The 56,375-nt window shown below is 57.4% G+C and carries 53 protein-coding genes, 1 pseudogene and 1 riboswitch; of the genes and pseudogenes, 29 read left to right on the forward strand and 25 right to left on the reverse strand.

Annotated elements, in window-relative coordinates; translation table 11 throughout:
• Nucleotides 1-112 precede the first annotated feature (112 nt).
• The 4 genes from phoH to efeU form a co-directional block, all read right to left on the reverse strand.
• Nucleotides 113-901, reverse strand: a complete 789-nt coding sequence (phoH, locus tag QMN93_RS21160; RefSeq protein WP_024908976.1) for a phosphate starvation-inducible protein PhoH — start codon at nt 899-901, stop codon at nt 113-115.
• A 500-nt stretch (nt 902-1,401) separates the two neighbouring features.
• On the reverse strand, nt 1,402-2,685 hold the full coding sequence (efeB, locus tag QMN93_RS21165; RefSeq protein ID WP_033145174.1) for an iron uptake transporter deferrochelatase/peroxidase subunit: 1,284 nt from the start codon (nt 2,683-2,685) through the stop codon (nt 1,402-1,404).
• Nucleotides 2,686-2,690: 5 nt separating this feature from the next.
• Nucleotides 2,691-3,818, reverse strand: a complete 1,128-nt coding sequence (gene efeO / locus QMN93_RS21170) for an iron uptake system protein EfeO (RefSeq protein ID WP_167818226.1) — start codon at nt 3,816-3,818, stop codon at nt 2,691-2,693.
• Nucleotides 3,819-3,858: 40 nt separating this feature from the next.
• Nucleotides 3,859-4,692 carry an iron uptake transporter permease EfeU gene (gene efeU / locus QMN93_RS21175; protein ID WP_193139018.1) on the reverse strand — a complete coding sequence of 278 codons (834 nt, stop codon included), beginning with the start codon at nt 4,690-4,692 and terminating at the stop codon, nt 3,859-3,861.
• 251 nt (nt 4,693-4,943) lie between these two features.
• Here efeU and QMN93_RS21180 point away from each other — a divergent pair, with 251 nt between their 5' ends.
• Entirely contained in the window at nt 4,944-6,128 is a 1,185-nt protein-coding gene (locus QMN93_RS21180) for a NupC/NupG family nucleoside CNT transporter (protein WP_047061548.1), read from the forward strand.
• A gap of 70 nt (nt 6,129-6,198) precedes the next feature.
• On the opposite strand, the gene QMN93_RS21185 is transcribed toward QMN93_RS21180, so the two are convergent.
• Together QMN93_RS21185 and putP are read right to left on the reverse strand one after the other, a co-directional pair.
• Nucleotides 6,199-6,618 (reverse strand): DUF3574 domain-containing protein, encoded by a 420-nt coding sequence (locus QMN93_RS21185; protein WP_028019107.1) that lies wholly within the window; start codon nt 6,616-6,618, stop codon nt 6,199-6,201.
• A 116-nt stretch (nt 6,619-6,734) separates the two neighbouring features.
• The gene (gene putP / locus QMN93_RS21190; protein WP_039261698.1) at nt 6,735-8,243 is read right to left on the reverse strand and encodes a sodium/proline symporter PutP; all 1,509 of its coding nucleotides are present in this window, start codon (nt 8,241-8,243) and stop codon (nt 6,735-6,737) included.
• Nucleotides 8,244-8,665: 422 nt separating this feature from the next.
• On the opposite strand from putP, the gene putA reads away from it, so the two are divergent.
• Both putA and QMN93_RS21200 read left to right on the forward strand, forming a co-directional pair.
• Nucleotides 8,666-12,628: a trifunctional transcriptional regulator/proline dehydrogenase/L-glutamate gamma-semialdehyde dehydrogenase gene (gene putA, locus QMN93_RS21195; protein WP_039261696.1), complete on the forward strand. Its 3,963-nt coding sequence runs from the start codon at nt 8,666-8,668 to the stop codon at nt 12,626-12,628.
• Between the two features lie 51 nt (nt 12,629-12,679).
• A complete protein-coding gene (locus tag QMN93_RS21200) occupies nt 12,680-13,072 on the forward strand; it encodes a lysozyme inhibitor LprI family protein (protein WP_087822317.1) in 393 nt (130 codons plus the stop codon).
• A gap of 73 nt (nt 13,073-13,145) precedes the next feature.
• Here the strand turns inward: QMN93_RS21200 and rutR are convergent, their stop codons facing one another.
• Nucleotides 13,146-13,784 (reverse strand): HTH-type transcriptional regulator RutR, encoded by a 639-nt coding sequence (gene rutR / locus QMN93_RS21205; RefSeq protein ID WP_023335217.1) that lies wholly within the window; start codon nt 13,782-13,784, stop codon nt 13,146-13,148.
• Between the two features lie 245 nt (nt 13,785-14,029).
• Between rutR and rutA the strand changes: the two genes are divergently transcribed.
• Genes rutA through rutG form a run of 7 tightly spaced genes read left to right on the forward strand, consistent with a single transcriptional unit; the run spans nt 14,030 to nt 19,464 of the window.
• Complete coding sequence (gene rutA / locus QMN93_RS21210; protein ID WP_023617762.1) at nt 14,030-15,121, forward strand: pyrimidine utilization protein A; 1,092 nt, start codon at nt 14,030-14,032, stop codon at nt 15,119-15,121.
• Nucleotides 15,121-15,810: a pyrimidine utilization protein B gene (gene rutB, locus QMN93_RS21215; protein WP_033145167.1), complete on the forward strand. Its 690-nt coding sequence runs from the start codon at nt 15,121-15,123 to the stop codon at nt 15,808-15,810. The genes rutA and rutB overlap by 1 nt, the downstream gene beginning before the upstream one ends.
• A gap of 11 nt (nt 15,811-15,821) precedes the next feature.
• Entirely contained in the window at nt 15,822-16,208 is a 387-nt protein-coding gene (rutC, locus tag QMN93_RS21220) for a pyrimidine utilization protein C (protein WP_010429508.1), read from the forward strand.
• Between the two features lie 7 nt (nt 16,209-16,215).
• Entirely contained in the window at nt 16,216-17,016 is an 801-nt protein-coding gene (gene rutD / locus QMN93_RS21225; RefSeq protein ID WP_193139017.1) for a pyrimidine utilization protein D, read from the forward strand.
• Nucleotides 17,017-17,025: 9 nt separating this feature from the next.
• A complete protein-coding gene (locus QMN93_RS21230) occupies nt 17,026-17,616 on the forward strand; it encodes a malonic semialdehyde reductase (RefSeq protein ID WP_047061542.1) in 591 nt (196 codons plus the stop codon).
• 9 nt (nt 17,617-17,625) lie between these two features.
• A complete protein-coding gene (gene rutF / locus QMN93_RS21235) occupies nt 17,626-18,120 on the forward strand; it encodes an NADH-dependent FMN reductase RutF (RefSeq protein WP_094934936.1) in 495 nt (164 codons plus the stop codon).
• 21 nt (nt 18,121-18,141) lie between these two features.
• Nucleotides 18,142-19,464: a pyrimidine utilization transport protein G gene (gene rutG / locus QMN93_RS21240; protein ID WP_023311081.1), complete on the forward strand. Its 1,323-nt coding sequence runs from the start codon at nt 18,142-18,144 to the stop codon at nt 19,462-19,464.
• Here rutG and QMN93_RS21245 read toward each other — a convergent pair.
• Nucleotides 19,452-20,375, reverse strand: a complete 924-nt coding sequence (locus tag QMN93_RS21245) for a DMT family transporter (RefSeq protein ID WP_193139014.1) — start codon at nt 20,373-20,375, stop codon at nt 19,452-19,454. The genes rutG and QMN93_RS21245 overlap by 13 nt on opposite strands.
• Before the next feature lie 117 nt (nt 20,376-20,492).
• The gene (locus QMN93_RS21250) at nt 20,493-20,663 is read right to left on the reverse strand and encodes a general stress protein (protein ID WP_023311077.1); all 171 of its coding nucleotides are present in this window, start codon (nt 20,661-20,663) and stop codon (nt 20,493-20,495) included.
• Nucleotides 20,664-21,053: 390 nt separating this feature from the next.
• On the opposite strand from QMN93_RS21250, the gene wrbA reads away from it, so the two are divergent.
• Both wrbA and QMN93_RS21260 read left to right on the forward strand, forming a co-directional pair.
• Complete coding sequence (gene wrbA, locus QMN93_RS21255; RefSeq protein ID WP_023311076.1) at nt 21,054-21,650, forward strand: NAD(P)H:quinone oxidoreductase; 597 nt, start codon at nt 21,054-21,056, stop codon at nt 21,648-21,650.
• A 20-nt stretch (nt 21,651-21,670) separates the two neighbouring features.
• Complete coding sequence (locus tag QMN93_RS21260; RefSeq protein ID WP_008499832.1) at nt 21,671-21,898, forward strand: YccJ family protein; 228 nt, start codon at nt 21,671-21,673, stop codon at nt 21,896-21,898.
• 33 nt (nt 21,899-21,931) lie between these two features.
• Here QMN93_RS21260 and agp read toward each other — a convergent pair whose 3' ends face one another.
• Entirely contained in the window at nt 21,932-23,173 is a 1,242-nt protein-coding gene (agp, locus tag QMN93_RS21265; protein WP_182383296.1) for a bifunctional glucose-1-phosphatase/inositol phosphatase, read from the reverse strand.
• Between the two features lie 152 nt (nt 23,174-23,325).
• Between agp and QMN93_RS21270 the strand changes: the two genes are divergently transcribed.
• Together QMN93_RS21270 and QMN93_RS21275 are read left to right on the forward strand one after the other, a co-directional pair.
• Nucleotides 23,326-23,769 (forward strand): helix-turn-helix domain-containing protein, encoded by a 444-nt coding sequence (locus tag QMN93_RS21270; protein ID WP_032658095.1) that lies wholly within the window; start codon nt 23,326-23,328, stop codon nt 23,767-23,769.
• 125 nt (nt 23,770-23,894) lie between these two features.
• Complete coding sequence (locus QMN93_RS21275) at nt 23,895-24,689, forward strand: SDR family oxidoreductase (RefSeq protein WP_048976700.1); 795 nt, start codon at nt 23,895-23,897, stop codon at nt 24,687-24,689.
• Between the two features lies 1 nt (nt 24,690).
• On the opposite strand, the gene QMN93_RS21280 is transcribed toward QMN93_RS21275, so the two are convergent.
• Entirely contained in the window at nt 24,691-25,050 is a 360-nt protein-coding gene (locus QMN93_RS21280; RefSeq protein WP_047061537.1) for a helix-turn-helix domain-containing protein, read from the reverse strand.
• A 100-nt stretch (nt 25,051-25,150) separates the two neighbouring features.
• Here QMN93_RS21280 and QMN93_RS21285 point away from each other — a divergent pair, with 100 nt between their 5' ends.
• Nucleotides 25,151-25,900: an SDR family oxidoreductase gene (locus tag QMN93_RS21285; RefSeq protein WP_029741836.1), complete on the forward strand. Its 750-nt coding sequence runs from the start codon at nt 25,151-25,153 to the stop codon at nt 25,898-25,900.
• Nucleotide 25,901: 1 nt separating this feature from the next.
• Here QMN93_RS21285 and QMN93_RS21290 read toward each other — a convergent pair whose 3' ends face one another.
• Entirely contained in the window at nt 25,902-26,405 is a 504-nt protein-coding gene (locus QMN93_RS21290) for a DedA family protein (RefSeq protein WP_323619758.1), read from the reverse strand.
• A gap of 159 nt (nt 26,406-26,564) precedes the next feature.
• A riboswitch (M-box (ykoK) riboswitch) is annotated at nt 26,565-26,734 on the forward strand.
• 60 nt (nt 26,735-26,794) lie between these two features.
• On the opposite strand from QMN93_RS21290, the gene QMN93_RS21295 reads away from it, so the two are divergent.
• Entirely contained in the window at nt 26,795-27,796 is a 1,002-nt protein-coding gene (locus QMN93_RS21295) for a magnesium transporter (protein WP_029741838.1), read from the forward strand.
• Here QMN93_RS21295 and hpxK read toward each other — a convergent pair.
• The 7 genes from hpxK to hpxU form a co-directional block, all read right to left on the reverse strand.
• Nucleotides 27,762-29,024 (reverse strand): allantoate amidohydrolase, encoded by a 1,263-nt coding sequence (gene hpxK / locus QMN93_RS21300; protein WP_193139012.1) that lies wholly within the window; start codon nt 29,022-29,024, stop codon nt 27,762-27,764. The two genes, QMN93_RS21295 and hpxK, sit on opposite strands and share 35 nt — an antisense overlap.
• Nucleotides 29,021-30,262: an alanine--glyoxylate aminotransferase family protein gene (locus tag QMN93_RS21305; RefSeq protein WP_193139010.1), complete on the reverse strand. Its 1,242-nt coding sequence runs from the start codon at nt 30,260-30,262 to the stop codon at nt 29,021-29,023. The genes hpxK and QMN93_RS21305 overlap by 4 nt, the downstream gene beginning before the upstream one ends.
• A gap of 13 nt (nt 30,263-30,275) precedes the next feature.
• On the reverse strand, nt 30,276-31,013 hold the full coding sequence (locus QMN93_RS21310) for an amino acid ABC transporter ATP-binding protein (protein ID WP_032638731.1): 738 nt from the start codon (nt 31,011-31,013) through the stop codon (nt 30,276-30,278).
• On the reverse strand, nt 30,994-31,650 hold the full coding sequence (locus QMN93_RS21315) for an amino acid ABC transporter permease (RefSeq protein ID WP_193139966.1): 657 nt from the start codon (nt 31,648-31,650) through the stop codon (nt 30,994-30,996). Before QMN93_RS21315 ends, QMN93_RS21310 begins: the two co-directional genes overlap by 20 nt.
• The gene (locus tag QMN93_RS21320) at nt 31,650-32,315 is read right to left on the reverse strand and encodes an amino acid ABC transporter permease (protein WP_193139008.1); all 666 of its coding nucleotides are present in this window, start codon (nt 32,313-32,315) and stop codon (nt 31,650-31,652) included. The genes QMN93_RS21315 and QMN93_RS21320 overlap by 1 nt, the downstream gene beginning before the upstream one ends.
• Before the next feature lie 4 nt (nt 32,316-32,319).
• Nucleotides 32,320-33,102: a transporter substrate-binding domain-containing protein gene (locus tag QMN93_RS21325; RefSeq protein ID WP_023311064.1), complete on the reverse strand. Its 783-nt coding sequence runs from the start codon at nt 33,100-33,102 to the stop codon at nt 32,320-32,322.
• Nucleotides 33,103-33,293: 191 nt separating this feature from the next.
• The gene (gene hpxU / locus QMN93_RS21330; protein ID WP_193139006.1) at nt 33,294-34,133 is read right to left on the reverse strand and encodes a MurR/RpiR family transcriptional regulator HpxU; all 840 of its coding nucleotides are present in this window, start codon (nt 34,131-34,133) and stop codon (nt 33,294-33,296) included.
• 143 nt (nt 34,134-34,276) lie between these two features.
• Between hpxU and hpxW the strand changes: the two genes are divergently transcribed.
• Genes hpxW through hpxZ form a run of 4 tightly spaced genes read left to right on the forward strand, consistent with a single transcriptional unit; the run spans nt 34,277 to nt 37,836 of the window.
• Nucleotides 34,277-35,860, forward strand: a complete 1,584-nt coding sequence (gene hpxW, locus QMN93_RS21335; protein ID WP_193139004.1) for an oxamate amidohydrolase — start codon at nt 34,277-34,279, stop codon at nt 35,858-35,860.
• A 10-nt stretch (nt 35,861-35,870) separates the two neighbouring features.
• A complete protein-coding gene (hpxX, locus tag QMN93_RS21340) occupies nt 35,871-36,059 on the forward strand; it encodes an oxalurate catabolism protein HpxX (RefSeq protein WP_033145148.1) in 189 nt (62 codons plus the stop codon).
• Nucleotides 36,056-37,453: an AtzE family amidohydrolase gene (locus tag QMN93_RS21345; protein ID WP_087822304.1), complete on the forward strand. Its 1,398-nt coding sequence runs from the start codon at nt 36,056-36,058 to the stop codon at nt 37,451-37,453. Before hpxX ends, QMN93_RS21345 begins: the two co-directional genes overlap by 4 nt.
• Nucleotides 37,450-37,836, forward strand: a complete 387-nt coding sequence (hpxZ, locus tag QMN93_RS21350) for an oxalurate catabolism protein HpxZ (RefSeq protein ID WP_042718752.1) — start codon at nt 37,450-37,452, stop codon at nt 37,834-37,836. Before QMN93_RS21345 ends, hpxZ begins: the two co-directional genes overlap by 4 nt.
• A 48-nt stretch (nt 37,837-37,884) precedes the next feature.
• Here the strand turns inward: hpxZ and puuE are convergent, their stop codons facing one another.
• The 3 genes and pseudogenes from puuE to QMN93_RS21365 form a co-directional block, all read right to left on the reverse strand.
• Nucleotides 37,885-38,784, reverse strand: a complete 900-nt coding sequence (gene puuE / locus QMN93_RS21355) for an allantoinase PuuE (protein WP_226852776.1) — start codon at nt 38,782-38,784, stop codon at nt 37,885-37,887.
• Nucleotides 38,702-39,576 (reverse strand): annotated as a pseudogene (gene hpxA / locus QMN93_RS21360) (allantoin racemase). The gene puuE and the pseudogene hpxA overlap by 83 nt, the downstream one beginning before the upstream one ends.
• A complete protein-coding gene (locus QMN93_RS21365; RefSeq protein WP_010429412.1) occupies nt 39,576-40,292 on the reverse strand; it encodes a GntR family transcriptional regulator in 717 nt (238 codons plus the stop codon). The pseudogene hpxA and the gene QMN93_RS21365 overlap by 1 nt, the downstream one beginning before the upstream one ends.
• Nucleotides 40,293-40,436: 144 nt before the next feature.
• Here QMN93_RS21365 and QMN93_RS21370 point away from each other — a divergent pair, with 144 nt between their 5' ends.
• Both QMN93_RS21370 and guaD read left to right on the forward strand, forming a co-directional pair.
• Nucleotides 40,437-41,933, forward strand: a complete 1,497-nt coding sequence (locus tag QMN93_RS21370) for an NCS1 family nucleobase:cation symporter-1 (protein ID WP_023335187.1) — start codon at nt 40,437-40,439, stop codon at nt 41,931-41,933.
• A 99-nt stretch (nt 41,934-42,032) separates the two neighbouring features.
• Entirely contained in the window at nt 42,033-43,352 is a 1,320-nt protein-coding gene (gene guaD / locus QMN93_RS21375) for a guanine deaminase (protein ID WP_182383289.1), read from the forward strand.
• Here guaD and uraH read toward each other — a convergent pair.
• Both uraH and uraD read right to left on the reverse strand, forming a co-directional pair.
• Nucleotides 43,332-43,655, reverse strand: a complete 324-nt coding sequence (gene uraH, locus QMN93_RS21380) for a hydroxyisourate hydrolase (protein WP_182383288.1) — start codon at nt 43,653-43,655, stop codon at nt 43,332-43,334. The two genes, guaD and uraH, sit on opposite strands and share 21 nt — an antisense overlap.
• Nucleotides 43,652-44,152, reverse strand: coding sequence for a 2-oxo-4-hydroxy-4-carboxy-5-ureidoimidazoline decarboxylase (uraD, locus tag QMN93_RS21385; RefSeq protein WP_193139002.1), 501 nt, complete (start codon nt 44,150-44,152; stop codon nt 43,652-43,654). The genes uraH and uraD overlap by 4 nt, the downstream gene beginning before the upstream one ends.
• A gap of 239 nt (nt 44,153-44,391) precedes the next feature.
• Between uraD and hpxO the strand changes: the two genes are divergently transcribed.
• The 6 genes from hpxO to QMN93_RS21415 all read left to right on the forward strand — a co-directional run bounded on the left by hpxO (nt 44,392) and on the right by QMN93_RS21415 (nt 54,124).
• The gene (gene hpxO, locus QMN93_RS21390) at nt 44,392-45,546 is read left to right on the forward strand and encodes an FAD-dependent urate hydroxylase HpxO (protein ID WP_182383286.1); all 1,155 of its coding nucleotides are present in this window, start codon (nt 44,392-44,394) and stop codon (nt 45,544-45,546) included.
• 17 nt (nt 45,547-45,563) lie between these two features.
• Nucleotides 45,564-46,598, forward strand: coding sequence for a molybdenum cofactor-independent xanthine hydroxylase subunit HpxD (gene hpxD, locus QMN93_RS21395; RefSeq protein ID WP_182383285.1), 1,035 nt, complete (start codon nt 45,564-45,566; stop codon nt 46,596-46,598).
• An 11-nt stretch (nt 46,599-46,609) separates the two neighbouring features.
• Complete coding sequence (locus tag QMN93_RS21400) at nt 46,610-47,545, forward strand: PDR/VanB family oxidoreductase (protein WP_193138998.1); 936 nt, start codon at nt 46,610-46,612, stop codon at nt 47,543-47,545.
• Nucleotides 47,546-47,768: 223 nt separating this feature from the next.
• Nucleotides 47,769-49,001: a site-specific integrase gene (locus QMN93_RS21405; RefSeq protein ID WP_047414207.1), complete on the forward strand. Its 1,233-nt coding sequence runs from the start codon at nt 47,769-47,771 to the stop codon at nt 48,999-49,001.
• A 146-nt stretch (nt 49,002-49,147) separates the two neighbouring features.
• Nucleotides 49,148-51,154, forward strand: coding sequence for a site-specific DNA-methyltransferase (locus tag QMN93_RS21410; protein WP_323619749.1), 2,007 nt, complete (start codon nt 49,148-49,150; stop codon nt 51,152-51,154).
• A 9-nt stretch (nt 51,155-51,163) separates the two neighbouring features.
• On the forward strand, nt 51,164-54,124 hold the full coding sequence (locus QMN93_RS21415; protein ID WP_100280109.1) for a type III restriction-modification system endonuclease: 2,961 nt from the start codon (nt 51,164-51,166) through the stop codon (nt 54,122-54,124).
• A gap of 157 nt (nt 54,125-54,281) precedes the next feature.
• On the opposite strand, the gene pilV is transcribed toward QMN93_RS21415, so the two are convergent.
• A complete protein-coding gene (pilV, locus tag QMN93_RS21420; RefSeq protein ID WP_071992631.1) occupies nt 54,282-55,685 on the reverse strand; it encodes a shufflon system plasmid conjugative transfer pilus tip adhesin PilV in 1,404 nt (467 codons plus the stop codon).
• A gap of 182 nt (nt 55,686-55,867) precedes the next feature.
• Here pilV and QMN93_RS21425 point away from each other — a divergent pair, with 182 nt between their 5' ends.
• On the forward strand, nt 55,868-56,266 hold the full coding sequence (locus tag QMN93_RS21425) for an H-NS family nucleoid-associated regulatory protein (protein WP_100280108.1): 399 nt from the start codon (nt 55,868-55,870) through the stop codon (nt 56,264-56,266).
• The last annotated feature ends 109 nt before the right edge of the window (nt 56,267-56,375 follow it).

Genomic DNA, 56,375 nt, shown 5'->3' on the forward strand with positions numbered 1-56,375 from the left:
GCGCTTACCAGGCCTACGGGTATTGTAGGTCGGGTAAGCGCAGCGCCACCCGACAACATGCCTGCACAAAAAACAAAGCCCGGTTTCCCGGGCCTTGAACACAACAGCAAACTCAATAATACGCTTGCAGCGTGCGCTGACAGAGCGCGGAACGCACGCAGTCCTCTTTAGTGAAGCGTACCACCCCAATCATCTCATCTTCCTCAAAACGTGACATGGCGTCGCTCAGCCCGGATTTCACGCCGGATGGCAGGTCACACTGGGTAATATCGCCGTTAACGATAACCGTCACGTTCTCCCCGAGGCGCGTTAAAAACATCTTCATTTGCGCAGCGGTCACGTTCTGAGCCTCGTCAAGAATGACGACCGCATTTTCAAATGTACGTCCGCGCATATAGGCGAACGGCGCGATTTCCACCTTGCCAATCTCTGGTCGCAGGCAGTACTGCATAAAGGATGCACCCAGTCGCTTCACCAGCACGTCATAGACGGGCCTGAAGTACGGAGCAAACTTCTCCGAAATATCTCCGGGCAGGAAGCCGAGATCTTCATCAGCCTGCAGTACAGGACGGGTAACAATAATGCGCTCCACGTCCTTATGGATCAGCGCTTCCGCCGCTTTGGCTGCACTGATCCAGGTTTTCCCGCATCCGGCTTCACCGGTTGCAAAGATGAGCTGTTTACTCTCGATAGCATTCAGGTAGTGCGCCTGAGCCTCATTGCGCGCCACAATTGGAGAATTATCACGGCTGTCTCGGGCCATGCCAATTGCTTCTACGCCACTCATCTGCACAAGCGAGGTGACCGATTCTTCTTCACGCTGTTTATGGCTACGTGAATCCCGTCTCAGCACACGTTTTGCTTCGCGACGAGCTTTGATCACTGCTTTTTGTCTTCCCATGGATAGCACCTTGAGTTGTTGGTATTCATCACACGCGCCAGCTTCGGCACGATTATGCGCACGAACATCAGAGGGTTGGCTTCCTTGTAAGCCATTGCTTGCTTTATCGGATAACGATACGGAACAGCTACGCGCACCGTTCTGCACGTCGGTCGAATCAGATTCTTGAGGAAGGGGGGAGAATTTAGTGGTGAGGAAATCGCTGCCGGAGTCTGAGCCTCCGCGCCGGGTGCTGCGGTTGTTATGTTTACCTTGTCCAGTACAGGACGCAACCATTCGCGATCTCCATAGTGATTCAGCATCACTGCCGGGAACTACCGCTGTCTTATCTTAAGTACATCAGGAGTTATCATAAATGCAACATTTATTTTACCTGAATGCAACTTTTAAGACTGTCCCTACAGGTGAAATCAGTCTCATATAGAAATATTACAGAAATATAACAGGAGGATAGTCATATGAAAAAATAATGTCCCCGCGAACGGTTGCGGGGACAATTATCAGGCTTCAATAAGACCTTGAGCGAGGTATGCGTTCCGATCGCGCACGCCCGGCAGGGCAAAGAAATAGCCGCCGCCGATAGGCTTAATGTACTCTTCCAGCGCTTCGCCGTTGAGCCGCTTCTGCACGGTCAGGAAGCCTTTTTCCAGATCGTGCTGATAGCAGACGAACAGCAGGCCCATATCAAGCTGACCGGCGTTGGTCACGCCGAGCGAATAGCTGTAGCCACGACGCATCATCAGGCTGGACTGCGTCTCTTTGGTGCGCGGATTGGCCAGACGAATGTGGCTGTCCAACGCGATGGTATCGCCATTAGGATCGCTGGCGTAGTCGGGCACGTCATGCTCGTTCTTCATGCCGAGCGGCGCGCCGCTTTGCTTATCGCGACCAAAGATCGTCTGCTGTTCTTTCAGCGGCGTGCGGTCCCAGAACTCCACGTGGAACTGGATAATCCGCACCGCCTGATAGCTGCCGCCCACCGCCCATGCCGGTTCGCCCTGATCCGCCGTCACCCATACCACGTCTTTCATCAACGCCGCATCGCTGCTGTCCGGGTTGGCCGTACCGTCCTTAAAGCCCAGCAGGTTCACCGGGGTCTCTTTCCCTTTGCTGCGGGCAGCGTGGTCCGAGATAAACCCTTCCCGCTTCCAGCGCACGCTCAGCAGATCCGGCGTGTGCTTGATGATATCGCGCAGGGCGTGGATCACCGTGTCCTGAGTATTGGCGCAAATCTGCAGGAGCAGGTCGCCATGACATAGCGCCGCGTCCAGGGAGTCATTCGGGAAACGCGTCATTTTCTGCAGCGCTTTCGGCTTCTGTTTTGCCAGCCCATAGCGCGCGTCAAACAGCGACTCACCCAGCGAAACGGTAATGGTCAGGTTATCCGGGGCGATAAACGGCCCCAGAATGCCGGAGTCCATTGGCGGCAGACGCGGGTTCGGCGTATCGGGCGCCGGTCCACCGGCGGTGAGAAACGCGATGCGCGTCGTCAGCAGGCGGAACAGGCGCTCCAGATCGGCTTTATCGCTGGCCAGCGAATCAAAGGCCACCAGCATCATGGACGCCTGCTGCGGCGTCAGGATGCCCGACTGATGCTCGCCATAAAACGGCTGCGTCTCCATGCGGGCATTGGGTGACAGCGTGCCGGGCGCGCTCTGCGGTTTCGCCGCATGCGCTACCGGACAGCCACCGGCCAGAGCAAGAGCGCCCCCCAGCGCCCCTACTCCTTTTAACAATCGACGACGTGAAGGCTCAACCACATCGTTCTCGTTATGCTTATTCATCGTGCTTAGTCCAGACCCAGTACGCCGCGCAGCAGAGAGAGATCTTCCGCCAGGGCGGTAATCGGGCCTTTCAGCGCGTTACGGTCGGCATCGGTCAGCTTGTCGTAGGTTTCAAACCCGTCTTTGGTACGATACTTCGCCAGAATGGTGTCGACTTTTTTGAAGTTGGCATCCACTTTGGCCAGCAGTTCGCCGTTCTCTTTCTGCAGCTGAGGACGCAGCAGGTTAACAATTTTCTGCGCGCCGTCGACGTTGGCCTGGAAGTCCCACAGATCGGTATGGCTGTAGCGATCTTCTTCGCCGCTGATTTTGCTCGCGGCCACTTCTTCAATCAGACCAGCCGCGCCGCCCACCACTTTTGACGGCGGGAAGGCCAGCTCACTGATGCGCTTTTGCAGCTCCAGCACGTCGCCGTTCAGCTGCGCGGCGTATTTCTCCATCCCTTTGGTAGAGTTGTCGCCAAACAGGGCTTTCTCCAGACGGTGGAAACCGGTGAATTTCGGATCGGCGGCTTTCTGCTCGTAATCATCTTCGCGGGCATCAATGCTGCCATCAAGGTCAGAGAACAGTTCGGCAATCGGCTCGATGCGCTCGTAGTGCTGACGGGTTGGCGCATACAGGGATTTCGCTTTTTCGATATCACCGGCCTTCACCGCATCGGTAAAGGCTTTGGTTGCCGCCGCCAGGTCCGCCGTCTCTTTCGTGACATAGGCTTTGTACGCCGTAATCGCGTCGCCCAGGCTCAGCACCGCAGCACCTTTCGCCGCATCGGCCGTCGCTTCACCTTTGACGATCAGCTTTCCTTTAGGGTTGGTCAGCAGGCCGCAGGTCATCTCATACTCGCCCGGCTGCAGGTTGGCGGTCATCTTCTGGCTGAAGCCAGGGGCGATGTTTTCACGCTCCTCCACCACCAGAACCCCTTTCAGGATCTCCCACTCCAGCGCTTTCTGGCTGTGGTTCTGAATAATAAACTGGGTTTTGCCGCTGTTCACCGTGAGGGTCATCGGCTCACACTGCTTATCATTAACGGTGACTTTAACCTGAGGAACATCCGCGCCCCAGGCGGAGAATGCAGAAGCGAACAGCGCGGCAATGCCTGCGCATAACGCACTACGACGGAACTGAATTGCCATGACTCTTCCCTTTAAAAGTATGTTGTAACTAAAACAAAAATTATGGCGTAACGCGCGACGCCTGTGTGCCGGTACGCGGCGGCATTGCGAACAGCACCAGCGCCGGAACCAGATAAATAAAGTACATCGCCACTTCGCTGACGCTCGGCGTTTCCTGATAGCCGAAGATACCTTCGAGCAGGGTGCCGGTCAGAGAGTGCGTGGAGAGCACGTTGCTGAGGTCGAACGCCACGTCCTGGAAATGGTTCCACAGGCCCGCCTCGTGGAAGGCGCGAATCGCCCCTGCCGCCAGCCCAGCCGCCACCAGCAGAATAAACAGGCTGGTCCACTTGAAGAAGGCGCCCAGGTTCAGGCGAATACCGCCCCAGTAGAGCAGAAAGCCCAGCACAACGGCGGTTGCCAGCCCGAGCATCGCGCCAACCGGCGGCCAGATACCGACATCCTGCTGAAACGCCGCCAGCAGGAAGAAAACGGACTCCAGGCCTTCACGCGCGACGGCAAAAAAGACCATCATGATCAGCGCCCAGCCGTGGTTATTGCCCTTTTGCAGCGCATTATCCACCGCCTGCTCCAGCTGCACCTTCACGTTACGGGAGACTTTACGCATCCAGAACACCATCCACGTGAGGATCACCACCGCAATCACGGCGACGATCCCTTCGAACAGCTCCTGCTCTTTCTGCGGGAACTCCCCGGTGGTTTCGTTGATGAGGATACCGAGGCCCAGACAGAGTGCCGCGGCAAGGAATACCCCGACCCACATGACGCCAATCCAGCGTCCGCGCTGGGTTCGCTTCAGATAACTGGCTATGAGGCTCACGATAAGGGCAGCTTCGAGCCCTTCACGGAACATAATGAGAAATGGAACAAACATGCCGACACCTTAAATGTTTATCGCGGTCAACTGATGCAAAGAAAGGTAAATTCTTGTGATAGTGATTATCATTACGGCGGAAAGAAACACAAGCGAAATGTGTGGTGTTTTGATGACGAGTTGTAAACGCCGAGCCTGGTAATAGTTACATACGTTACGTTCAGGTTTATAAGTTATAACGAAAATGCCCATTTACGCTGGTACGGGGCTGTGGCTAAATATCTGCCTCAAACACCTGGTGAAAATTAATTATGTTTAAAATTGTCCATTTCCTGCTGGCGCTGGTCATTATTCTCGCGCTTGCCTGGCTGGTAAGTTTCGACCGCCGAAAAATTCGCATTCGTTATGTTTTACAGCTGATTGTTATTGAAATTGCGCTGGCGTTCTTTTTCCTGCACGCCGAAAGCGGGTTATTCCTGATTAAATATGTTTCCGGCTTCTTTGAGTCACTGCTGAAATTTGCTTCGGAAGGGACCAATTTCGTCTTTGGCGGAATGGGGGAAAAAGGGCTGGCGTTCATTTTCCTCGGCGTGCTTTGCCCAATTATTTTTATTTCCGCGCTGATTGGTATTCTTCAGCACTGGCGGATCCTGCCGATTTTTATTCGGGTCATCGGCACGCTGCTGTCAAAACTGAACGGTATGGGCAAGCTGGAATCCTTTAACGCGGTGAGCTCGCTGATCCTCGGCCAGTCGGAAAACTTCATTGCCTACAAAGGCGTGCTGGGCGATCTCTCCTCTCGTCGTCTCTTCACCATGGCGGCCACGGCTATGTCGACGGTCTCCCTGTCGATTGTCGGCGCCTATATGACCATGCTCGACGCCAAATTTGTCGTCGCGGCGCTGATTCTGAACATGTTCAGCACCTTTATTATTCTCTCCGTCATCAACCCGGCGCGCCCGGAAGCGGAGCCGGATATCAAGCTGGAAAAACTGCATGAATCGCAGAGCTTCTTCGAAATGCTCGGCGAGTATATTCTGGCCGGTTTTAAGGTGGCGATGATTATTCTGGCCATGCTGATTGGCTTTATCGCCCTTATTAGCGCCATTAACGCCCTCTTCTCCAGCGTATTTGGCATGAGCTTCCAGCAGATCCTGGGCTATGTATTTTATCCCCTGGCGTGGCTGGTGGGTATTCCGCTGAGTGATGCCTTAAACGCGGGCAGTATTATGGCGACCAAGCTGGTGGCGAATGAATTTGTGGCGATGATTGAGCTGCAAAAAATCGCGCATCAGATGTCCCCGCGCGGGCTGGGCATTTTATCCGTCTTCCTGGTGTCCTTCGCGAACTTCGCGTCCATCGGCATTGTGGCCGGGGCGATAAAGGGCCTTAACGAGCAGCAGGGGAATGTGGTGTCGCGGTTTGGTCTGCGTCTGGTGTACGGCGCGACGCTGGTGAGCCTGCTGTCGGCGAGCTTTGCGGGGCTGGTGCTCTGATGCAATACCGGGTGGCGCTTCGCTTACCCGGCCTACAAAACAACAACGGCGGGATTTCCCGCCGTTTTTATTAGAACTGCACGCACACCGGCTGGTCGACGCGCATCACCGACTCCTGCGCGAAGCGTGATTTATAAATCCCGCGTAACGCTTCGATGTTCTTCTCGCTCTGTGCATCTTTACCGTGGATCAGCATCAACGCTTTGCTGGGTTCACGCGCCACTTTCCCGTCGTTCCCCAGCCACTGCCCGCGCGCGTCAAACACCGTTAAGCCATCGCGGAAACGCGGCGTCACGTCCTGGTCAACAAACTGCTGCCACTCGTTGCTGGTGATTTGCGCCCCGGCAGGACGATTTAAGCCGAAATAGAGCGTGGTTTGCTGCATCTGGTTATCCGCTTTGCAGGTCTCTACAGCCGCGTGTTGCGATGGCGCCGTGCAGCCAGCTAGCATCAATAGTGCCGCTGCCATTACCCCTGTTTTGATTGTCATGCTTCGCTATCCTCATTGTTATAAGCACAGGGATATCACAGGAAATTACGGATTTTGGCAAGAAAAAAGCCGGGTGCGCTTGCGCTCACCCGGCCTGCATTGTGCTGCGAGAAAAATTATTCTGCCTGGAGCTTAGACGGCGGCGCAGTGTGGTAATGCGCGTCGGCTTCAGCAAAGCGTTTCTGCATGGAGGCAGACGGGGCTTTACCCAGCAGGCTGAACACCACGATGCCGATGCTGCCGAAGATGAAGCCCGGAATGATTTCGTACAGGCCCAGCCACGCGAACTGTTTCCAGACGATAACGGTCAGCGCACCGATGATCATCCCCGCCAGCGCGCCGTTACGGGTCATACGTGACCACATGACGGAGAACAGCACTACCGGACCAAACGCCGCACCGAAGCCCGCCCACGCGTAGCTCACGAGGCCCAGCACGCGGTTTTCCGGGTTGGCCGCCAGCGCGATGGCAATCAGCGCCACCAGCAGCACCATAAAGCGCCCTACCCACACCAGCTCTTTCTGGCTCGCATTTTTACGCAGGAAGGCTTTGTAAAGGTCTTCGGTGATCGCACTGGAGCAAACCAGCAGCTGACAGCTCAGGGTGGACATCACCGCCGCCAGGATTGCGGAGAGCAGAATACCGGCAATCCACGGGTTAAACAGAATTTGCGCCAGCTCGATGAACACGCGCTCGGCGTTCTGGTTGACCGCGCCCGCCTGCGCCGGGTTGTTGTTGAAGTACGCGATGCCGAAGAAGCCGACCGCACACGCCCCTGCCAGACACAGGATCATCCACGTCATGCTGATGCGACGGGCATGAACGATGGTGTGGTGGGAATCCGCCGCCATAAAGCGCGCCAGGATATGCGGCTGACCGAAGTAGCCCAGACCCCAGCCCATCAGCGAGACGATGGCCACGAAGTTCAGCCCTTTCAGCATGTCGACGTTTTCGATGCTCTTCTGCTTGATCACTTCCAGCGATTCGCCAAAGCCGCCAACGGTGAAAATCACAATCACCGGAGTCAGGATCAGGGCGAAGATCATCAGGCTCGCCTGCACGGTGTCGGTCCAGCTTACCGCCAGGAATCCGCCCACGAAGGTATAGAGGATGGTCGCCGCCGCACCGGCCCACAGGGCGGTTTCGTAGCTCATGCCGAAGGTGCTTTCGAACAGACGCGCGCCGGCCACGATGCCGGAGGCACAGTAGATGGTGAAGAACAGCAGGATAACTACCGCAGAGATAATGCGCAGGATGCGGCTGTTATCTTCAAAACGTCCGGTGAAGTAATCCGGCAGCGTCAGGGCGTTGTTGTTGGCCTCGGTATGCACGCGCAGACGGCCTGCCACCAGCTTCCAGTTGATCCATGCGCCGACGGTCAGGCCGATGGCGATCCAGCTTTCCGAGATACCGGAGATAAAAATCGCGCCGGGCAGCCCCATCAGCAGCCAGCCGCTCATGTCGGAGGCGCCCGCAGAGAGTGCGGTCACCATCGGGCCTAAACTGCGTCCGCCCAGAATGTAGTCGTCAAAGTTCTTTGTAGAACGCCACGCCAAAAACCCTATCAGGATCATGCCAAAAATATAAACGAGAAATGTCACCAGCATCGGTGTGCTAATAGCCATTCAAATTCTCCAAAATGTCGAGCGACAACCATCCGGGCTGCCTTGTTATATGATCACCGGAACGAGGTGAATGTATCTTGTGTTTCGGTTGGGCGCGCTATCCTGCCGTATGCGCCTTCCGCTGACAAACGATTTAACACTGCATTTACATCAATTTCATCCCCGGTTGGATACGAGTTTCCTATAGGTTGCACTCGCTCACGCTTTTGCGGGTTGCACCTTTGAAAAGTGTTAACTACCGCATAAAACCAGGCCTCCTGCACAAAAGCCAGTGCGTTTTTCCAGCTAACCATTCGTTAACAATCCATTCATTTTCCGGGTTGCAAACCAGGTCACATTTAACACGGTTGCACAAAGTTGCAACATGGTGGATATTTCACGCTATCAACAGAACGCTATTACAGAACAACAGGAGCTTTGGCATGGGTATGACCACCATGGGGGTTAAGCTGGATGACGCAACCCGCGAACGGATTAAGACCGCAGCAACCCGCATTGACCGCACGCCGCACTGGTTAATTAAGCAGGCGATTTTTAACTATCTCGAAAGACTCGAGAGCGATGAGGGCCTGCCGGAGCTGCCTGCCCTGCTGGCCGGCGCGGCGAATGAAAGCGAAGAAGCCCCGGCCGCTGGCGACGAGAACCATCAGCCGTTCCTCGAATTCGCCGAGCAGATCCTGCCGCAGTCCGTCAGCCGTGCCGCCATTACCGGCGCCTACCGCCGTGCCGAAACCGACGCCGTGCCGATGCTGCTGGAGCAGGCTCGCCTGCCGGAAGCCATTGCCGCACAGGCGCACAGCCTGGCGTATCAGTTAGCCGACAAGCTGCGCAACCAGAAAACCGCCACCGGCCGCGCCGGGATGGTTCAGGGTCTGCTGCAGGAGTTTTCCCTCTCCTCTCAGGAAGGCGTGGCGCTGATGTGCCTCGCGGAAGCGCTGCTGCGTATTCCGGATAAAGCCACCCGCGACGCGCTGATCCGCGACAAGATCAGCAACGGCAACTGGCATTCCCACATTGGCCGCAGTCCGTCGCTGTTCGTCAACGCGGCAACCTGGGGCCTGCTGTTTACCGGCAAACTGGTCTCCACCCATAACGAAGCCAACCTCTCCCGCTCCCTGAACCGCATCATCGGCAAGAGCGGCGAGCCGCTGATCCGCAAAGGCGTGGACATGGCGATGCGTCTGATGGGCGAGCAGTTTGTCACCGGGGAAACCATTGCCGAAGCGCTGGCGAACGCCCGCAAGCTGGAAGATAAAGGTTTCCGCTACTCGTACGACATGCTGGGCGAAGCGGCCCTGACCGCCGCCGACGCGCAGGCCTACATGGTTTCTTACCAGCAGGCGATCCACGCCATTGGTAAAGCGTCCAACGGTCGCGGTATTTATGAAGGCCCGGGCATCTCCATTAAGCTCTCCGCCCTGCACCCGCGCTACAGTCGCGCGCAGTACGACCGGGTGATGGAAGAACTCTACCCGCGCCTGAAGTCCCTGACCCTGCTGGCGCGCCAGTATGACATCGGCATTAACATCGACGCCGAAGAGGCCGACCGTCTGGAGATCTCCCTCGATCTGCTGGAAAAACTGTGCTTCGAGCCGGAGCTGGCAGGCTGGAACGGCATTGGCTTCGTTATCCAGGCCTACCAGAAGCGCTGCCCGTTCGTCATTGATTACCTGATTGACCTGGCAAGCCGCAGCCGCCGTCGCCTGATGATCCGTCTGGTGAAAGGCGCCTACTGGGACAGCGAAATCAAACGCGCCCAGATGGAAGGGCTGGAAGGCTATCCGGTCTATACCCGCAAGGTTTACACCGACGTCTCTTACCTCGCCTGTGCGAAAAAGCTGCTCGGCGTGCCGAACCTGATCTATCCACAGTTCGCTACCCACAACGCCCACACCCTGGCGGCGATCTACAGCCTGGCCGGGCAAAACTACTATCCGGGCCAGTACGAGTTCCAGTGCCTGCACGGCATGGGTGAACCGCTGTACGAGCAGGTCACCGGTAAAGTGGCGGACGGCAAGCTGAACCGCCCATGCCGAATCTATGCTCCGGTGGGAACGCACGAAACCCTGCTGGCGTACCTGGTGCGTCGTCTGCTGGAAAACGGCGCGAACACCTCCTTCGTTAACCGCATCGCCGACACCACGCTGCCGCTGGACGAACTGGTGGCCGACCCGGTGCAGGCCGTTGAGAAGATGGCGGCGCAGGAAGGCCAGGTTGGCCTGCCGCATCCGAAGATTGCCCTGCCGCGCGAGCTGTACGGCAAAGGCCGCGTCAACTCGGCGGGTCTGGATCTCGCCAACGAACACCGTCTTGCGTCCCTCTCCTCTGCCCTGCTCAACAGCGCGCTGCAGAAGTGGCAGGCCAAACCGATGCTGGAGCAGCCCGTTGCAGACGGCGAAATGCAGCCGGTGATCAACCCGGCCGAGCCGAAGGATATCGTCGGCTACGCGCGTGAAGCGACCGAAGCGGAAGTGGATCAGGCGCTGGACAGCGCGGTGAACAACGCCCCTATCTGGTTTGCCACGCCGCCGCAGGAGCGCGCCGCGATTCTGGAGCGCGCGGCGGTGCTGATGGAAGATCAGATGCAGTCGCTCATCGGCATTCTGGTGCGCGAAGCGGGCAAAACCTTCAGCAACGCCATTGCCGAAGTGCGCGAGGCCGTCGACTTCCTGCACTACTACGCCGGTCAGGTGCGCGATGATTTCGATAACGAAACCCACCGTCCGCTGGGTCCGGTCGTCTGTATCAGCCCGTGGAACTTCCCGCTGGCGATCTTCACCGGCCAGATTGCCGCCGCGCTGGCCGCAGGCAACAGCGTGCTGGCAAAACCGGCAGAGCAGACCCCGCTGATTGCCGCGCAGGGCATCAACATTCTTCTCGAAGCCGGCGTGCCGGCGGGCGTGGTTCAGCTGCTGCCGGGCCGCGGTGAAACCGTCGGTGCCAAACTGACCTCCGACAACCGCGTGCGCGGCGTGATGTTCACCGGTTCGACCGAAGTAGCGTCTCTGCTGCAGCGCAACATTGCCACCCGTCTGGATGCGCAGGGCCGCCCTACGCCGCTCATCGCGGAAACCGGCGGGATGAACGCCATGATCGTAGACTCCTCTGCCCTTACCGAGCAGGTGGTGGTCGACGTGCTGGCCTCCGCGTTCGACAGCGCCGGTCAGCGCTGCTCCGCCCTGCGCGTGCTGTGCCTGCAGGACGACGTGGCGGACCACACGCTGAAGATGCTGCGCGGCGCGATGGCCGAATGCCGCATGGGCAACCCGGGCCGTCTCACCACCGACATCGGGCCGGTGATCGACGCGGAAGCCAAAGCCAACATCGAAAACCACATTCAGACCATGCGCGCGAAAGGCCGTCCGGTGTTCCAGGCGGTGCGCGAGAACAGCGAAGATGCCCGCGAATGGCGGACCGGCACCTTTGTGCCGCCAACGCTGATTGAGCTGGCAAGCTTCGACGAGCTGAAAAAAGAGGTCTTCGGCCCGGTGCTGCACGTGGTGCGCTACAACCGTAACAACCTGAACGAGCTGGTTGAGCAGATCAACGCCTCCGGCTATGGCCTGACACTCGGCGTGCATACCCGTATCGACGAGACTATCGCGCAGGTCACCGGCAGCGCCAAAGTGGGCAACCTGTACGTTAACCGCAACATGGTTGGCGCGGTCGTGGGCGTGCAGCCGTTCGGCGGCGAAGGCCTTTCCGGCACCGGTCCGAAAGCGGGCGGTCCGCTCTACCTGTACCGTCTGCTGGCGAACCGTCCGGAGAACGCCCTGGGCGTCACCCTGGCACGCCAGGATGCGGACTATCCGGTGGATGCGCAGCTGAAAACCGTGCTGACCCAGCCGCTGGAGGCGCTCATTACATGGGCAGAAAAACGTCCTGAACTGCGTGCCGTCGCGAAGCAGTACGGCGAGCTGGCGCAGGCGGGCACGCAGCGTCTGCTGCCGGGGCCAACCGGCGAGCGCAACACCTGGACGCTGATGCCGCGCGAGCGCGTGCTGTGCGTGGCCGATAACGAGCAGGACGCGCTGGTGCAGCTGGCCGCCGCCATGGCAACCGGCTGTGAAGTGCTGTGGCCGGAAGATGCCCTGCATCGCGATCTCGCCAAACAGCTGCCGAAGGCGGTCTCGGCCCGCATTCGCTTCGCGAAAGCCGATAGCCTGCTGACCCAGCCGTTTGATGCGGTGATCTACCACGGTGATTCCGATCAGCTGCGCGAACTGTGCGAGCAGGTTGCGGCCCGCAGCGGCGCCATCGTTTCCGTGCAGGGCTTTGCGCGCGGGGAAACCAACCTGCTGCTGGAGCGTCTGTACGTGGAGCGCTCGCTCAGCGTCAACACCGCGGCGGCAGGCGGTAATGCCAGCCTGATGACAATAGGCTAACGCTGTGCTAATAAGGCTCCGGAGACGGAGCCTTATTTTATTGGGGAGTATATGAAACGATATCTTATCGCCAGTGCGGCACTGCTGCTGAGCGCCAGCGCGCTGGCCGACGAGTGCGACAACGCGACCACCCAGCTTGAACTGAATACCTGTAGCGCGCAGCAGTACCAGGCTGCCGATAAAAAACTCAACCAGACGTATCAGGCCGCCATCAAACGCGCGGCAGCTCCTCAGCGCGACCTGCTGAAAAAAGCGCAGCAGGCGTGGATTACCCTGCGCGATGCGGACTGCGCGTTTATCGGTTCGGGGACGGAAGGCGGGAGCGTCCAGCCAATGATTGTTAACCAGTGTCTGGCGGAGAAAACCGTGGAGCGAGAAGCGTTTCTGGCCTCGCTGATGCAGTGTGAAGAGGGCGACTTAAGCTGCCCTCTCCCGCCGGGCTGAGGGATCCCCACAAAATAATACCTGCGCGGACGACCCCCTCTCCCTTGAGGGAGAGGGCTGGGGTGAGGGGGAACTAGCGTAAGCGGATCCCTTCGATAATCATCCGCTGCACGTTTTCCAGGGTGCTGTGGAAAAACGCCTCGTCCTGGAGCGTTTTACCGGTCACCGCCTCAACCTGGGCCGCAAAGTCAGCGTAATGCTGGGTGGAGGCCCAGATCATAAAGATCAGATGATGCGGGTCGACCGGGGCCAGCTTTCCGCTGGCGACCCATCCGGCAATAATGGCCGACTTATCGTCCACCAGCTGTTTTAGATCGCCGGTTAATTCCGCCTGCAGCAGCGGCGCGCCCTGCAGCATCTCAAGACAAAACAGTCGCGACGCCTGCGGGTAATCGCGCGACACCTCCAGCTTCAGGCGAATGTACTCTTTGATCGCCACCAGCGGGGCCAGCTCCGCGCGGAACGCTTTGAGGGGCGCCAGCCAGATATCGAGGATCTGCTGCATCACCGCGATATAGAGCGCCTCTTTCGACGGGTAGTAGTAAAGCAGATTGGTTTTGGATACGCCGGACTGCTCCGCCACCTGCTCCAGGCGCGTGCCGTGAATACCAAACTGCGAAAAAGTCTCCAGCGCCGCGCTGAGGATCGCCTGCTTCTTGGCGCTCACCGCCTGCGAACGTTTACCTGGTGTTTTCACTGCGCCTTGTGCCATTCCCGCTCTCCTTATTCTGCGTTGCCCTCAGCATAGCAAAACCCCCGACTCGCCACGACATCCTGCACTCCGATCGCGCATGAATGCCTGTTTTCTGTGCAATGTTTTTGACCAGTTAGTCCACATTTAGCTGCATCAATCCACCAACTTCTGATTAACACATTAATAACACAGCCATTTTCAAAACTGGCACCGCCTTTGCAAAAACACCGATACACCTGCGACGTAATGAAGAGAGGTTCGTGATGAAAATTGGCGTATTTGTACCCATCGGCAACAACGGCTGGCTTATCTCGACCACTGCACCGCAATACATGCCGACCTTTGAGCTCAATAAAGCCATCGTGCAGAAAGCAGAGCATTACCATTTCGACTTTGCGCTTTCGATGATCAAGCTGCGCGGCTTTGGCGGCAAAACCGAATTCTGGGACCACAACCTGGAGTCCTTTACCCTGATGGCCGGGCTGGCCGCGGTCACCTCGCGGATCCAAATCTACGCCACCGCCGCCACGCTCACCCTGCCCCCGGCGATCGTCGCGCGCATGGCCTCCACCATCGACTCCATCTCCGGCGGGCGTTTTGGCGTCAACCTGGTCACCGGCTGGCAAAAACCGGAGTACGAGCAGATGGGGCTCTGGCCGGGTGACGACTACTTCTCGCGTCGCTACGACTACCTGACCGAATACGTGCAGGTGCTGCGCGACCTGTGGGGGACCGGCAAAAGCGATTTCAAGGGCGATTTCTTCACCATGAACGACTGCCGCGTCAGCCCGCAGCCGTCGGTGCCGATGAAGGTGATCTGCGCCGGGCAGAGCGACGCGGGGATGGAGTTTTCCGCGAAATACGCCGACTTCAACTTCTGCTTCGGTAAAGGCGTGAACACGCCTGCCGCCTTCGCCCCGACCGCCGCGCGCATGAAAGAGGCCGCCGACAAAACCGGGCGCGACGTGGGCTCCTACGTGCTGTTTATGGTGATCGCCGACGAGACCGACGACGCCGCGCGCGCCAAATGGGAGCGCTATAAGGACGGCGCCGACGAGGAGGCCCTGAGCTGGCTCACCGAACAGAGCCAGAAGGATACCCGCTCCGGGGCGGATACCAACGTTCGCCAGATGGCCGACCCGACCTCCGCCGTCAATATCAACATGGGCACGCTGGTCGGCTCGTACGCCAGCGTCGCCAGAATGCTGGACGAAGTGGCGGCCGTGCCCGGTGCGGAAGGCGTCCTGCTGACCTTCGACGATTTCCTCACCGGCGTGGAGACCTTCGGCGAGCGCATCCAGCCGCTGATGCAGTGCCGCGCCCACATCCCTGCCGTCACGAAGGAGGTAGCGTAATGACGACCCTTAACGCACGCCCGGAAGCCATCACCTTCGCGCCGCAGCAGAGCGCGCTGATCGTGGTGGACATGCAAAACGCCTACGCCAGCCAGGGCGGTTATCTGGATCTGGCTGGGTTCGACGTCTCCGCCACCCGGCCGGTGATCGAGAACATTAAAACTGCCGTCGCCGCCGCGCGCGCCGCGGGCATGCTCATCATCTGGTTCCAGAACGGCTGGGATGACCAGTACGTCGAGGCAGGCGGCCCCGGCTCGCCCAACTTCCACAAGTCGAACGCCCTGAAAACCATGCGTAAACGGCCCGAACTGCAGGGCAAGCTGCTGGCGAAAGGCGGCTGGGACTATCAGCTGGTGGATGAGCTGGTACCGCAGGCGGGCGATATTGTTCTGCCCAAACCGCGCTACAGCGGCTTTTTCAACACCCCGCTCGACAGCCTGCTGCGCAGCCGGGGCATTCGTCATCTGGTGTTCACCGGCATCGCCACCAACGTCTGCGTGGAGTCGACCCTGCGCGACGGCTTTTTCCTCGAGTATTTTGGCGTGGTTCTGGAAGACGCGACCCACCAGGCCGGGCCGGAATTCGCCCAGAAGGCGGCCCTGTTCAACATCGAAACCTTTTTTGGCTGGGTCAGTAACGTCAATGATTTCTGCGACGCCCTGACTCCCCCGCTCGCCCGTATCGCCTGAGGAGACATCTGATGCCGAAATCCGTGATTATTCCGCCGGGCACCAGCACGCCCATTGCCCCGTTTGTGCCCGGCACCCTCGCCGACGGCGTGGTGTATGTCTCCGGCACGCTGCCGTTTGATAAAGACAACAACGTGGTGTTTATCAACGACCCAAAGGCGCAAACCCGCCACGTGCTGGAGACGATCAAAACCGTGATCGAAACGGCGGGTGGCACGATGGAGGATGTGACCTTCAACAGCATCTTTATCACCGACTGGAAAAACTACGCCGCGATTAACGAGATCTACGCCGAGTTCTTCCCCGGCGATAAACCGGCGCGGTTCTGCATTCAGTGCGGGCTGGTGAAGCCAGAGGCGCTGGTTGAGATCGCCACCGTTGCGCACATCGCGAAGTGAGGCAGGTATGAAACTTTCCGTCTCGCCACCCCCGTACGAGGGCGCGCCCGTGGTGGTTTTTATTTCCGGTCTCGGCGGCAGCGGCAGCTACTGGCTGCCCCAGCTGGCCGCGCTGGAGCCGGAGTATCAGGTGGTGTGCTATGACCAGCGGGGAACGGGCAATAACCCCGCCACCCTGCCGGAAGGGTACAGCCTTGCGCAGATGGCGGACGAGCTGGCCCAGGCGCTGGCTGAAGCCGGGATTGTCCGCTACAGCGTCGTGGGTCACGCGCTGGGGGCGCTGGTCGGCCTGCAGCTGGCCCTCGACAGGCCCGACGCCCTCACCGCGCTGGTGTGCGTCAACGGCTGGTTGACCCTCAACGCCCACACCCGCCGCTGCTTTCAGATCCGCGAGCGCCTGCTGCATTACGGCGGCGCACAGGCGTGGGTCGAGGCGCAGCCGCTGTTTCTCTACCCGGCGGACTGGATGGCCGCCCGCGCGCCCCGTCTGGAGGCCGAAGAAGCGCTGGCGCTGGCCCATTTCCAGGGTAAAACCAACCTGCTGCACAGGCTCAGCGCCCTGAAAAAGGCCGACTTCAGCCGCCATGCCGCGCGCATTCGCTGCCCGGTACAGATTATCTGTTCTGCCGACGACATGCTGGTGCCCTCCGTCTGCTCGTCGGAACTGCAGGCGGCGATCCCGCACAGCCGCAGCGTGGTGATGCGCCAGGGCGGGCATGCCTGCAACGTCACCGAGCCGGATACCTTCAACACCCTGCTGCTGAACGGGCTGGCCAGCCTGCTGCACAGCCCGGAACCCGCTTTATAAGGAGCTTTAATGAGCGAAGCCATTACCCCCGCCGCGCTGGAAACGCTGTTCACCGGCGCGCGCACCCATAACGGCTGGCAGGATATGCCCGTCAGCGACGAAACGCTGCGCGAAATCTACAACCTGATGAAATGGGGGCCCACGTCCGCCAACTGCTCCCCGGCGCGAATTGTGTTTGTGCGAAGCGCGGAGGGAAAAGAGAAGCTGCGCCCGGCGCTCTCCAGCGGCAACCTCGAGAAAACGCTCACCGCCCCGGTCACGGCGATTGTCGCCTGGGACGGTGAATTCTACGAGCGCCTGCCTGAACTGTTCCCGCACGGCGATGCAAAGAGCTGGTTCACCACCAGCCCCGCGCATGCGGAAGAGACCGCCTTTCGCAACAGTTCAATGCAGGCCGCTTACCTGATTTTCGCCTGTCGCGCCCTGGGGCTGGACACCGGCCCGATGTCGGGATTTGACCGCCAAAAGGTCGACGAAGCCTTTTTCACCGGCACGACGCTTAAAAGCAATCTGCTGATCAACATTGGCTACGGCGATACCCGCAAACTTTACGGGCGCCTGCCGCGTCTGGACTTTGACGATGCCTGCGGGCTGGCGTAAGGAGCGATGATGACATCACCGGATAAACAAACCTTTCGCGACGCCATGGCCTGCGTTGGCGCGGCGGTCAACATCATCACCACCGACGGCCCGGCGGGGATAGCAGGCTTCACCGCCAGCGCGGTGTGCAGCGTCACGGATTCACCGCCCACCCTGCTGGTGTGCCTGAACCGCGGTGCGTCCGTCTGGCCAACGTTTAGCGAAAACCGCACCCTTTGCGTGAATACCCTGAGCGCCGGACAGGAGCCTTTATCTAACCTGTTTGGCGGTAAAACGCCGATGGCGGAACGCTTTGCCGCCGCCCGCTGGCAGACGGGCGACACGGGCTGTCCGCGTCTGGAAGATGCGCTGGCCTCGTTTGACTGCCGCATCAGCCAGGTGGTGAGCGTCGGCACCCACGACATTCTGTTTTGCGACATTATTTCGATTATTCGCCACCCCGCGCCGCAAGGGCTGGTGTGGTTTGACCGCGGCTACCACGCGCTTATGCGACCCGCCTGTTAACCCGCCTTAAGGAGACAGACCATGTTCGGATTTCCCCACTGGCAGTTGAAATCGACCTCCACAGAAGCAGGCGTGGTCGCGCCGGATGAACGTCTCCCGCTCGGGCAGACGATGGTGATGGGCGTTCAGCACGCGGTCGCCATGTTTGGCGCCACCGTGCTGATGCCGATGCTGATGGGACTCGATCCCAACCTGTCTATTCTGATGTCGGGTATCGGCACGCTGCTGTTCTTTTTCGTCACCGGCGGGCGCGTGCCCAGCTATCTCGGATCCAGCGCCGCCTTTGTCGGCGTCGTCATCGCCACTACCGGGTTTAACGGCCAGGGGATCAACCCCAACCTGAGCGTGGCCCTCGGCGGCATCATCGCCTGCGGCCTGGTGTACACCCTGATTGGTCTGGTAGTGATGAAAATCGGCACGCGCTGGATAGAGCGAATGATGCCTCCCGTCGTGACGGGCGCCGTGGTAATGGCGATAGGCCTCAACCTCGCGCCGATTGCGGTCAGAAGCGTCTCCGCCTCGCCGTTTGAAAGCTGGATGGCGGTGATCACGGTGCTGTGCATCGGTCTGGTGGCGGTGTTCACGCGGGGCATGATCCAGCGTCTGCTGATCCTGGTTGGGCTGATTGTCGCCTGTCTGGTCTACGCCCTGCTGGCTAATGTTTTCGGTCTGGGCAAGCCGGTTGACTTTACGCTGCTCCATCAGGCCGCCTGGTTCGGCCTGCCGAAGGTGACCTCTCCCACCTTTAACACCCAGGCGATGATGCTTATCGCACCGGTGGCGGTGATCCTGGTGGCGGAGAACTTAGGCCACCTGAAGGCGGTTGCGGGGATGACCGGGCGCAGCATGGATCCGTACATGGGCCGCGCGTTCGTCGGTGACGGGCTGGCGACCATGCTCTCCGGTTCCGTAGGCGGCAGCGGCGTCACCACCTATGCCGAAAATATCGGCGTGATGGCGGTGACCAAGGTCTACTCGACGCTGGTCTTCGTGGCGGCGGCGGTGATGGCGATGCTGCTCGGCTTCTCACCGAAGTTCGGCGCGCTGATCCACACCATTCCGTCCCCGGTCATCGGCGGGGCATCGATTGTGGTGTTTGGGCTGATCGCCGTGGCCGGCGCGCGCATCTGGGTACAGCATCGCGTCGATCTCAGCCAGAACGGCAACCTGATTATGGTGGCGGTCACGCTGGTGCTGGGCGCAGGCGATTTTGCCCTGACGCTGGGCGGGTTTACGATTGGCGGGATTGGCACGGCGACCTTTGGTGCGATCCTGCTTAACGCCCTGCTGAGCCGCCGGATGGCCGCCGCGCCGCAGGGCGCCGTAGTGCATCAGGATTCCTGATTTAACGCCGCGCTGTCATTTTCTGGCAGCGCGTTTTTCTTCCGTTTGAGCTTTAACTCGCTCACCAGCACCCCGGCGACAATGAATGCCGCGCCCACCAGCGCCAGAAGCGGCAAACGCTCACCTGCAATGCGTCCGAAAATCCCCGCCCAGACCGGTTCACCGGTATAAATCACCGTCGCGCGGGTTGGCGATACGCTGCGCTGCGCCCAGTTCATGGTGACCTGAATAATGGCGCTGAAGATACCCAGCCCCAGTGCGACCACCACCAGGCCGGTGGACATCGGCGGCACGGACTCCCCTGCCGGCACCATCGTCGCAAACGCCACCAGCGACGCTGTGGCGAGCTGCACCACCGTTACCCGCTTGACGTCGACCTTGCCCGCCCAGGCGCTAATCAGAATAATTTCCGCCGCAATGGCAATCGCCCCTATCAGGGTGATGATTTCGTCCGGCCCCAGCGCAAGCAGGTTGTTTTCCGGCCCGGCCAGTAAGATCAGGCCGATAAACGCCAGCACGATGCCAATACAGGACATCAGCCCCGGCAGCCGCCCCAGGCACAGCCACTGCAGCAGCGGCACCAGCGGCACATACATGGCGGTGATAAACGCGGATTTACTGCTGGGGATGGTCTGCAATCCCCATGTCTGCAGGCTGTAGCCCATCGCTATCGCCACCCCAATCGCCACGCCGGCCTTAAGTTCTTTCAGCGTCAGCCCCCGCAGCGTTTTAAGCGAAATCAGCCCCACGGCAAGCGCCGCCGTCGCAAAGCGCAGGCCAACAAAAAAGAACGGATCGCTGAGGGTCACCGCGTACTGAACGGCCAGAAACGTCCCGCCCCAGAACATGGTGATGAGAATCAGGATGGCTTCCTGCGGTTTAACGGAGAATTTGAAGCGTGAGACAGACATGCGGCACTCGCAGTTAAGATCAATTCTCTAGTGTGCGTTGCCTTTGGTTACAGTTCAATGTTGCAGAAATAAAAAAACCGCCGGGAGATCCCGGCGGCAGGGGTTCAACCCGGCGTGTTACTTACTGCTGCCGTGGCTGTTTTTCCCCCCTTTCTTGCCAGCTTCAGATGCGCGTTGCGGGTCATTCTTGAAATTGCCCCCGCTATGCTGGCCACCTTTACGGCCTGCTTCTGATGCTCTTTCACGGTCTTCTGCGAAATTACCTGAACCACCACGATGGTTTGCCATCTCTAACCTCCAGAATGTGAAACATTAGACATCATATTGCATTCAGTAAAAGAGGATTCTTTCACCTCGCAACACAAGGACAGTGCCTTTATCTGTGCCGCGTGAAACTAAGCTTAGTGGAATGCCGCTATCCGGCAAGCCGCAGGTAATATTCTGCAACATGAACTCAGCCTTTCGGGTGAGATGACGCGGCGGCGATTCATAAACCTTTCTTATCATTTCAAAAATATGCTGCCAAAAAGTTGTTTCATTTTGCTACAAAGCCTTTTTGTAACCATATTGTTATAAATCAAAGAAATGCCGTTCATTTTTGCAGTCTGGCTGTGATGGCATATCTTTAAAAGAACGCAGCGATCCGCTGTCAGAAAAACCAACGAGGAGTGATGCAAAATGGCAAAAGTTCTGGTGCTCTATTATTCCATGTATGGACACATTGAAACCATGGCTCACGCGGTTGCAGAAGGTGCGAACAGGGTTGATGGCGTTGAGGTTGTGGTGAAACGCGTACCGGAAACCATGCAGGCGGAAGCCTTCCTGAAAGCCGGGGGGAAAACGCAAAACGCCCCGGTCGCCACCCCGCAGGAGCTGGCGGACTATGATGCCATTATCTTCGGCACACCGACCCGCTTCGGCAATATGTCGGGCCAGATGCGCACCTTCCTCGATCAAACCGGCGGACTTTGGGCATCCGGGGCGCTCTACGGCAAACTCGCCAGCGTATTCAGCTCTACCGGCACCGGCGGCGGTCAGGAGCAGACGATTACCTCAACCTGGACTACCCTTGCTCATCACGGGATGGTGATTGTGCCGATTGGCTACGGCGCCCAGGAGCTGTTTGACATTTCCCAGGTGCGTGGCGGTACGCCGTACGGCGCAACCACCATTGCCGGTGGGGATGGCTCACGTCAGCCAAGCAATGAAGAACTGTCTATCGCCCGCTATCAGGGTGAATACGTCGCGGGTCTGGCCAAAAAACTGAACGGCTAACACCCAACAGGAGGACAAGCATGCCAACTCAAGAATCCAAAGCTCACCACGTGGGCGAATGGGCAAGTTTACGCAACACCTCTCCGGAGATTGCCGAAGCTATCTTTGAAGTCGCGAAGTACGATGAAAAGCTGGCCGAGCAGATTTGGGAGGAAGGTAACGATGAGGTGCTGGTGCGCGCCTTCGAAAAAACGGATAAAGACTCGCTCTTCTGGGGCGAGCAAACCATCGAACGTAAAAACGTCTAAGCGTTTCCCCCCGCCGCAGCGGGGGGTTCTCTTTTACTTCGCCGCGTTATTCATCACCGCATTGAATTTATCGACAGGACAGAAGCCGTTCGCATCCACCGGGCAGCCTTTCAGCTCCAGCGTCACGCGCTGCGCGGGCGAATGCAGCGACAGCACGCTGGCGTTACGCAGCTGCTCTGAGCTCTGGTAGACATACTCAATTTTCATCAGCTCCTGGTTGGCATTTTTGTCATGCCAGCGCTGGAAAACAATCTTGCCGCCAATTGGGGTGCGCTCCTGCTGGTCGTGCAGCTGATAGGGTTTGAAATCCAGGGCCGTCAGCAGGGAAGCAATGTTCGAGTCGTGCCCCACCAGCAGGGTGATTTTCGGCGCTTTTGCCTGCTCGGTGACCAGCGTTTTATCAATGTACTTCACCAGCGGCTTCGCCACGTTTTGCGCCACTTCGGTGGAGGTAAACAGCGAGTCCTGATAGCCGTTCTTCAGCTTCGACAACACGCGCCACTGCTGGTCGGTTTTGATTTCGCCCCAGGCTACCTGGTCGGCCGGGAAGCCTTCGTAATACTGCAGCGTGAACGCGTCCACCAGCGAGTTACCCACCTTCAGCGGCCCGGATACACCAGGCTCTTTTTCATAGTCGGCGCTGAAGGTATCTTTCGCGTCAGCCAGCGAGCAGACCTTTTTCTCTTTGCAGGACGGGGAATCCGCGTAGTTCGTCAGCTGCTCAAGCAGCTTATAGCTTTCGCCCAGCTGCATTTTCTGCCGCTCGGACTCCATCGCCTTGAGCGCTTTTTCGCGAAATTCCGGCGAGTTATCGGTAATCACCGGATTGAAGGTCGGATCCATGGTGCCCATTTTTTCCTGATGGTGCACGGGAACGTCGCAGCCCGGGAACGCGCCGGTGATGAAGAACTGCGCGGTCGCGACGGTACGCTGCAGGCTGTTGGCGTAAGCATAAACGCTATCCGCAGCAGGACATTCTCCCGTCTTCACCATCCCCTGCTGCGCCAGCCACTCGCGCATGTAATGGCCCATATAGACTTCCAGCACGCCGCCCTTGGTGGTGAGCTGACCGCCCGGCACCTCCCACTCCGGCCACTGCTTCGGCGTGGACTGCTCCAGCACGCTACCGTTATTGGCGAGCGGCGCGCGCAGGTTATGGCGACTCATGATTAAAACTTGCTCCAGCTGATACCCTTCCGGCGTCTCTTGCGCCTGCACGCCAAACGTTGCTGAAATGGAACCGGCGACTGCCAGCGCGAGTAGTGCTTTTTTCATCCCTAATTCCTCACTCGTTTTAAAATGTCGCGTTCAGTGTGACAGATTCGTGACAATTTTCCGGGAAGCATTTCTCAAACTGATGATTAACGTGCTTACGGTGTGTGCCAATAAGTTTTATAATAAAACCACACCCCACCGGAGAATTGACCGTGAAACGTACCCGCCTCGAAGAGAGCACCTGCCCCGTCGCCCGTTCGCTGGATATCATCGGCGACTGGTGGTCGCTGCTGATTGTTCGCGACGCGCTGCGCGGGATTAAACGCTTCGGCGAGTTCCAGAAAAGCCTCGGCATCGCGAAAAACATGCTGACCACGCGGCTGAAACTGCTGGTCGACGAAGGCATCCTCCGGCTTCAGCCCGCGTCCGACGGCAGCGCCTGGCAGGAATACGTCCTGACCGACAAGGGGCGTGCCCTGCAAACGGTGCTGGTTGCCCTCTCCCAGTGGGGCAATGAATTTTTGTTTGCGGATAACGAATGCGGCACCGTGCTGGTCGATACCGAACAGCGCAAACCCCTGCGTAAACTGGCGCTTATCGCCGACGATGGCCGCGAACTGACGCCTGAAGAGATCGTGGCGAAACTCCCCTCCTGATCGTTCCCGACGACAACAGCACAAAATGCTCGCAAATATGGTTGCATTATAAAACCAAATAGCAGAGAGTTTATTCAGTTTCATCTTGAAACCAAATAACCCACTTTGCCCTGAGGTAACACACGATGACTACGCAAATCACCACCGCCCTGATTACGGGCGCCTCTTCCGGGATTGGTGCCGTTTATGCCGACCGTCTTGCCGCGCGCGGCGCTAACCTGGTGCTGGTCGCACGTCGCGAGGATCGCCTGAAAACCCTTGCCGCCGACCTTCGCGCGCGCTACGGCGTGGCCGTCGATATTCTGGTGGCCGATCTTACCGATGAAGCCGGGATCCGCGCCGTGGAAGAGGCGCTGCGCAGCAATACCGCCATTGATACGCTCATTAACAACGCGGGCACCGCGCAGATGGCGCCGTTCCTCGCGGGCGATGTGGCGCAGCATCAGGCCATTAACACCCTGAACACCACGGCGCTGATGCGTCTGACCTACGCCATCCTGCCGCGCCTGGCGCAGAACAATCGCGGCACGCTGATCAATATCGCGTCCGTGCTGGCCCTGCACGTCCGGGCGGGCAGCGCGCTCTACAGCGCCACCAAGGCGTGGGTGTTGAGCTTTACCCGTGGGTTACAGGAAGAATTTGCCGACAGCAGCGTGCGCATTCAGGCCGTGCTGCCCGCCGCCACGGCGACAGAAATCTGGAGCCATTCGGGCGTCACGGTAAACGATCTGCCGGAAGGATCGGTGATGACCACCGACGATATGGTGGATGCATCGCTGGCGGGTCTGGATCAGGGTGAACCGATCACCATCCCGCCGATGCATGACGCCGGCCTGTGGGATCGCTACGAAGCGGCGCGTCTTGAGCTGTTCAACAGCGCGCGCACCGGCATTCCGGCACCGCGCTACGCAAAACAGTAGCCTAACGCTCAAGCTGGTCGCCGTACTCGCTCATCCAGGCGGCCAGCGGGGAGAGTGCGTCCTGCAGGGTTAACCCCAGCGCGGTGATCTGATACTCCACGCGCGGCGGGATCTCCGGGTAGACCGTCCGCGTCACCAGCCCGCGCTGCTCAAACAGGCGCAGCTGTTTGGTCAGCTCTTTCTGCGTGATGGGCGTGGCCGCCCGCAGCAGATCGCCAAAGCGTACGGGCGTGTTAAAGACAATCAGGCGGTAGAGAATGGGGATCGCCCATTTACCGGAAATCAGGTTCACAAACTGCGTCATCGGGCAGGTATACGCCTCAGATTTTTTTTCGCAGCACACCTCCAGCATTTCTGCCATAGCACACCTCTTGCCTCTTTAGTATCCATTTGGTACCTGGTTTCCTTTAGATACTAACGTTTCTATAGTGCTTTCTCCAGAGACATTTCAGGAGAAGAACATGGGTCGTTTAACAGATAAATATACGCTGATTACCGGCGGCACCAGCGGCATCGGTCTTGCCACCGCGCAGGCGTTTATCGCCGAAGGCGCGCGCGTCGCCGTGACCGGACGCAACCCGGACACCCTCGCCGAAGCAGAACGTATTCTTGGCGATAAGGCCTGGGTGATCCCGACCGATGCGGGAGATATCGCCTCGCAAAAAGCGCTGGCGGAAACCCTCGCCGCCCGCTGGCCACGCCTGGACGCGGTGTTTCTCAACGCCGGTGACGTGACGCACGCGCCGCTGGAAGCCTGGCAGGAGGATGCCTGGGACCGCCTGATGGGCATCAACCTGAAGGGGCCGTTCTTTTTAATTCAGGCGCTGCTGCCGCTGCTGAATAACCCGTCGTCGGTGATCCTCTGCGGCTCCGTGAGCGCGCGCATCGGCCTGCCGACCAGCAGCGTGTATGCCGCGAGCAAGGCCGCCCTGCTGTCGCTGGCGCGCACGCTGTCGGCGGAGCTGCTGCCGCGCGGGATCCGCGTCAACGGCCTGAGCCCCGGTCCGGTGGAAACCCCGGCGTTTACGAAGACGGGCTTAAGCGACGAGGCGCTTAACGCGATGATGGCGGAGATCATCAAGCTGGTGCCGCTCGGCAGAATGGGCTCGACGACGGAGCTGGCAAAAGCCGCGCTCTATCTGGCCTCCGACGAGTCGAGCTACACGGTGGGAACGGAGCTGCTGGTCGACGGCGGAATGGGGAGTTTGTAACTCAAAAGGCGCTGATGCCGGTGACGATGCCGACATACAGCGCCGCCCATGCGCAGGCGGAAAGCAGGCTGACGGCGTAGACCTTGACTGCATTCAGCCTGAGCATGCCCGCCGCCAGCGGCACGATGTAGCGCAACACCGCCAGAAAACGCGACGTAAACAGCACGATGACACCGTTCTTTTGCAGTTGATGCTGTACCCGCAAGAACTTATCGGCATGCTTTGAGGTAAAACGCGTGACCAGCCGCGTGTGCCCCATCAGCTGGCCGATATGGTAGTTCAGCACCGAACCCGCCGTTGCCCCCAACACCACGGCCAGCCACGCCTGCGCAGGATGCATGCTCGCCTGGCTGACGGTAATGCCCGCCAGCAGCATCACCGAGGCGGGCGGCAGCACGGAGGAGATCAGCACCGTCGATTTACTCAGCGCCATCACAAATAACAGCGCGAAAATATGTGCCGGATACAGCGCAAAATGATTCAGCAGATTATCAAACCACGCCATTATCCTCTCCTTCGTTGATTATTTAATCCTCCATTAGAAATGAATTAACCTAAATAAACCCTCAACATTTTATTAATAAAAATCGTCTAAACCGTTCTTAAACATTATTTAATTTTCTGAGCGGTAAGTTTAAATAAGCGTATTATTCCTCTCGTTTTACAACGATCTCGTTATGGCGAGGCTCCTGTACAAATACACGTTATCGCTCTGGTAGGTTCGAGAGAACCGGCACAGGGTAAAACAGGCACTGTCGAATCAAGGCTTTGTCAGTATAACTTCCCTTACGGGATACGGTGTACAGTGCTGAACCCAGGACGTGGGGATCTCCTCTTCGACATGCCCTGTCTTGCTCGCCCCTGAGAGATGTTATTATTCAAAGGGAATTCACTATGTCTTACGCTATTCACAACCAGAATCTGGCATTCAATGACAGCGCCATTGCGCAATATATGAATACCGATTTTATTGTCCTCGATATTTCATTATGCGTGGCGCTGGCGCGCGAGCAATTCTTCGAAAAATTAAAAGACGACGATATTCCGTCTCATATTTTTATTGAAGACAATGGCCGCCTGGCTGGCATGATTGCCGTACGTAAATTGCTGCAGACCGCCGATACGGTACAGCCGGTGAAATCGCTGATGATTTCGCAGTTTTTGCAGGTCAAACCGGAGGATGAACGTGCCGATGTCGCCGGACTGCTGGCGCACGGCGGCGCGGATGTGGTGCCCGTGGTCACCCACGGCAAGCTCGTCGGCTGCCTGACCGAGCGCGAAATCGCCCATCTGCTGGAAGATGACGTTACCGAAGACGCCCAGCTTCAGGGGGCAACGCTGCCGCTGGAGAAGCCCTATCTGGACACCAGCCCGTATAGCCTGTGGAAGAAACGTTCCGTCTGGCTGCTGCTGCTGTTTGTCGCGGAGGCCTACACCAGCTCGGTGATCCAGCATTTTGAAGAGGCGCTGGAATCCGCCATCGCGCTGGCGTTCTTTATTCCGCTGCTGATCGGCACGGGCGGTAACAGCGGGACGCAGATCACCTCCACCCTGGTGCGCGCCATGGCGCTGGGGGAAGTCCGCCTGCGCGACGTTGGCCGCGTGCTGCGTAAAGAGATGACCACCTCGCTGATGATTGCCGCCACGCTCGGTATCGCCGGGTGCATTCGCGCCTGGATGATGGGGATTGGGCTGGAAATTACGCTTATCGTCAGCCTGACGCTGGTGTGCATTACGCTGTGGAGTGCGATTGTGTCGTCCGTGATCCCGATGGTACTCAAGCGCTGCGGCATTGACCCGGCGGTCGTCTCCGCGCCGTTTATCGCGACGCTTATCGACGGCACCGGGCTGATTATCTACTTCAAGATCGCGCAATATACGCTGGGGCTGGAGTAACGCGGTTCGCCAGCTGGATCACCGCTCGCGAAAACGCCTCAATCGCCAGGGCGACATCTTCAGCCATCACCGATTCCGCCGGATGGTGGCTGACGCCCCCTTTGCAGCGCACAAACAGCATGCCGACCGGCCAGCGTTCCGCGATGGCAATCGCGTCGTGTCCCGCACCGCTGGGCAGCGATAGCGAGCGACCCTGTACCGATGTAACGGCCTCCCCCAGCACGTTTTGCAGGTGGATATCGCACGGCGTGGCGGCAATGCGGTAAAACTCCTCGGCGCTGAAGTCCAGACCGCGGCGCGATGCGATCGCCTGCGCATGTTCCAGCAGGTCGTTAAGCAACCGATCCAGCGGCGCATCCTGCGGCCCGCGAATATCCAGCGAGAGCTGAACCTCGCCGGGGATCACGTTCACCGCCCCCGGCAGACAGCGCAGCTCGCCAACCGTCGCCACCAGGTTGCCGCCCTGCTGTCGGGTAGCGTTTTCAATGATAACCATCCACTCGGCGGCGGCGGCCAGCGCGTCCCTGCGGTGGAGCATCGGCACGGTTCCCGCGTGCCCGGCATCGCCGGTGAAGCGGCAGTTCAGACGGCGCGCGCCGTTAATGGCTTCCACCACGCCAAGGGCGAGCGTCTCCTGCTCAAGGCACGGCCCCTGCTCAATATGCAGTTCCAGATAGGCGCTGAAATCCTCCTGACGGCGCGCGGCATGCAGCACGCGGGCAGGATCGAGCCCCATCAGGGTCATCGCCTGCGCCACGCTGATCCCGCTGGCGTCGGCTTTTTCCAGCCAGCCCTGCGGCCAGGTGCCCGTCAGCCCCCGGCTACCTAACAGCGTAATGCCGAAGCGGGTTCCCTCTTCGTCGCAAAAGCCGACAATCTCGATGGCCTGGGCCAGATGCCCCCCCTGCTGGTGCAGGCTGTCCACTACCTCAATGGCGGCAAGCACGCCGAGCATGCCGTCGTAGCGCCCGGCATTGCGCACGGTATCGAGATGCGAGCCGAGCAGCACCGCCTGCGCCCCTTCCTGCGCGCCCTCATAGCGTCCACAGATGTTGCCCACGCTGTCCTGCCAGACGGTCATTCCCGCCTGGCTCATCCACTGCCCCACCAGCTGGTTGGCCTGCAGATGCTGGGTGGAGAGATAAACCCTCGTCAGCGCATCCGGGGTTTCGCTGATGGCGGCCAGCGCGTCGGCGCGGGCCATCACCCGTTCTGCCGCCGGGCTCATTGCGGCGTCTCGCGGCGATAGTGGTCCCACGCGGCCTGCATGGCGGCACCCTGCGTGGTGGTGAATTTCAGGTAGTTCAGCACCGACTCCAGCGCGCTCAGGGTGGTCATCACGCAATCCTTGCGCGCGTTGTAGCCCATGGTGCCAATGCGCCACACTTTGCCGTGCAGCGGACCAAACGAGGTGCCGATTTCAATCCCGAAATCCTCCAGCATCAGCTTACGCACCTGGTCGCCGTTGACGCTCTGCGGGATAACCACGCCCAGCACGTTGTTCATCTTGTGCTTCAGGTCGCCGAAGGTCTCCAGCCCCATCGCCTGAATGCCTTTCAGCAGCGCATCGCCGTGCAGCCTGTGGCGCGCAATGCCGTTATCCAGCCCTTCCTGCAGGATCAGACGCGCGCACTCGCGGGCGCCAAACAGCGCGGTGGTGGCTTCGGTATGGTGGTTAAGGCGCTCCGGCCCCCAGTAGTCCATCACCATGCCGAGATCGAAATAGTTGGAGTAGATCATCTCCTCGTCGCCGTCGCGGTGGGCGTCGGTGCGGATGCCCTCCTCAACGCATTTGCGGCGGCGGATCGCCTCCTCCATGCGCGCGCTCAGGGTGATCGGCGAGGTGCCCGACGGGCCGCCGAGGCACTTCTGCATCCCGGCCGAGACGGCGTCCAGCCCCCAGGCGTCGGTTTCCAGCGCGTTGCCGCCGAGCGACGCGGTGGCGTCGGTATAAAACAGCACGTCGTAGCGGCGGCAGATCGCGCCAAGCTCGGCGAGCGGCTGGAGCATGGTGGTGGAGGTGTCGCCCTGCACGGTCAGCAGCAGGCGCGGACGAACACGCTTAATCGCATCCTCCACCTGATCCGGGGTAAACACCTCGCCCCACGGCACCTCGATGGTATGCACCTCCGCGCGGCAGCGGCGGGCAATTTCGCACAGCAGATGACCAAAGCGGCCAAAGACCGGCACCAGCACCTTATCTCCCGGGCGGATGGCGGAGACCAGAATGGCTTCAATTCCCGCGCGGGAGGTGCCGTCCACCAGCATCGTCCAGCGGTTCTCGGTGCGGAACACCCCGCGATAGAGCGCTATCACCTCGTTCATGTAGTGGGTCATGGCCGGATCGTACTGGCCGATCAGCTGGCTCGACATGGCGCGCAGCACGCGCGGGTCGGCGTTGATCGGGCCCGGCCCCATCAGCAGGCGCTGGGGCGGGTTGATTTGCGGAAAGCGTGCGATATCCATTGTTAAGTCCTTATCAGTTGAGGCCGCGCACGGAGGAGATGAACTGCTTCAGTTCCGTGGTCTGCGGGTTGGCGAACAGCGTTTTGCTGTCGCCCTGCTCCCAGACTTTCCCCTGGTGCATAAACACCACGCGGTCGCCCACTTCGCGGGCAAAATTCATTTCATGGGTAACCAGTATCAGCGTCATCCCCTCGGCCGCCAGCTGCTCCAGCACCTTGAGCACTTCGCCCACCAGCTCCGGGTCGAGCGCGGAGGTGATCTCGTCGCAGAGTAAAACTTTCGGCGACATCGCCAGCGCGCGGGCAATCGCCACGCGCTGCTGCTGGCCGCCGGAGAGGCTCGACGGGTAGTAATCCAGACGATCGCCTAAGCCCACTTTCTCCAGCATCTGCTGCGCCAGCTCGCGGCATTCGGCGGCGCTTTTCTTCAGCACCCGACGCGGGGCGAGCATCACGTTTTCCAGCGCCGTCATGTGCGGGAACAGGTTGAAGCTCTGGAACACCATCCCGACCGAGCGGCTGATTTCGCGCGCCTGAGAATCCCGGTCGGTAATGGTCATGCCGCCCAGCTTGATGCTGCCGTCCTGATAGCCTTCCAGGCCGTTGATGCAGCGCAGCAGCGTGCTTTTGCCCGATCCGCTGCGCCCGATAATGGAGATCACCTGGCCCATGTCGATATCCAGATCGACGCCCTTGAGCACGTGGTTATCGCCGTAGTACTTCTGCACCTGATTAATGGTGATGAGAGGCATTGAATTTCGTCTCCAGATAGCGGCTGTAGCGCGACAGCGGATAACACAGAATAAAGTAGCCGAGCGCCACCAGCGCAAAAACCTTAAACGGCTGATACGTCACGTTGGTCAGCATGGTCCCGGCCTTGGTCAGCTCGATAAAACCGATAATCGACGCCAGCGCGGTGCCTTTAATCACCTGCACGGCAAAGCCGACCGTCGGGGCGATGCCGATGCGCAGCGCCTGCGGGGCGACCACGCGAAACAGGGTCTGGCCGAAGGTCAGCCCCAGACAGCGCGACGCTTCCCACTGCCCTTTTGGCAAGGCGCGAATACTGCCAAACCAGATGTCGAGCAGAAACGCGCTGGTGTAGAAGGTGAGCGCCAGCGAGGCGGCGGTCCACGGCGAGACGTCGATGCCGAACAGCGCCACGCCGAAGAAGGCCAGGAACAGCTGCATCAGCAGCGGCGTGCCCTGAAACAGCTCAATATAGCCGCGGATGATGCGCCTGACCGTGCGCCCGCCCGTCAGGCGCAGCAGCAGGATCGGCAGCGTCACCGCCGCCCCGCCGACAAACGCCACCAGCGACAGCAGCACCGTCCAGCGTCCGGCCAGCAGCAGGTTGCGAATAATGTCCCAGTCGGTAAAGGTGGTCATCATGCCTGCACCCCCAGCCATTTGCGTCCCGCCGCCATCATCAGCTGGCGCAGGGTAATCGACAGCGCTAAGTAAATCCCGGTTGTCACCAGATAAACCTCAAAGCTCAGAAACGTTCTGGACTGGATCAGGTTGGCGGCGAAGGTCAGCTCTTCATACGAGACCTGCGACACCACCGACGAGCCGAGCATCACGATGATGCACTGGCTCACCAGCGCCGGGTAAATGCGCTGCAGCGCGGGCGGCAGCACCACGCGGATAAAGGTCTGCAGCCGGGTCAGCCCCAGCACACGTCCGGCTTCCCACTGCCCTTTCGGCGTGACCTGAATGCCCGCGCGGATAATCTCGGTGCTGTACGCCCCGAGGTTCACAATCATTGCCAGCAGCGCCGCTTCCCCCGCCGTCATCTTAAGCCCGAGATTCGGCAGGCCGAAGACGATGAAAAACAGCTGCACGACAAACGGCGTGTTGCGGATGATTTCCACGTACGCGCCCCAGATCCGGCTGAACCAGGTGGTGCGTCCGCTGCGGATCGCCGCCCCGAAAATCCCTATCGCCAGCCCGCCGACGGTCGCCATCACCGTCAGCTGAACGGTGACCCACAGCCCCGCCAGCAGCTCCGGCCAGTGCGGCCAGAGCGCGGAGAAATCAAGTTGCTCCGTCATCGGCTCAGGCGCCAAGGTTTGCCGGCAGCGGGGCCTTCAGCCATTGCTCGGACAGGCCGTTCAGCGTGCCGTCCTTGATGCCCTGCTCAATCAGCGCATCCACTTTTGCCTTCAGGGCCGGTTCGTTTTTCTTCAGGCCAATAAAGCACGGCGAATCTTTCAGCATAAAGCTCGGCACCGGGGCTTTATCCGCGTTCTGGCGCGAAATAGCCGCCACCACTAGGTTACCGGTTGCCACGTACTGCACCTGTCCGGAGAGGTAGGCGGAGAGCGTGGTGTTGTTATCTTCGTAGCGCTTCACGTCCGCGTCTTTCGGCGCCAGGCCGGTCAGCACCATATCCTCCACCGCCCCGCGCGTCACGCCGATGGTTTTTCCGCTCAGCGCGGCGGCGTCTTTCAGCTCGGCCCCTTTCGGCCCAAACACGCCGAGGAAGAACGGCGCGTAGGCGCGGCTGAAGTCGATCACCTTCTCGCGCTCCGGGTTTTTACCGAGGCTGGAAATGACCAGATCCACCTTATCGGTTTGCAGGTACGGCACGCGGTTGGCGCTGGTCACCGGCACCAGCTGCAGCTTGAGCTTCATCTGTTTGGCCAGATAGCGCGCCATGTCGATGTCATAGCCCTGCGGCTGCAGGTCGGTCCCCACCGAGCCAAACGGCGGGAAGTCCTGCGGAACGGCAATGCGAATGGTACCGCGCTTCTCGATATCCTGAAGCTGGTCAGCCTTTGCCGGCAGCTGTGTGAAGAGGCATGCGGCCCCGGCCAGTGCAATCAACAATTTTTTCATGGTGCTTCCCCGTAACGTTAACATGAAACAAAAGATTCTTTGAATGTGATTTTGCAACTAATGTGCCAGATAGGGCGAAGTGGGAAATATTCTTGTGAAGCCTGATAAAACGCGGACGGGTCGAAAAAACGTCTATTTTCCCGACCCGTCAGATGCACCATTTTAATGCAAAGCACCAGCCTGATGCCCCATTATCGCTGTTCGAGTTCGTCCAGCTGCTGGTAAAGGGAGGCAATCTCGTGAATGCGCGGACGGCCTTTATCGAGAATTTCATGCAGGAAGGCGTTTGCCAGCAGGTTAATCAGGCTGTTGACCGAGGAGTAGCTGTCATACGCGGAGACGCTGTCCAGCGGGGCGCAGAGCTGCCAGCTCGCCAGCGGGAACAGGCTGTGCGCCTGCGGCTCGCACATCAGCAGCACTGGAATACCGCGACTCTGAAGCTGCTGCATCAGCGGGCGGATGATGCGCGGGCGGCGGCGAAAGGCCATCATGACCACCAGATCGTCCGGCGTTAAATCCACCAGCTCTTCGCCCAGGCTCTGCCCCGGCTGCGGCAGGACCAGCACCTGACCGCGCGCCTGCAGCAGCTGCTGGCGCAGGTGCAGCGCCGCCGGATAGGCGTTACGCATGCCGATAATGACGATGCGCCGCGCCTTCACCATGCAGGCCATCGCGTCGGCAAACTGCTGCGCGTCGAGGGCGTTGACCCACTGGGTCAGGTTCGCCATCTCCTGCTTATAGTGGCGCGCCAGCAGCGTATTGCCCTGCACCGCGTCGCGGTTATCGGTGAGCGGCATCCCGCTCTGGCGCAGGGTGCGCAGCTCGTCGCGCATGTCCTTATATTTCTCATAGCCCAGACGCTTAAAAAGACGGCTAACCGTGGCTTTCGACACCCCGCTCAGCTGCGCCAGCTCGGCGCTGTTGTAGCTAATGAGATCGTCAAAATGATCGAAAATAAAGTCCGCCACCCGCTGCTCCTGCGGCGACAGCGACGGGTACTGTGCTTTCAGACGTTCATCCAGTTGTTCCATAGCGCCTCTGTAACTTTTGTTTCATCACATTGTACCTTTTATTATGCGTATTCATTATACGTGCCAGTTTACTGAAACTTTTCTTTCAGAACTGGAACAGCTTTTGCAGCGCCTTGTGACTTTCAGGGTTACGAGGACTCTCTATGCAAAGTAATGTCTCCACGCACGGCATGGCCGTTGCGCCCCACCATCTTGCCAGCCAGAGCGCCCTGGCGGTACTGCGCGAAGGCGGCAGCGCGATAGAGGCGATGGTCGCCGCGGCGGCCACCGTTGCCGTGGTTTATCCGCACATGAACGGGCTGGGCGGCGATGGCTTCTGGCTTATCGTGCCGCCGGAAGGCGAACCTGTCGCCATTGATGCCAGCGGCGCGGCGGGATCGCGCGCGACGCTCGACGCCTACGACGGTCTGGCGCATATCCCCCATCGCGGCCCCCGCGCGGCGCTGACCGTCGCCGGCACGGTGAGCGGCTGGGACGAGGCGCTGAAGGTCTCGCGCGAGTTGACCGGCAAGGCGCTGCCGCTGGCCCGCCTGCTGGCCGACGCCATTGACTATGCGCAAAACGGCACGCCGGTTACGGCCTCTCAGGCCCATGCCACGGCCAGCAAATTCGACGAGCTGAAGGACGTGCCAGGCTTTGCGGAAACCTGGCTGGTGGACGGTAAGCCGCCGCAGGTCGGGAGCCGCTTTTACCAGCCCGCCATGGCCACGACGTTGACGCGCCTGGTGGAAGACGGTCTGGACAGCTTTTACCGCGGCCCGCTGGCGGACGTGCTGGCGCACGGCATGGAGACGCTGGGCCTGCCCGTGACGCTGGCCGATCTTAACGCGCACGCTGCCCGGCGCACCGCGCCGCTGAGGCTGCAGCATCAGCAGGGGGTGATCTTTAACCACACCCCGCCGACGCAGGGGCTGGTCTCGCTGGCGATACTCGGCATCACCGACCGCCTGAACATGGCCGAGGCCGACGACGCCGACACCGTTCACCGCATCGTTGAAGCCACCAAGCTGGCCTTTGGCCTGCGCGATGCCCACATTACCGACCCGCGCGAGCTGAAAACCGATATTCAGGGTCTGCTGGATCCCGCCGCCCTGCAGGCGCTTGCCGACAGGGTTGACGACGGCCGCGCCGCGCCGTGGGGCATCGGAAAAGGCCCCGGTGATACGGTGTGGATGGGAGTGATGGATAACAGCGGGCTTGCCGTGTCGTTTATCCAGAGTATCTATCACGAGTTCGGCAGCGGCGTTGTGCTGCCCGACACCGGCATCGTCTGGCAGAACCGGGGCGCATCGTTCAGCCTCGATCCCAATCATCTTCTGGCCCTCGCGCCGGGCAAGCAGCCCTTCCATACCCTGAACCCGGCGGCGGCGCGTCTTAAGGACGGGCGCGTGATGGTCTACGGATCGATGGGCGGTGACGGACAGCCGCAAACCCAGGCCGCGCTTTTTACCCGCTACGCGATTCAGGGCGTGCCTTTACAGGAGAGCATTTCCCGCCCGCGCTGGCTGCTGGGGCGCACCTGGGGACAAACCTCGGACACGTTAAAGCTGGAAGGACGCTTTACCGCTGAGACGGTCTCACGGCTTCAGGCACTCGGGCACGAGGTGGAAATGTTCCCTGACTTCAGCGAAGCGATGGGCCACGCGGGCGCGATTGTCCGCCACCCCAACGGGCTGTTCGAAGGGGCATTTGACCCGCGCAGCAACGGCGCGGCCGCCGGATTCTGAGGAGAAAACTATGACGACACAACAACCCGACTGGCAGGCGTATCTGGCGCAAATGGAGTCCGTGCTCGGCGTAACGCTGGACGATGCCCGCCGCGCCGAGCTGCAGGTGCAGTTCAGCCGCATAGCAAACATGGCCGCCCCGCTGATGGCGCTGCCGCTCGACGACCGTCTGGAGATCGCAGGAGTGTACAAAGCATGAGGCTACACGAGATGAGTATCAGCGCGATCCAGCATGCGCTGGGCGCGGGCGAGCTGAGCGCTCGCGAGATTGCCCGCCAGACGCTGGAGGCGATTGCGCGCGTTAACCCGCAGATCGGCGCCTGGACCGCCGTGACGGAAGCGCGCATGCTCGCCGAGGCCGAGAGCATCGACACCCTGCGCCGCGAAAAGCGCCCCCTGCCCCCGCTGGCGGGCGTGCCCTACGCGGTAAAAAACCTGTTCGACGTTGCCGGCCACACCACCCTTGCCGGGGCAGAGCTGTTCAGCCAGCGCCCCGCCGCGGCCGCTGACAGCTTCGCGGTGCGCCAGCTGCGCAGCGCGGGCGGGCTGCTGACCGGGATGGTGAATATGGACGCCTACGCCTACGGCTTCACGACCGAAAACAGCCACTACGGCACGACGCGTAACCCGCACGATCTGGCGCGCATTGCGGGCGGGTCGTCCGGCGGCTCGGCCGCCGCCGTGGCCGCCGGGCTGGTGCACTTTTCGCTCGGCACCGACACCAACGGCTCGATTCGCGTTCCGGCCTCCCTGTGCGGCATCTATGGCCTGAAGCCCACCTTTGGCCGCCTGTCGCGATCCGGCAGCCATCCGTTTGTCGCGAGCCTGGATCATATCGGCCCCTTTGCCCGCCGCGTGTGCGATCTGGCGTCCGTCTACGACGCGCTGCAGGGCCGGGACAGCAGCGACGCTTTTCAGGCAGAGAGCTCGCGCGAGCAGACGCGCCCCCTGCTCGATCGCGGCCTTGACGGCCTGCGCTGCGCGGTGCTCGGCGGCTACTTCACCACCTGGTGCGACGCGGATGCCAGAGACGCCGTGGCGCGGGCGGCGAAGGCGCTCGACGTGCAGGATGAGCTGCAGTTCCCGGACGCAGAACTGGCGCGCTCCGCGGCGTTTATCATCAGCGCCTCCGAAGGGGGAAACCAGTACCTGCCGGCGCTTCGCCGCGAGCCCGAGCGTTTTGAGCCGCACTCCCGGGAACGCCTGCTGGCAGGCGCAATGATCCCCTCCGCCTGGTACATTCAGGCCCAGCGGTTTCGCGCGCACGCCCGGCAGGCGTTTAAAACCCTGTTCGCGCAGGCCGACGTGCTGATCGCGCCGGCAACGCCGCGCAGCGCCACGCTCGCGGGTGAGCAGACCATGGAGATTAACGGTCAGCCGCTCCCCATCCGCGCCAGCATGGGGATGCTGACCCAGCCGATTTCATTTCTGGGCCTGCCCGTGACCACCGTTCCGCTGCGCACCGCGCAGGGTGCGCCGATTGGCCTGCAGCTGATTGCCGCGCCGTTTAACGAGCAGGCCTGCCTGCGCGTCGCGCGCGTGCTTGAAGGGAGCGGCATCGCCGATGCCCGCCCGGCGGAGGTGGCCGCATGATGAATCACGATGACATTAACCTTCCGTGGGTAGTTGCCGAGGTGACCGCCGCGTTTTATCGCTATGAAGACGCGCTGGTGAGCAACAACGTTGCGGTGCTGGACGAGCTGTTCTGGCACGACAAAAACACGGTGCGTCTGGGGGCGGGTGAAAACCTGTACGGGATTGATGAAATCCGCGCCTTTCGGGCGGCGCGCCCGTCCGCCGGGCTGCAGCGGACGCTGCGCCACACAGTGATTACCACCTTCGGGGAGGATTATGCCGTGTGCAGCACCGAGTTTACCCGCGAGGGCACGGAACGCATTGGCCGCCAGCAGCAGACGTGGGTGCGGTTTGCCTACGGATGGCGGATCGTGGCGGCACAGGTGAGTTTGATGTCGTAGCCGTAGGCCGGGTAAGGCGCAGCCGCCACCCGGCTAAACACGGCACACTTACTTCTTAAACGGATGCACATCCCGCCAGTGGTCGGCAATCTGCTGGCGGGTACAGACCCACACCCGCTCGTGCTGCTGCACGTAATCCAGGAACCGCTGCAGCGCGCGAAAACGCCCCGGCCGCCCCAGCAGGCGACAGTGCATGCCGATGGACATCATCTTCGGCGCGCGTTCCCCCTCTTCGTACAGCACGTCAAAACTGTCCTTCAGATACGTATAAAACTGCTCGGCAGTGTTAAACCCCTGCGCGGTGGCGAAGCGCATGTCGTTCGCATCCAGCGTATACGGCACGATCAGGTGCGGTTTACGGGTACCGTCGCTGCAGGCCACTTCCGTCCAGAAGGGCAGATCGTCGCCGTAGTAGTCGCTGTCATAGTCGAAGCCGCCGTGCTCCACCACCAGCTGGCGGGTGTTGGGGCTGTCGCGCCCGGTGTACCAGCCCGTCGGCGGCTTGCCGAACAGGTCGGTCAACACGTGCACCGCCTTGTGCAGGTGTTCGCGCTCCTGGCTGATATCCATGCTCTGATAGTGGATCCAGCGCCAGCCGTGGCTGACCACGTCGTAGTCCGCCGCCTTGATTGCCTCGACGATCTCAGGATGACGCGCCAGCGCCATCGCTACGCCAAAGACCGTCAGCGGCAGGCCGCGCTTTTGAAATTCACTGTGGATCCGCCAGAACCCGGCGCGGCTGCCGTATTCGTAGAGGGAGTCCATCGACATGTGTTTATCCGGGTAGCTGGCCGCGCCGATAATGTCCGACAGGAACTGCTCGGATCCGGCATCGCCGTGCAGAACGTGGTTTTCCGCCCCTTCCTCATAATTGAGCACAAACTGCACGGCGATACGCGCCTGATTCGGCCACCGCGCGTGCGGCGGGTTGCCCGCGTAGCCGCGCAGATCCCGCGGGTAATCCTGTTCAAAAAGCCCCATTGCCACCCCCAAAAATTAAAATGGATTCAGTGCCTGAAAATGTCCGCTTAACGCTTTTTTCTCGGGGAACGCCAGATCCCCGTGCTTGCTGGTCGACAGCCCCAGCACCACCAGCGATTCCACCATCTTCACCGCCGCGCTGACGCCGTCGATGACCGGCACGCGCAGCTCGCGCGTCAGCTCCTGCGCCAGCGTCGCCATGCCGCCGCAGCCCAGCACGATGGCGCCGCAGCCGTCCTCTTTCAGCGCCTGTATACAGCGCGCGCGCACCTTCTCCTGCGCCACACCGCTGCCGTCTTCCAGCGCCAGCACCGGGAGATCGATAGCGTGCAGCGCCGCGCACCTGTCCTGAAAGCCATACTGGTGCAGCAGATGGCGGGCAATAATCAGCGTGCGCGGCAGCGTGGTGACCACCGAAAAGCGCGTCGCCACCAGCGTCGCCATATGCATGGCGGCTTCGGCGATACCGACCACCGGCCCCTGCGCCAGCTCGCGCGCCGCCAGCAGGCCCGGATCGCCAAAGCAGGCGATGACGTGACCATCGACGCCCTGCTCTCTGCCGAGCTTAACCTGTTCGAGAACCCCCACGGCGGCGATGGCCTCATCAAAGTGGCCTTCTATAGACGGCACGCCCGCGCTGGGGCAGACCGCGAGGATCTCCGTTCCCGGCGCCGCCACCGCGCGGGCCGCCGCGCCGATGGTTTCCGTCATCGCGAGGCTGGTGTTGGGATTGATCACTTGTATACAGACAGAGGACATTACGACTCCTTGTGGCCGGCAAACAGCCGGGCAAAATCAGGCAGGCACTCGCCCGCCCGCTCGAAGCAGAGGCTGGCGACGATATGTTCAAAATGGTGCATCAAAGCATCGCTTAGCGGCTGGAGCGCCTTCTGGCGCAGCAGATCCACAAGCTGTTCGTGATCGTTGCAGCGGCACCCCTGACGCCACGGCGCGCCCCAGGTGGCAATCACCAGCGAGGAGCGCTGGCTCAGGCCGGTCACCATCTCCGTCAGCACCTGGTTGCCGGAGATGGCCTGCAGCTGAATGTGGAAATTGGCGGAGTGGCGGATTGCCGCCGGGCCGTCGTACGCCTCGTGCGCCTGCTGCTCCTGACGAATAATGGCCTCCAGCGCGGCAAGGTGCGGCGGCTGGCAGCGGGCCAGCACGTCCGGCAGGTTGGCGACCTCCAGCAGCGCGCGGGTGCGGAAGATATGCTGCGCCTCTTCCACCGTCGGGCTGGCAACGTGTGCACCACGCTTGGGCGTTAAGGTGACCATTTGCACAGCCGCGAGTCGTTGAAGCACCTTGCGGATGCCCGTGCGGCTTACGCCAAAGACCTCGGCCAGCGCCTCCTCCGGCAGTTTGCTCCCCGGCAGCAGCTGATGTTCGACAATCGCGGTCATCAGCGCCTGAAAGATCGATTCGTCTTTGTCATGCAGGTCTGGCGCGGTCTGCAGGGCGTTTATGTTGTTCATTCACCACTCCGTCTTTTACTCTTCGTTATCGAATCGTATACATAAAAATAAAATATTGCATACAAGATTTATTATTTTGGCCTGGATCCTGCAACACCGTCTGCACTCCCGCTTAACGGGTTTTCATTCACAGGAGCAGGTTTCATGCCAAACAGTCAAAACGCGCAGCAGGGTACGGCCGCTGATTCCGGTGCGGTTTACAGCCCACGTCTTTGCAATGAGGATCTGGCACCGACGCGTGACCAGAACTGGAGCTGGTACAACATCTTTTCGTTCTGGATGTCGGACGTTCACAGCATGGGGGGTTATGTTGTCGCCGCGAGCTTCTTTACGCTCGGGCTGGCAAGCTGGCAGGTGCTGCTGTGCCTGCTGGTGGGGATTTGCATCGTGCAGCTGTGCGCCAACCTGGTAGCCAAACCGAGCCAGATGGCGGGCGTGCCCTACGCGGTAATCAGCCGTCAGGCGTTTGGCGTGTTCGGGGCCAATATTCCGGCGGTGATCCGCGGGCTGATCGCCTTCGCGTGGTACGGCATTCAGACCTACCTGGCCGCCAACGCCCTGATGCTGGTGGCGCTCAAGTTCTGGCCGTCGCTCTCTTCGCTCACTACCGGCGCATTCCTGGGCCTGTCGCATCTCGGCTGGATCTGCTTTGCCATCATGTGGGTGCTGCAGGCGATGGTCTTCTGGCACGGCATGAGCGCCATCAAGCGCTTTATTGATATCGCCGGTCCGGCGGTCTACGTGGTGATGCTGGCCCTCGCAGGCTGGATTGTATACAAGACCGGTTTTGACGGCATTTCCTTCACTCTCGCCAGCAAATCTCTGAGCGCGGGGGAGCAGACCTGGCAGATGATCACCGCGACCGCGCTGGTGGTGTCTTACTTCTCCGGCCCGCTGCTCAACTTTGGCGACTTCTCCCGCTACGGCAAAAGCATGGGCGAGATCCGCCGCGGCAACCGCTGGGGGCTACCGTTTAACTTCCTGCTGTTCTCCATCGTCACCGTGGTGATTGTCTCCGGCACCCAGTCGCTGTTTGGCCGCATGATCACCGACCCGATCGAAACCGTCAGCCGCGTGGGCAACGATCTGGCCGTGGCGATTGGCCTGCTGACGATGATCACCGCCACCATCGGGATCAACATCGTCGCGAACTTCGTCTCCCCGGCGTTTGATTTCTCTAACTGCTCGCCGCAGAAAATCAGCTTCCGCACCGGGGGCATGATTGCCGCCGTCGGCTCGATCCTGCTTACCCCGTGGAACCTGTTCAACTCGCCGGAGCTTATCCACTACACCCTGGACGTGCTCGGGGCGTTTATCGGCCCGCTGTTCGGCATTCTGATTGCCGACTTCTACCTGATTAAGCGCGGCAAGGTGTCGGTTGACGATCTGTTCGACGACACGCCGAAGGGCAAATACTGGTACCGCAACGGTTTCAACCCGAAAGCCATTGGCGCGCTGATCCCGTCCGTTGCCGTGGGCCTGGTGATCAGCTTTATTCCGGCCCTGCATGAGGTGGCGAACTTCAGCTGGTTTATCGGCGTCTTCCTCGGCGGCGTGACCTACCGCTGGCTGGCGCGGGAAGATCGCGAGACGGCGGGCGCGACGTCGTTCGGCTCACGCGTGGCAACGCAAAAAGAGTAACCCCCTCCTTCCGGCCGCAGCTTAGCTGCGGCCCGTTCATTCTGGCACCGTTCTTGCTGCGCCTTATCACCCCGTTATGTACACAATAAGGCAGGAACCATGATGGATTACCAGACAGCGATCCGCGGCGCATTTTTTGATATTGCCCAGGTCTGCGATAGCGCAGACGCGATTGCCCGGCACGCGCGCTACCTTGAGGACGGGGTGCTGTTTATACAGAACGGAAAAATTCTGGCGCACATGCCGTGGCAGGAGGGCGAGCAGTATCTTGACCCCCACAAGGGCTACACCGACCTGCGCGGTAAGCTACTGCTGCCCGGTTTTGTCGATACCCACGTCCATTATCCGCAAACGGAGATGATCGGTGCCTTTGGCGAGCAGCTGCTGGAGTGGCTGACCACCTACACCTTCCCGGTGGAGAGCCAGTTTGCCGATGAAGCCTACGCGAAAGAGATCGCCGAATTTTTCATTCACCAGCTGGTAAGCAACGGCACCACCACCGCGCTGGTGTTTTGCACGCTGCATCCGGAATCGGTCGAGGCGCTGTTTACCGAAGCCCTGCGCCTCAACATGCGCCTAATCGCCGGAAAGGTGATGATGGACAGACACACCCCGGACTACCTGAGCGAAGACGCGAAGCAGAGCTACCGGCAGACGCGGGCGCTGATCCAGCGCTGGCACCACCGGGGACGGCTGGGCTACGCCATTACCCCGCGCTTTGCTCCGACCTCATCCCCCGAGCTGCTCGCCGCGGTCAGCCTGCTCAGAGAGGAGTTCCCGGATACCTGGATACAGACCCATCTTAGCGAAAACCCCAACGAAGTGGCCTGGGTGAGCGACCTCTGGCCGGAGCACGAGCGCTATCTGGACGTGTATCATCACTACGGGCTGACCGGCGAGCGCAGCGTGTTTGCCCACGCGATTCACCTTCACTACAGCGAATGGCAGTGCCTGCATGACACCGGTTCGGCGGTGGCGTTTTGCCCCACCTCTAACCTGTTTCTCGGCAGCGGGCTGTTTCGCCTGCCCGCCTGCTGGCAGCACAAGGTGCGGATGGGCATCGGCACCGACGTCGGCGCGGGCACCACCTTCAGCATGCTGCGCACCCTGGGGGAGGCCTACAAGGTCGGCCAGCTTCAGAGCTACCGCCTGCGCGCCAGCGAGGCGTTTTATCACGCCACGCTGGGCGGCGCGCACGCCCTCAGGCTCGCCGATAAGATTGGCAACTTCGCACCCGGCAAAGAGGCGGATTTCGTGGTGATCGACCCTGACGTGACGCCGCTGCAGCGCCTGCGCAATCGCCGCTGTCAGGATATCTACGAGCAGCTTTTTGTGCTGATGACCCTCGGCGACGAGCGCAACATCAGCGAGACCTGGGTCAACGGCGAGCGGGTGTGGTCAACTTCCCCGGTAGGTTGACCATCCGCCGGGCGCAATCACAAACGGCAGATGGAAATGCTCGTCTGCCGCTTCTCCCGTCACAAAATCAATTAGCGCGCAGGGGTATAGCGTGTCGCGGCCGGTTTCGCTAAACCACGCGCCGATCTCCGCCACCAGCCGATAGCGGCCTGCGGGCAGAGAGGGAACGAACGCGGCGATGCGTCCCTGGACGTTGGTCACGCCCGAGGCCAGCGTGTTCCCGTCCTGTTGTAGATGAACCGTCACGCCCTGTGCGGGTTTGCCCGTCGAGATATCAAGAATATGGGTGCTGAGTGTGCTCATTCGCTAATAACTCCTTCCAGCCGTAGCAGCGTAATTTCCCGCAGCTGTTCCAGCGCGGCACGGATTTCCTGCGCGTCGCTGTTCTCCTGCCGCGCGTGCAGCGCCTGTAAAATCTCCTCGCCGCTGCGGCCCTTCGCGCGGATCAGAAACACGCGTCCGAAGCGGGCCTCGTAGCGGGCATTGCCCTCACGCAGCGCCCGGGCAAGGGCAGCATCGGCTTCATTCACCGCGCCCTGCTCCTGGCGCGACAGCGCCGCCTCCGCCTGTGAACCTGCGGGCTTTTCTCCGATGCGCGGATGGGCGCTCAGGGCCTGCGCCAGCGCCGCTTCGTCCCAGTTTTGCGTCAGCGCGTTTGCCGTACTGAACAATTCGTCCCGGCTGGCGTAGGGTCGCCCGCGAACCAGCGCATCGGCCCAGCCGGGGAGCGCCACGCAGGGGTGAATCAGCGCTAACGCCTTTTCGTGGGGAAGATGATTGAAGTCGTGCAGTGCGATCATAGCGTCTCCTTTATTGTCTTCTTCCTGATTGTTGCACAAACCACGCCACTCTGAGCGCGGGCGTGAAACAGTCGATTCCGTATAGCTCAACTGGAAATTTTTGATTCAAAAAAAGGCACGCTCACCGCGTTTGCGCACCTTAGCAGTGCAAACGTCGCCCCCACAACGTCGTTTTCGCCACTCTGCAGCCTGGTACGCAAATTGCTGAATGTCTTTACACCCTGCAAAAGGAGAGAAGCATGAGAGCAATCGTCATTGGTGCGGGTATTGGCGGCCTGAGCGCCGCCGTCGCGCTGAAGAAAGCGGGCATCGACTGTACCGTGTTTGAAGCCGTCAAAGAGATCAGGCCCGTCGGGGCGGCCATCTCCATCTGGCCTAACGGCGTGAAATGCATGCAACACCTCGGCATGGGCGACATCATCGAGACCTACGGCGGGCCGATGCGTTTTATGGCCTACAAGGATTACCGGCGCGGCGAGACCCTGACCCGCTTCAGCCTTGCCCCGCTGGTTGAGCGTACCGGCGGGCGCCCCTGCCCCGTCTCGCGCGCTGAGCTCCAGCGCGAAATGCTGGACTTCTGGGGGCCCGACAGGGTGCAGTTCGGCAAGCGCGTCGAACGCGTAAGCGAAGACGACGCGGGCGTGAGCGTGACCTTCACCGACGGCACCACGGCAGCCGGCGATTTTCTGATTGCCGCCGACGGCAGCCACTCCGCCGTGCGCCCGTACGTGCTGGGGTATACCCCGGAGCGCCGCTACGCCGGGTACGTGAACTGGAACGGGCTGGTGAAGATTGACGAAGAGATCGCCCCGGCGCACCAGTGGACCACCTTCGTTGGCGAAGGCAAACGCGTGTCGCTGATGCCCGTCTCCGGCGGACGCTTCTACTTCTTTTTTGACGTACCGCTGCCCGCGGGCCTGGCGGAGGATCGCACCACCCTGCGCGCCGACCTCACGGGCTACTTCCGCGGCTGGGCCCCGCCGGTGCAGAAGCTTATCGCGGCGCTGGATCCTGAAACGACCAACCGCATTGAAATCCACGACATTGAGCCGTTCGACAGCCTGGTGCGCGGCAACGTCGCGCTGCTCGGCGATGCCGCGCACAGCACCACGCCGGATATCGGCCAGGGCGGCTGTGCGGCGATGGAAGACGCCGTGGTGCTGGGTGATTGCCTGCGTGAAAACCACAGCATTACGCTGGCGCTGCGCCAGTACGAAGCGCTGCGCTGCGACCGGGTGCGCGACCTGGTGCTGAAGGCGCGTAAACGCTGCGACGTCACCCACGGGAAAGACATGGCGTTGACGCAGGCCTGGTATCAGGAGCTCAAAGAGGAGACCGGTGAGCGCATCATCAACGGTCTGTGCGAGACCATTCAGGGCGGCCCGTTAGGCTGAACGCAAGAGGGACAACGATGAAAAGAGAACCGACTCCACCCGCCCACTGCACGTTTGAGCCAGAGGACTGGCTGCGCCTCGCGAAGTGCTGGCATCCGGTCGCGCGCGCCTGCGACGTCGGCCCGGCGCCGGTTAAGGCGACCCTGCTGGACGAACAGCTGGTGATTTACCGGATTAACGACCAGGTCGTGGTCGCCCGTGACGTCTGCCCGCACCGCGGCGTGCCGCTGACGCTCGGCTTTCACGACGAGCACGGAATTATCTGCCCCTACCACGGCTTACGCTTTGGAGAAGACGGGCGCTGCAACCGTATTCCGTCCAGCCCCGACCAGCCCGTTCCGGCGAAGCTGAACCTGATTAACTACGCCGTGGAGGAGCGCTTCGGCCTGATCTGGACCTGCCTGGCGTTTGACCCGGACAATCCTGTGCCGCTGCCCACCATGCCGCACTGGGATGACGACGGATTTCAGCAGATCAACTGCCCGGCGTTTGAGGTGAACGGCTTTGCCGGTCGTCAGGTAGAGGGATTTCTGGACGTGGCGCACTTTGCCTGGATCCACACCGATACCTTTGCCGATCCCAGTAATCAGCGGGTCCCCACCTATCAACCGCAGGAGACGCCGTTCGGTTTTGTTGCCGATTACTGGAGCTCCGTGAGCAACTATCCCGCCAGTTCACCCGTGCAGGCGCCGGAAGGGTTCCAGTGGCTGCGCCATTTTGAAATGCATCTGCCGTTTACCGCCACCCTGACGATTCATTTTCCGGGAGAATCGCGACTGGTCATCATGAACGCCGCGTCGCCGGTGTCATCGCGCGTCACCCGCATGTTCGCCCCTATCGCGCGTAACTTTGACCTGCATATTCCGGTGGAGGATGTGCATGCCTTCAATCTGCGCATTTTTGAAGAGGATCGCCTGATGGTCGAAACCCAGCGCCCGGAAAGTCTGCCGCTGGATCTGACGCTGGAAGCCCATATTCCCGCCGATAAGAGCTCAATTGCCTACCGTCGGGGACTGAAGAAGATGGGCTTTGGCGAATTTTTCCTCGTATGACGGAGGCCGATATGCTGAGCGTAATTGTTGACGGGCTGTGGCGCGAGGGCGACAAAAGCCTCGCCGTCAGGCTGGTGGCTGAAGACGGTAACGCGCTGCCGGCGTGGCATCCCGGCGCGCACATTGATGTGCACTTGCCCTGCGGCGCGGTGCGCCAGTATTCCCTGACCGGTGCGTGTGGAGACGAGAGCTATCTTATCTGCGTGGGGCGGGAAACCGCCTCGCGCGGCGGATCGCGTTACGTTCACGAGACGCTGCGACCCGGGCAGAAATTAGCAATCTCTGCCCCGCGCAATCTGTTTCCGCTGCATCAGGCTGAGCGGGTGTTGCTGCTGGCGGCGGGCATTGGCATTACGCCGCTGTATGCGATGGCCCTGCAGCTGAAGGCGGCCGGAACGCCGTTTACGCTGCACTATTACGTCAAACGCCGCGAAAGCGCGGCCTTTGCGCGCGAACTCTCCCGGTTCGGTGAGTGCCAGATTCATACCGCCAGCCCGCGCACGGCGCTGGCAGAGCATCTCCCGGCACCTGAGGCGGGGCTTCACGCCTGGATCTGCGGCCCGGCCGGGTTTATGGAAAAAGTGCGAGACGTGGCGACGGCCAGGGGATGGGATGATGGCCATCTTCACAGCGAGGCGTTTCAGCCCGCGGCCCCTGCCGCACGCGGTGACGCGGGCGAGATCTTTACGGTCAAACTCGCCTCCACCGGGGAGCGCTGGCCGGTGCCTGCGGATAAGACCATCGCTCAGGTACTACAGGAAAACGGCGTGGACGTGCCGCTGTCATGCGAAATGGGGATCTGCGGGGCGTGCCTGACGCCGGTGATTGACGGCGTGGTGGATCACCGGGATAGCGTGCAGTCGGAGGCGGAAAAAAGCGCGACGGACCAGCAGGTAGCGCTGTGCTGTTCGCGGAGCCATTCCGGGGAGCTGGTGATTGCCCTGTAAAACGAAAAAACCCTGCGATATTGCTATCGCAGGGTTTTCAAATTTGGCGGAAGCGTAGTCCGCCAAATTAATGTCCGAAAATGTCAGAAATCGTCCATTTTTACCATTAATAAACAATATGTTGTCAGAATCGATTGTTCGAGGACGTCTTGCACCATCCGAAAAAATCTGACATTTTATGCAGTACCTTATGCATGGCGGTTTGTATGACAGGATTTAACATATGCCAAAGAAAGCCAAAGAACTCACCGGACTGGCTGTTGCCAAGCTAAAAACTGAAGGCTCTTATGCTGTTGGTGGCGTTGACGGTTTATATCTCCGGGTCCGGGGTCAGTCCCGTTCATGGATACTTTGTATTGCAATGGGAGTCAGAGTAAACGGATTGGGAAGGACGGTCCCCAGACGTTTAAATATGGGACTTGGTGCCTACCCTGAAGTCTCCTTAGCCGACGCCCGTGATAAGGCTCGTGAGCTGCGCAGGCAAGTCCGTAATGGTGTTAATCCACTTGAAGAAAAACACGCCGCCAGAGCAGAACAAGAAAAGCTGGCTCATAAGAGAAAGACATTTACCGAATGCGCTGAAGACGTTATCGAAATTAAGGCCAAGGAACTTAAAAACCAGAAACACATTGCACAATGGCGTTCAACACTTGAAGCCTATGCTTACCCTGTTGTAGGTGAAAAGCCCATCAGCTCAATCACGAAAGTTGATGTACTGGCAATACTTGAACCAATCTGGCTAACAAAAAACGAAACCGCCAGTCGTCTCCGTGGTCGTATTGAGGCCATTATTGATTACGCCAAGGCGAAAGAATATTTTGAAGGCGATAACCCTGCTTCATGGAAAGGTATGCTTAAGCCCCTCCTGCCAATGCCAAGTAAGGTTCAGCAACAAAAACATCATGCAGCCCTACCCTACAGCGAGATCAAACCCTTCATCTCTGAACTACAGAAACGAGCTGGCATTTCAGCCCGCGCACTTGAGTTTTCAATTCTGACCGTTGCCCGTTCTGGTGAGGTTCGTGGTGCTGAATGGTCAGAAATTGATCTTAAGAACAAAACGTGGACCATTCCCGCCAGCAGAATGAAAGCCAGTAAAGAACATCGTGTACCGCTGTCTGACGCTGCGATAGCGTTGTTAAAGGCTTTACCCCGCTTTAAGGACAATAACCTTGTATTCCCTGCCCCACGCGGTGGACAGTTATCAGATATGTCATTGCTGGCAGTCTTAAAGCGTATGAACCATACAGGTTTAACCCAACACGGCTTCCGTTCTACTTTTCGTGACTGGGCTGGTGAAACAACAGACCATCAACGTGAAGTTATTGAACATGCGCTGGCTCATCAACTGGCTGACAAAGCAGAAGCAGCTTATCAGCGAGGAACGTTATGGCCTAAACGCGTTGCGTTGATGGATGATTGGGCGGGGTATTGTGTAAGCACAAATGCTAACTAATTGATTAACCTCACATTGAAAGTATGCAACTTATTGTTTTTTATATGAATAAAAACCATCTATGGTTGATGACCACTCATTCATCCCGTAGAATATTGGTCAAATTTGAATGAAAGCTCACTGCGAGCAGATGCCGGAAAACTTTTATGATCAAAATAACTTCTGATATGGCAGAACTACAATCAATGAATATCACTGAAGATAATATCAGCAAGCTTAAATCATTGTTTCCTGAAGCATTAAATGAAGGAAACATTGATTTTGATGTTTTAAAGCAGCTTTTGGGTGAAAATGTAGACGAAAAAGAAGAGCGCTATGGCCTGAACTGGCATGGTAAACGTCAGGCTCGCCAGCTTGCTCTCACCCCTTCTCGCGGCACCTTACGCCCATGTAAAGATGAAAGTGTTGATTGGGATAATACCAAAAATCTTATGATTGAGGGCGATAACCTTGAAGTGTTAAAACTCCTTCAAAAAAGCTATGCTGGAAAAGTAAAGCTTATTTATATCGACCCACCGTATAACACCGGAAAAGACTTCGTTTATCCTGATAACTTCCAAGATAATATGAAAAATTATCTCGAACTTACTGGACAAACAGAAGACGGGGCACGTCTAAGCACAAATACAGAAACCAGTGGGCGTTATCATACTGACTGGTTAAATATGATTTACCCCAGATTAAAACTTGCTAAAAATTTACTTAGGAATGATGGGGTAATTATAATAAGCATTGATGACTCAGAACTAAGCAATATCAAAATCACTCTTGATGAAATATTTGGAGGAGAGAATTACCTAGCTACATTAGTTTGGGATAGAAATAGAAAAAACGACGCAAAGTATTTTTCCGTCGGACATGAATACATGTTGGTTTATGCCCGGAATGAGTCTTATTTAACGGACAGCGAAATTATCTTTAGGGGCGCAAAAGAAGGTGTTGACTATCTCCAAGATTTATTTAATAAATCACAATTAAAACATGGTGACAATTGGGATCTAATTAAGGAAGATGTTTTTGATTACTATAAATCAATTTCTAAAGATGACCCGAGAGCACCACTTAAAAGGTTTACTAAAATAGATGAAAAAGGTCCATATAGAGATGATGGTAATATTAACTGGCCCGGTGGAAATGGTCCAACGTATGAGATAGTTCATCCTACAACCGGAAAACCATGTAAATTACCAACCAGTGGTTGGAGATACCCAACAGAAGCTCGCTTTTGGGAAGAGTACGAAAAAGGTAAGATTGTATTTGGAGATGATGAAAAAACAGTCCCGAGAATTCGGACCAATCTGTTTGAAAATAGTAATCAAGTAATGACTTCTGTTCATTATAGTTATGCTCAAACTGCTGCCAATGAATTTTCGACATTATTTGATGGTGAAAGAGTTTTCTCTCACCCTAAACCTGTAAATGACATTAAATCTTTAATTGCTTATTTAAGTAATACAGATGATTTAATTGTTGATTTTTTTGCTGGCTCAGGCACATCTGGGCATTCAGTTTTTTTGCAAAATGCAAAAGATCATGTTAATCGCCGATTTATTTTAGTTCAACTACCGGAACCTTTTAATCGTAAAAATAAAGAACAAGAAATAGCTTATAATTTTTGTGAGCGTATGGGCACACCCAAAAATATTGCTGAAATCACAAAAGAGCGCCTACGCCGTGCAGGTAAAAAGGTTAGTGAAGATAATCCAGACTGGAATGGTGACATTGGGTTCCGTGTATTTAAACTTGACACATCCAATATTCGGCCTTGGGAAGCAACAGCGGAAAGCCTTTCACTACAACTTGATGCCTATATAAGCCCAATTATTGAAGGCCGTAGTGAAGAAGACCTACTTGCTGAATTAATACTTAAGCGTGGCATTGATCTGAGTGTTAACGTTGAAACCCAGCAGTTTGATGGATTAACCGTTTCTTGTGTTGACGGTGGCAAATTGTTTACCTGCTTTGCCAGTCAAATCCCTGCATCTTCAGTCGAAGAACTGACCAAGGGGATCCTTGACTGGCATAAAAGCTTGAAGGCTGGCAAAGATACTGTCTGCTATTTCCTTGATGACGCATTTGAAAATAACGTTGCTAAAACAAATCTTTGCGCCATTCTGGAACAGCATGGCCTGACAAACTTGCACAGCCTGTAAGGGAATGAGATGAAACTACATTTTGAATCTGACCTTACCTATCAGCAAAACGCCATAACTTCGGTCTGTGATTTGTTTGTGGGACAGGAGAAGTGGGAGAGCGAAATGACTGTGCTGGCCCCAGCTCAGGGTGCTCTCTCATTTGAAGGCGCAACAGGTTCAATGCCTGTAAATCCACAAATACCCGAAGATGATGTTCTGCTAAAAAACTTAAACAATGTTCAGTTGAAAAATCAGCTTCCTCCCTCACCTATGCTCGACAGCCATGATTTTACTGTCGAGATGGAAACAGGGACAGGTAAAACGTATGTTTATCTTCGCACCATGCTTGAGTTGAACAAACGCTACGGCATGAGTAAATTTATTATTGTTGTTCCTTCCGTTGCCATCAAGGAAGGCGTGTATAAAACACTACAAATCACTGAAGAGCATTTCAAAAGCCTTTATGCGGGAGTTCCATACGAATATTATCTGTATGACTCAGCAAAACCTGCGGATGTGAGAAATTTTGCAACCAGCTCTGTTATGCAGATCATGGTAATGACGGTTGGTGCAATTAACAAAAAAGACGTTAATAAGCTCTATCAGTCCAGTGAAAAAACGACCGTTGACGATATGGATAAGCCAATCGATCTGATACGTGCTACACGTCCAATTATTATTGTAGACGAACCGCAAAGTGTTGATGGTGGTTTAAACGGTGCGGGTAAAACCGCACTTGATGCAATGCATCCCATGTTCACCTTACGCTATTCAGCGACACATGTGCATAAACATCATATGGTCTATCGTCTCGATGCCATTGATGCTTACAATCAGAAGCTGGTCAAACAGATCGAAGTTGCCGGGCTTGAAGTCCAGAATGCAAGCAACAGCCCCTATGTAAAACTGGTCAGTATTAACAGTAAGAAGAATAACATTAACGCGACTGTTATTGTTGATTTAGCCGATAAAAAAGGGATTGTGAATCGTTCCGAGATTAACGTATATGACGGTATGACACTTGATGACGAAACAGGACGTGATATTTATCAGGGTTACCGGATAAGCGAGATCAGAACAGGCAAAGAGGGTTATCTTACACTGGAAACGCCTTCTAATACATATTATATGAAAGTAGGTGATGTCGTAGGTGATATTGACCCTATGCTCATCCAGCGTCATATGATTAGACGTACAATCCGTGAACATCTGGATAAAGAACTGCGTCTCAACAATCAGCAAATCAAGGTCCTTACTCTGTTTTTCATTGATAAGGTTGATTTCTACCGCCAGTTCAATGAAGAAGGACAGCGTGATCCGGGGGAATATGCTCGTATTTTTGAAGAAGAATACCTCAAAGCCATTAAAAGCCCTGCATATAAAGATTTGATCCCTTCTCACCCAGAACATGCGAAAGACGTTCATGATGGTTATTTCTCCATCGATAAAAAAGGTGCATGGGCTGAAACAAGCGAAAGCAATAATGCAGGTCGCGAAAATGCGGAGCGTGGTTATAACCTTATCATGAAAAATAAAGAGAAGCTTTTAAGTTTCTCGAATCCGGTGAGATTTATTTTTTCACACTCTGCTTTGAAAGAAGGGTGGGATAACCCCAATGTATTCCAGATCTGTAGCCTCCGAGAGATGGGAAGTGAACGAGAACGTCGTCAAACATTAGGCCGTGGTCTTCGCCTGTGTGTTAACCAAGAGGGTGAACGTGTTCGTGATGACAGCATTAACATTCTGACTGTCGTTGCCAGTGAAAATTATGAAGCCTATGCCGAACGACTACAGAGCGAAATTGAGAACGAAACAGGCATCCGTTTTGGTATCATCGAAAAAGATGCGTTTGCCCATCTGATCTTCTCTGATTCCTCACAAGTTGTGGGTATCGCCGGTTCACATGAGATTTGGTCTGAACTACAGACCGAAGGTTATCTGGAAAAATCGGGGAAAATCACAAAAGCCCTGAAAGAAGTGTTATTCGAAGACACTTTTGTTGTTAGTGAGAAGTATGCCTCACTACAGGAACAAATTGAAACTATCCTGCGTAAATCAGCAGGGCGACTCAATATAAACAATGCTGATGAGCGCAAAACAATCAAATACCGGAAAGAAGTCTTAAACAGCCCGGAATTCGAAGCGTTATGGCAGCGAATTTGTCAAAAAACACTGTACCGACTGGCATTTGACGAAAACGAATTGATTAAATCCTGTACGAAATCACTTTCTGAAATGCAGCCTGTAGCAAAAGCGATGGTCAGTTTCAGCAAAGCAACAATCAAACAAAGCCAGTCAGGTCTTGATGTTAAGGCACAGTCTAATGGGACAACAAGCGCTGTTATTGATGTTGCTGAACAACCGCTGCCAGATATTCTTGGTGTTCTACAGGAAAAAACCGGACTGACAAGACGCAGTTTAAGCACCATCCTGAAAGAAAGTGGAAGACTCGTTGATTTTGCTAAAAACCCACAGCAGTTTATCAGTGAAGCTATAAGTCGAATCAACTATTGCAAACGCCTGTCAATTGTTGACGGTATTAAATATTATCCACTAAAAGGAGAGGTGTATGCGCAAAGTCTCTTTATTGATAAAGAGCTAACAGGATATGCCCGTAATCTTTTCGAAACCTCATTTAAGTGCGTTTACGAATATGTTCCTAAAGATTCTGAAGTCGAAAGCCGTTTCGCTCAGGAACTCGAAGAACAGGATGAAGTTAAGCTTTATGTAAAGCTTCCCGGTTGGTTTAAAATCCCGACACCACTAGGAACTTACAATCCTGACTGGGCTTTGGTTATTGAAGACAATGGTGAAGACCATATTTACTTTGTTGTTGAGACAAAAAGTAAACACGTTGGTCTTGGTAATGAAGAAGATGCGAAAATAACTTGTGGCAATGCGCATTTTATGTCACTCAAAGATCAGTTGATTAATCCTGCTAGATACATGCGCTCTACCAATCTAAATGAGGTTGTGAGCAGCATATAAAAGAAGGGGGCCAAGCGGCCCTTTCTTTTTATTTTTTGAATTAAACCAACTCGATTTCCGTGCCCTTACCCGCAGATAGTAGTGAGTGATTATTTCATGCTCAGGTCGAGACCTGTTATCAAAACTCTTTCAATTATAGTAAGTAAGAGTTAATCTCTTAATTTACAATTCTTATTGCAAAACATCTAACATTGTCCACTGAACAATTATTCCCGTCCTCAGTACAAGCATCAGACCCACTTGCGACCCAACCTTGTGCTGCCATTCCATTACTATTAATGTTGGATTGACAAATATCTCCATAATTACTACCACTAGAAACTAAAAATTGAGTTCTCTCAATTCTTGCAGAACTACTTTTCCACACACCATTAACACAAGATAAAATAGCCCCTTCTGGCGTTCTTCCCTGTAATCCATTAGGAGAACATCCCCATCCTACATTCGCTTGTCCATTTATATAAATAAATTCACCAGCATTTACTCTGCCATTAGCATCAATATTTCCTGTTGATTTTATATATCCACCATAGAAACCAGCGGATGTTTGGACATTTTTACCGCCATACGCATTTATTGTAGCTGTATCTCCCATATTCCAACCACCACCATACTTTTGGAAATAAATTCCTCCATCTCCTAATGTTCTAAACCAGTTTTGAGTATAGGTTTCAGAACGAGACGTTACAGTTGCGCCTGATAGGGTTTTGTTAGAATTTAAGTTCCCATTGACTTGTCCGTTTCCTGATACATTAAGATCAGAGGCCAATGTAGTAACTCCTGCTACGTTTAATGTTGCTCCAACGGTAGCAGTATTAGTTTCTAATATTCCTGTTGTTGTCGTTCCTGCTGCTGTTATATCCTGAGCATTATAGACACTTTGACCACCCATGTTAAGGTTTCCTGTCATTGGCAGTGTTCCATCTCGTCTTAAATAAACAGAATATAATGCACTATTAAACCCAACACGGAAAGCCAACTGTCCAGCGGAGGTAATATTATTGAAATTAGCAGAGGTTTCAGACCATTGACCACCATAACCGAAAGCATTTGATGTTGTTCTTGTCATGCCACTGTCAATACCCGCTTCCTGCATAGCTTTACCTAATAAATCGTAGCGAAGTTTTCCGCTTTCACTCCAAGGTAAAGTTGTTGTGATTAAGCCATTAACCACATAGTTAGGAGTAGCTCCTGAACGTTTTAACATTATCTTATAAGAAGATTTCTGGGCATTTACCCCGGTATATGATACTGGCAATAACCCTTCATTAATGAGTGTCTGATAAGTGATTTCACAACCTGAACCATTACAGGTACGGGGACCCGGATCGCTTGACTGACTACTGCTTGACGTCAGCGTAGAAAGCTTGTCATATCTGATATTGATATAGCCATTTACCGCCTCACCTATCTGCTTCATCTGTTGACCAACAGCCTTAGCCATAACATTTTCTTGTTCAGTTTTCATATCCTGAAAACGCATAAAAGCCATCATACTACCAACACCCAGCACCAAAATGAGTTCAAGTAATGAGAACCCTTTTTTATTTTGTTTTTTCATTTTCATCGTCCTTTTTGTTTCACGTACATATCAATTAACAAAAATAAAAAAGAGGTCAAGGTTGGTTAAGATATAATCCATAAAAAAGACTTAACAATAAATTTTAGGCGGGGTAATTTTATCCATTATCGTCTTTTGTATGTTATCCTGCTCATGACCTTAAACATTCAGGATAAAAGATAATGACTGACGCTATTAAAACACTTAATAACATCCGAACCCTTCGCGCACAGGCACGAGAAACAGATCTGGCTACTTTAGAAGAGATGCTGGAAAAATTAACTGCTATTGTTGAAGAGCGACGCCAAGAAGAATCACTTGCACTGCAACAAAATGCTGAACGTCAGGCCAAAATTGAAGCGCTTCGTGCACAACTGCTTGAAGATGGTATTGACCCATCAGAGCTGCTGGCTAATCCTAAATCTTCCCGTCCGGCTGCTGTTCGTGCTCCTCGTCCTGCTAAATACAAATACATTGATGAAAATGGTGATGAAAAGACATGGACAGGTCAGGGTCGTACACCAAAAGCGATTGCTGCTTCACTGGAAGGTGGTAAAACTTTGGAAGATTTCGCCATCTGAAATGGGGTGTGATTTATTGCCACGGAAGGCAGTAAAAATTGACTACCGCGCCCTCTGAGGCTTGGTCAACAGCTCCCCAGCCTAAAACAAGTTTTAAGCCGGAGAGCTG

This window comes from Enterobacter sp. R-1.6.2 (genome assembly GCF_035064085.1).
GTDB lineage: Bacteria > Pseudomonadota > Gammaproteobacteria > Enterobacterales > Enterobacteriaceae > Enterobacter > Enterobacter asburiae_B.

Excerpts from the sequence above, each read along its gene's own strand:
- QMN93_RS21295 (WP_029741838.1), top strand. The coding sequence starts at position 26,795 with ATGTCTTACGCTATTCACAACCAGAATCTGGCATTCAATGACAGCGCC.
- QMN93_RS21250 (WP_023311077.1), bottom strand. The coding sequence starts at position 20,663 with ATGGCAAACCATCGTGGTGGTTCAGGTAATTTCGCAGAAGACCGTGAA.
- QMN93_RS21410 (WP_323619749.1), top strand. The coding sequence starts at position 49,148 with ATGATCAAAATAACTTCTGATATGGCAGAACTACAATCAATGAATATC.
- QMN93_RS21310 (WP_032638731.1), bottom strand. The coding sequence starts at position 31,013 with ATGCCTCTCATCACCATTAATCAGGTGCAGAAGTACTACGGCGATAAC.
- pilV (WP_071992631.1), bottom strand. The coding sequence starts at position 55,685 with ATGAAAAAACAAAATAAAAAAGGGTTCTCATTACTTGAACTCATTTTG.
- QMN93_RS21320 (WP_193139008.1), bottom strand. The coding sequence starts at position 32,315 with ATGACGGAGCAACTTGATTTCTCCGCGCTCTGGCCGCACTGGCCGGAG.
- QMN93_RS21245 (WP_193139014.1), bottom strand. The coding sequence starts at position 20,375 with ATGTCTGTCTCACGCTTCAAATTCTCCGTTAAACCGCAGGAAGCCATC.
- QMN93_RS21230 (WP_047061542.1), top strand. The coding sequence starts at position 17,026 with ATGAGCGAAGCCATTACCCCCGCCGCGCTGGAAACGCTGTTCACCGGC.
- uraH (WP_182383288.1), bottom strand. The coding sequence starts at position 43,655 with ATGAGCACACTCAGCACCCATATTCTTGATATCTCGACGGGCAAACCC.
- QMN93_RS21260 (WP_008499832.1), top strand. The coding sequence starts at position 21,671 with ATGCCAACTCAAGAATCCAAAGCTCACCACGTGGGCGAATGGGCAAGT.
- QMN93_RS21345 (WP_087822304.1), top strand. The coding sequence starts at position 36,056 with ATGAGGCTACACGAGATGAGTATCAGCGCGATCCAGCATGCGCTGGGC.
- hpxX (WP_033145148.1), top strand. The coding sequence starts at position 35,871 with ATGACGACACAACAACCCGACTGGCAGGCGTATCTGGCGCAAATGGAG.
- agp (WP_182383296.1), bottom strand. The coding sequence starts at position 23,173 with ATGAAAAAAGCACTACTCGCGCTGGCAGTCGCCGGTTCCATTTCAGCA.
- QMN93_RS21290 (WP_323619758.1), bottom strand. The coding sequence starts at position 26,405 with ATGGCGTGGTTTGATAATCTGCTGAATCATTTTGCGCTGTATCCGGCA.
- rutC (WP_010429508.1), top strand. The coding sequence starts at position 15,822 with ATGCCGAAATCCGTGATTATTCCGCCGGGCACCAGCACGCCCATTGCC.
- putP (WP_039261698.1), bottom strand. The coding sequence starts at position 8,243 with ATGGCTATTAGCACACCGATGCTGGTGACATTTCTCGTTTATATTTTT.
- QMN93_RS21315 (WP_193139966.1), bottom strand. The coding sequence starts at position 31,650 with ATGACCACCTTTACCGACTGGGACATTATTCGCAACCTGCTGCTGGCC.
- phoH (WP_024908976.1), bottom strand. The coding sequence starts at position 901 with ATGGGAAGACAAAAAGCAGTGATCAAAGCTCGTCGCGAAGCAAAACGT.
- hpxZ (WP_042718752.1), top strand. The coding sequence starts at position 37,450 with ATGATGAATCACGATGACATTAACCTTCCGTGGGTAGTTGCCGAGGTG.
- QMN93_RS21400 (WP_193138998.1), top strand. The coding sequence starts at position 46,610 with ATGCTGAGCGTAATTGTTGACGGGCTGTGGCGCGAGGGCGACAAAAGC.
- QMN93_RS21305 (WP_193139010.1), bottom strand. The coding sequence starts at position 30,262 with ATGGATATCGCACGCTTTCCGCAAATCAACCCGCCCCAGCGCCTGCTG.
- QMN93_RS21425 (WP_100280108.1), top strand. The coding sequence starts at position 55,868 with ATGACTGACGCTATTAAAACACTTAATAACATCCGAACCCTTCGCGCA.
- rutR (WP_023335217.1), bottom strand. The coding sequence starts at position 13,784 with ATGGCACAAGGCGCAGTGAAAACACCAGGTAAACGTTCGCAGGCGGTG.
- hpxO (WP_182383286.1), top strand. The coding sequence starts at position 44,392 with ATGAGAGCAATCGTCATTGGTGCGGGTATTGGCGGCCTGAGCGCCGCC.
- uraD (WP_193139002.1), bottom strand. The coding sequence starts at position 44,152 with ATGATCGCACTGCACGACTTCAATCATCTTCCCCACGAAAAGGCGTTA.
- QMN93_RS21405 (WP_047414207.1), top strand. The coding sequence starts at position 47,769 with ATGCCAAAGAAAGCCAAAGAACTCACCGGACTGGCTGTTGCCAAGCTA.
- putA (WP_039261696.1), top strand. The coding sequence starts at position 8,666 with ATGGGTATGACCACCATGGGGGTTAAGCTGGATGACGCAACCCGCGAA.
- hpxK (WP_193139012.1), bottom strand. The coding sequence starts at position 29,024 with ATGAGCCCGGCGGCAGAACGGGTGATGGCCCGCGCCGACGCGCTGGCC.
- QMN93_RS21275 (WP_048976700.1), top strand. The coding sequence starts at position 23,895 with ATGACTACGCAAATCACCACCGCCCTGATTACGGGCGCCTCTTCCGGG.
- QMN93_RS21415 (WP_100280109.1), top strand. The coding sequence starts at position 51,164 with ATGAAACTACATTTTGAATCTGACCTTACCTATCAGCAAAACGCCATA.
- QMN93_RS21280 (WP_047061537.1), bottom strand. The coding sequence starts at position 25,050 with ATGGCAGAAATGCTGGAGGTGTGCTGCGAAAAAAAATCTGAGGCGTAT.
- rutD (WP_193139017.1), top strand. The coding sequence starts at position 16,216 with ATGAAACTTTCCGTCTCGCCACCCCCGTACGAGGGCGCGCCCGTGGTG.
- QMN93_RS21365 (WP_010429412.1), bottom strand. The coding sequence starts at position 40,292 with ATGAACAACATAAACGCCCTGCAGACCGCGCCAGACCTGCATGACAAA.
- QMN93_RS21185 (WP_028019107.1), bottom strand. The coding sequence starts at position 6,618 with ATGACAATCAAAACAGGGGTAATGGCAGCGGCACTATTGATGCTAGCT.
- hpxW (WP_193139004.1), top strand. The coding sequence starts at position 34,277 with ATGCAAAGTAATGTCTCCACGCACGGCATGGCCGTTGCGCCCCACCAT.
- rutF (WP_094934936.1), top strand. The coding sequence starts at position 17,626 with ATGACATCACCGGATAAACAAACCTTTCGCGACGCCATGGCCTGCGTT.
- QMN93_RS21200 (WP_087822317.1), top strand. The coding sequence starts at position 12,680 with ATGAAACGATATCTTATCGCCAGTGCGGCACTGCTGCTGAGCGCCAGC.
- efeB (WP_033145174.1), bottom strand. The coding sequence starts at position 2,685 with ATGAATAAGCATAACGAGAACGATGTGGTTGAGCCTTCACGTCGTCGA.
- rutG (WP_023311081.1), top strand. The coding sequence starts at position 18,142 with ATGTTCGGATTTCCCCACTGGCAGTTGAAATCGACCTCCACAGAAGCA.
- QMN93_RS21370 (WP_023335187.1), top strand. The coding sequence starts at position 40,437 with ATGCCAAACAGTCAAAACGCGCAGCAGGGTACGGCCGCTGATTCCGGT.
- QMN93_RS21325 (WP_023311064.1), bottom strand. The coding sequence starts at position 33,102 with ATGAAAAAATTGTTGATTGCACTGGCCGGGGCCGCATGCCTCTTCACA.
- efeO (WP_167818226.1), bottom strand. The coding sequence starts at position 3,818 with ATGGCAATTCAGTTCCGTCGTAGTGCGTTATGCGCAGGCATTGCCGCG.
- efeU (WP_193139018.1), bottom strand. The coding sequence starts at position 4,692 with ATGTTTGTTCCATTTCTCATTATGTTCCGTGAAGGGCTCGAAGCTGCC.
- QMN93_RS21180 (WP_047061548.1), top strand. The coding sequence starts at position 4,944 with ATGTTTAAAATTGTCCATTTCCTGCTGGCGCTGGTCATTATTCTCGCG.
- rutB (WP_033145167.1), top strand. The coding sequence starts at position 15,121 with ATGACGACCCTTAACGCACGCCCGGAAGCCATCACCTTCGCGCCGCAG.
- wrbA (WP_023311076.1), top strand. The coding sequence starts at position 21,054 with ATGGCAAAAGTTCTGGTGCTCTATTATTCCATGTATGGACACATTGAA.
- rutA (WP_023617762.1), top strand. The coding sequence starts at position 14,030 with ATGAAAATTGGCGTATTTGTACCCATCGGCAACAACGGCTGGCTTATC.
- hpxD (WP_182383285.1), top strand. The coding sequence starts at position 45,564 with ATGAAAAGAGAACCGACTCCACCCGCCCACTGCACGTTTGAGCCAGAG.
- hpxU (WP_193139006.1), bottom strand. The coding sequence starts at position 34,133 with ATGGAACAACTGGATGAACGTCTGAAAGCACAGTACCCGTCGCTGTCG.
- guaD (WP_182383289.1), top strand. The coding sequence starts at position 42,033 with ATGATGGATTACCAGACAGCGATCCGCGGCGCATTTTTTGATATTGCC.
- QMN93_RS21285 (WP_029741836.1), top strand. The coding sequence starts at position 25,151 with ATGGGTCGTTTAACAGATAAATATACGCTGATTACCGGCGGCACCAGC.